General features: G+C 71.0%; 39 protein-coding genes, 1 tRNA gene and 1 pseudogene (1 of these 41 only partly in view). 24 read left to right on the plus strand and 17 right to left on the minus strand.

The features are described from left to right. The 3 genes from AC07DU_RS07370 to AC07DU_RS07380 all read right to left on the minus strand — a co-directional run. Positions 1-2,232, minus strand: partial view of a HelD family protein gene (locus AC07DU_RS07370; RefSeq protein WP_479110112.1) — the 5' portion only. Its footprint begins 1,197 nt before the window's first position; 2,232 of the gene's 3,429 nt are visible here — the first part of the coding sequence; its start codon is at positions 2,230-2,232; the stop codon falls past the left edge of the window. 92 nt (positions 2,233-2,324) lie between these two features. Continuing rightward, complete coding sequence (locus AC07DU_RS07375) at positions 2,325-2,699, minus strand: hypothetical protein (protein ID WP_479110114.1); 375 nt, start codon at positions 2,697-2,699, stop codon at positions 2,325-2,327. Beyond that, positions 2,696-5,155, minus strand: coding sequence for an AAA family ATPase (locus AC07DU_RS07380; protein WP_479110116.1), 2,460 nt, complete (start codon positions 5,153-5,155; stop codon positions 2,696-2,698). The genes AC07DU_RS07375 and AC07DU_RS07380 overlap by 4 nt, the downstream gene beginning before the upstream one ends. A 298-nt stretch (positions 5,156-5,453) precedes the next feature. Here AC07DU_RS07380 and AC07DU_RS07385 point away from each other — a divergent pair, with 298 nt between their 5' ends. From AC07DU_RS07385 to AC07DU_RS07410, 6 genes are all read left to right on the plus strand, one after another. After that, complete coding sequence (locus tag AC07DU_RS07385; RefSeq protein WP_479110118.1) at positions 5,454-7,658, plus strand: N-6 DNA methylase; 2,205 nt, start codon at positions 5,454-5,456, stop codon at positions 7,656-7,658. 90 nt (positions 7,659-7,748) lie between these two features. Beyond that, complete coding sequence (locus AC07DU_RS07390; RefSeq protein ID WP_479110120.1) at positions 7,749-9,758, plus strand: type I restriction-modification system subunit M; 2,010 nt, start codon at positions 7,749-7,751, stop codon at positions 9,756-9,758. A 200-nt stretch (positions 9,759-9,958) separates the two neighbouring features. Continuing rightward, the gene (locus AC07DU_RS07395) at positions 9,959-10,999 is read left to right on the plus strand and encodes a restriction endonuclease subunit S (RefSeq protein WP_479110431.1); all 1,041 of its coding nucleotides are present in this window, start codon (positions 9,959-9,961) and stop codon (positions 10,997-10,999) included. A 2-nt stretch (positions 11,000-11,001) separates the two neighbouring features. Next, positions 11,002-14,205 carry a type I restriction endonuclease subunit R gene (locus AC07DU_RS07400; protein ID WP_479110122.1) on the plus strand — a complete coding sequence of 1,068 codons (3,204 nt, stop codon included), beginning with the start codon at positions 11,002-11,004 and terminating at the stop codon, positions 14,203-14,205. A 130-nt stretch (positions 14,206-14,335) separates the two neighbouring features. Further along, positions 14,336-15,592: a hypothetical protein gene (locus AC07DU_RS07405; protein WP_479110124.1), complete on the plus strand. Its 1,257-nt coding sequence runs from the start codon at positions 14,336-14,338 to the stop codon at positions 15,590-15,592. 192 nt (positions 15,593-15,784) lie between these two features. After that, positions 15,785-17,374 (plus strand): serine/threonine-protein kinase, encoded by a 1,590-nt coding sequence (locus tag AC07DU_RS07410; protein ID WP_479110126.1) that lies wholly within the window; start codon positions 15,785-15,787, stop codon positions 17,372-17,374. Between the two features lie 134 nt (positions 17,375-17,508). Here the strand turns inward: AC07DU_RS07410 and AC07DU_RS07415 are convergent, their stop codons facing one another. Further along, on the minus strand, positions 17,509-17,700 hold the full coding sequence (locus tag AC07DU_RS07415) for a hypothetical protein (protein ID WP_479110450.1): 192 nt from the start codon (positions 17,698-17,700) through the stop codon (positions 17,509-17,511). Positions 17,701-18,307: 607 nt separating this feature from the next. Between AC07DU_RS07415 and AC07DU_RS07420 the strand changes: the two genes are divergently transcribed. Further along, positions 18,308-18,380 (plus strand) — tRNA-Arg (locus AC07DU_RS07420). 231 nt (positions 18,381-18,611) lie between these two features. Continuing rightward, a complete protein-coding gene (locus tag AC07DU_RS07425; RefSeq protein WP_360891208.1) occupies positions 18,612-19,433 on the plus strand; it encodes a nitroreductase/quinone reductase family protein in 822 nt (273 codons plus the stop codon). On the opposite strand, the gene AC07DU_RS07430 is transcribed toward AC07DU_RS07425, so the two are convergent. From AC07DU_RS07430 to AC07DU_RS07445, 4 genes are all read right to left on the minus strand, one after another. After that, positions 19,336-20,649: an ATP-binding protein gene (locus tag AC07DU_RS07430; protein ID WP_479110128.1), complete on the minus strand. Its 1,314-nt coding sequence runs from the start codon at positions 20,647-20,649 to the stop codon at positions 19,336-19,338. The genes AC07DU_RS07425 and AC07DU_RS07430 overlap by 98 nt on opposite strands. 276 nt (positions 20,650-20,925) lie before the next feature. Then, entirely contained in the window at positions 20,926-21,129 is a 204-nt protein-coding gene (locus AC07DU_RS07435; RefSeq protein ID WP_360891202.1) for a hypothetical protein, read from the minus strand. 99 nt (positions 21,130-21,228) lie between these two features. Continuing rightward, entirely contained in the window at positions 21,229-23,190 is a 1,962-nt protein-coding gene (locus AC07DU_RS07440) for an MFS transporter (protein ID WP_479110130.1), read from the minus strand. A gap of 110 nt (positions 23,191-23,300) precedes the next feature. Next, entirely contained in the window at positions 23,301-26,066 is a 2,766-nt protein-coding gene (locus AC07DU_RS07445; RefSeq protein WP_479110132.1) for a D-alanyl-D-alanine carboxypeptidase family protein, read from the minus strand. A gap of 186 nt (positions 26,067-26,252) precedes the next feature. Between AC07DU_RS07445 and AC07DU_RS07450 the strand changes: the two genes are divergently transcribed. From AC07DU_RS07450 to AC07DU_RS07460, 3 genes are all read left to right on the plus strand, one after another. Then, on the plus strand, positions 26,253-26,987 hold the full coding sequence (locus tag AC07DU_RS07450; protein WP_030390041.1) for a GOLPH3/VPS74 family protein: 735 nt from the start codon (positions 26,253-26,255) through the stop codon (positions 26,985-26,987). A 296-nt stretch (positions 26,988-27,283) separates the two neighbouring features. Then, positions 27,284-28,168, plus strand: coding sequence for a helix-turn-helix domain-containing protein (locus AC07DU_RS07455; protein ID WP_479110134.1), 885 nt, complete (start codon positions 27,284-27,286; stop codon positions 28,166-28,168). 210 nt (positions 28,169-28,378) lie between these two features. Continuing rightward, complete coding sequence (locus tag AC07DU_RS07460) at positions 28,379-28,588, plus strand: DUF397 domain-containing protein (protein ID WP_360899975.1); 210 nt, start codon at positions 28,379-28,381, stop codon at positions 28,586-28,588. 195 nt (positions 28,589-28,783) lie between these two features. Here AC07DU_RS07460 and AC07DU_RS07465 read toward each other — a convergent pair whose 3' ends face one another. Further along, on the minus strand, positions 28,784-29,668 hold the full coding sequence (locus AC07DU_RS07465) for a hypothetical protein (RefSeq protein WP_479110136.1): 885 nt from the start codon (positions 29,666-29,668) through the stop codon (positions 28,784-28,786). A gap of 151 nt (positions 29,669-29,819) precedes the next feature. On the opposite strand from AC07DU_RS07465, the gene AC07DU_RS07470 reads away from it, so the two are divergent. From AC07DU_RS07470 to AC07DU_RS07490, 5 genes are all read left to right on the plus strand, one after another. Next, the gene (locus tag AC07DU_RS07470; protein ID WP_479110138.1) at positions 29,820-31,031 is read left to right on the plus strand and encodes an aminotransferase-like domain-containing protein; all 1,212 of its coding nucleotides are present in this window, start codon (positions 29,820-29,822) and stop codon (positions 31,029-31,031) included. Positions 31,032-31,143: 112 nt separating this feature from the next. Further along, positions 31,144-31,926 carry an SDR family oxidoreductase gene (locus tag AC07DU_RS07475; RefSeq protein ID WP_479028710.1) on the plus strand — a complete coding sequence of 261 codons (783 nt, stop codon included), beginning with the start codon at positions 31,144-31,146 and terminating at the stop codon, positions 31,924-31,926. Positions 31,927-31,966: 40 nt separating this feature from the next. Continuing rightward, positions 31,967-34,558, plus strand: coding sequence for a bifunctional FO biosynthesis protein CofGH (locus tag AC07DU_RS07480; protein ID WP_479110140.1), 2,592 nt, complete (start codon positions 31,967-31,969; stop codon positions 34,556-34,558). Between the two features lie 571 nt (positions 34,559-35,129). Then, positions 35,130-36,245, plus strand: coding sequence for an ADP-ribosylglycohydrolase family protein (locus AC07DU_RS07485; RefSeq protein WP_479029049.1), 1,116 nt, complete (start codon positions 35,130-35,132; stop codon positions 36,243-36,245). A 106-nt stretch (positions 36,246-36,351) separates the two neighbouring features. Then, the gene (locus tag AC07DU_RS07490) at positions 36,352-37,212 is read left to right on the plus strand and encodes an LLM class F420-dependent oxidoreductase (protein ID WP_479110142.1); all 861 of its coding nucleotides are present in this window, start codon (positions 36,352-36,354) and stop codon (positions 37,210-37,212) included. 85 nt (positions 37,213-37,297) lie between these two features. On the opposite strand, the gene AC07DU_RS07495 is transcribed toward AC07DU_RS07490, so the two are convergent. Continuing rightward, positions 37,298-41,260 carry a hypothetical protein gene (locus tag AC07DU_RS07495; RefSeq protein ID WP_479110144.1) on the minus strand — a complete coding sequence of 1,321 codons (3,963 nt, stop codon included), beginning with the start codon at positions 41,258-41,260 and terminating at the stop codon, positions 37,298-37,300. A 252-nt stretch (positions 41,261-41,512) separates the two neighbouring features. On the opposite strand from AC07DU_RS07495, the gene AC07DU_RS07500 reads away from it, so the two are divergent. The 3 genes and pseudogenes from AC07DU_RS07500 to AC07DU_RS07510 all read left to right on the plus strand — a co-directional run bounded on the left by AC07DU_RS07500 (position 41,513) and on the right by AC07DU_RS07510 (position 42,274). After that, positions 41,513-41,917, plus strand: a complete 405-nt coding sequence (locus tag AC07DU_RS07500) for a helix-turn-helix transcriptional regulator (protein ID WP_479110146.1) — start codon at positions 41,513-41,515, stop codon at positions 41,915-41,917. Next, a pseudogene (locus AC07DU_RS07505) lies at positions 41,907-42,059 on the plus strand (LLM class F420-dependent oxidoreductase); the annotation flags it as partial. The gene AC07DU_RS07500 and the pseudogene AC07DU_RS07505, both read left to right, overlap by 11 nt. Before the next feature lie 44 nt (positions 42,060-42,103). Then, the gene (locus tag AC07DU_RS07510) at positions 42,104-42,274 is read left to right on the plus strand and encodes a type II toxin-antitoxin system RelE family toxin (protein ID WP_479110433.1); all 171 of its coding nucleotides are present in this window, start codon (positions 42,104-42,106) and stop codon (positions 42,272-42,274) included. Here the strand turns inward: AC07DU_RS07510 and AC07DU_RS07515 are convergent. Then, positions 42,219-42,734, minus strand: a complete 516-nt coding sequence (locus tag AC07DU_RS07515) for an ATP-binding protein (protein WP_479110148.1) — start codon at positions 42,732-42,734, stop codon at positions 42,219-42,221. The genes AC07DU_RS07510 and AC07DU_RS07515 overlap by 56 nt on opposite strands. A 127-nt stretch (positions 42,735-42,861) precedes the next feature. On the opposite strand from AC07DU_RS07515, the gene AC07DU_RS07520 reads away from it, so the two are divergent. Next, complete coding sequence (locus AC07DU_RS07520) at positions 42,862-43,698, plus strand: helix-turn-helix domain-containing protein (protein WP_479028730.1); 837 nt, start codon at positions 42,862-42,864, stop codon at positions 43,696-43,698. Continuing rightward, on the plus strand, positions 43,695-43,943 hold the full coding sequence (locus tag AC07DU_RS07525) for a DUF397 domain-containing protein (RefSeq protein ID WP_479110150.1): 249 nt from the start codon (positions 43,695-43,697) through the stop codon (positions 43,941-43,943). Before AC07DU_RS07520 ends, AC07DU_RS07525 begins: the two co-directional genes overlap by 4 nt. Before the next feature lies 1 nt (position 43,944). Here AC07DU_RS07525 and AC07DU_RS07530 read toward each other — a convergent pair whose 3' ends face one another. After that, positions 43,945-44,550 carry a flavodoxin family protein gene (locus AC07DU_RS07530; protein WP_479110152.1) on the minus strand — a complete coding sequence of 202 codons (606 nt, stop codon included), beginning with the start codon at positions 44,548-44,550 and terminating at the stop codon, positions 43,945-43,947. 85 nt (positions 44,551-44,635) lie between these two features. Next, complete coding sequence (locus AC07DU_RS07535; protein ID WP_360900016.1) at positions 44,636-45,019, minus strand: winged helix-turn-helix transcriptional regulator; 384 nt, start codon at positions 45,017-45,019, stop codon at positions 44,636-44,638. Positions 45,020-45,077: 58 nt separating this feature from the next. Here AC07DU_RS07535 and AC07DU_RS07540 point away from each other — a divergent pair, with 58 nt between their 5' ends. Next, entirely contained in the window at positions 45,078-45,680 is a 603-nt protein-coding gene (locus tag AC07DU_RS07540) for an NAD(P)H-binding protein (protein WP_453374157.1), read from the plus strand. Further along, the gene (locus AC07DU_RS07545; RefSeq protein ID WP_479110155.1) at positions 45,677-46,150 is read left to right on the plus strand and encodes a nitroreductase family deazaflavin-dependent oxidoreductase; all 474 of its coding nucleotides are present in this window, start codon (positions 45,677-45,679) and stop codon (positions 46,148-46,150) included. Before AC07DU_RS07540 ends, AC07DU_RS07545 begins: the two co-directional genes overlap by 4 nt. Before the next feature lie 2 nt (positions 46,151-46,152). Here AC07DU_RS07545 and AC07DU_RS07550 read toward each other — a convergent pair whose 3' ends face one another. Together AC07DU_RS07550 and AC07DU_RS07555 are read right to left on the minus strand one after the other, a co-directional pair. After that, positions 46,153-46,422 carry a hypothetical protein gene (locus tag AC07DU_RS07550; protein ID WP_479028746.1) on the minus strand — a complete coding sequence of 90 codons (270 nt, stop codon included), beginning with the start codon at positions 46,420-46,422 and terminating at the stop codon, positions 46,153-46,155. Between the two features lie 132 nt (positions 46,423-46,554). After that, positions 46,555-48,114: an APC family permease gene (locus tag AC07DU_RS07555; protein ID WP_479110157.1), complete on the minus strand. Its 1,560-nt coding sequence runs from the start codon at positions 48,112-48,114 to the stop codon at positions 46,555-46,557. A 334-nt stretch (positions 48,115-48,448) separates the two neighbouring features. Here AC07DU_RS07555 and AC07DU_RS07560 point away from each other — a divergent pair, with 334 nt between their 5' ends. Next, positions 48,449-49,162 carry a hypothetical protein gene (locus AC07DU_RS07560; RefSeq protein WP_479028752.1) on the plus strand — a complete coding sequence of 238 codons (714 nt, stop codon included), beginning with the start codon at positions 48,449-48,451 and terminating at the stop codon, positions 49,160-49,162. Between the two features lie 14 nt (positions 49,163-49,176). On the opposite strand, the gene AC07DU_RS07565 is transcribed toward AC07DU_RS07560, so the two are convergent. Both AC07DU_RS07565 and AC07DU_RS07570 read right to left on the minus strand, forming a co-directional pair. After that, entirely contained in the window at positions 49,177-50,670 is a 1,494-nt protein-coding gene (locus AC07DU_RS07565) for an aldehyde dehydrogenase family protein (protein WP_479110159.1), read from the minus strand. Further along, entirely contained in the window at positions 50,667-52,406 is a 1,740-nt protein-coding gene (locus tag AC07DU_RS07570; RefSeq protein WP_479110161.1) for an N-acyl-D-amino-acid deacylase family protein, read from the minus strand. The genes AC07DU_RS07565 and AC07DU_RS07570 overlap by 4 nt, the downstream gene beginning before the upstream one ends. Positions 52,407-53,149: the final 743 nt, after the last annotated feature.

The raw sequence follows: 53,149 nt of genomic DNA on the forward strand, positions 1-53,149 counted from the left end.
CAACGCGGCGGTGTGCAGGACCGTCAGGCTCTGGGTGCTGCGGGTGAGGGCCACGTACAGCTGACGCAGCCCGGCCGGACCACGGTCGGCGATCGTCGCGGGCTCGACGACCAGCACGTGGTCGTACTCCATTCCCTTGGCCTGCGCGGCGGCCAGTACGGACACGGCATCGCGATCGCGCTCGGCGATGTCGCCACCCTCGTGGATTCGGTGGCTGATGGCGTCCAGCCAGTCGGAGTCGTCGGGGACGATGACGGCAACGGAGCGGGGGTTGTTGCCGTCGCTGGTGCGCACCAGTCGTGCCACGTGGGCGAAGGTGTCGTCGAGCAGCTTCCACGGTTCGGTCGCCACGGTCCGCACGGCATCCACGTCCGCCTCACGGACAGCCTGTGGATAAGGCAGGGACGGCGCGACCACGCGGGCGAGAGGGGCGACGAACTCCATGATCTCGGCGGGGACGCGGTAGCTGGTGGTGAGCTGAGCCACGCTCCAGTCGCCGTGGTCGGAAAGGAGTGCGCCCAGCAGGTCCCAGCTCGTCGGGATGTGGGCGCCCGTCGCCTGCGCGAGGTCGCCCAGGACGGTCATGGAACCGCCCACGGCACACCGCCGCCGCAGGGAGCGGGCCTGCATGGGCGTGAGGTCCTGGGCCTCGTCGACAACGATATGGCCGTATCGCGGTGGGTTGTCGCCGCTGATCAGCACGCGAAGCTCTTCGAGGCAGACGTGGTCGTCGAGCGTCCACGGGTCGCCGTCGGCGCTGGCAGCGCGGGCCCGCAACAGGGCTGCCTGATCGTCCTCGTCGAGGATGCCGTCGGCGCAGTCCCGCAGGAGGTCGGCCGAGTCGTAGAGGCTACGCAGGGCCTCCCGGGGTCCGGGGGACGGCCAGACACGTTCGACGAGGCGCTCGACCCGGCGGTTGCGTTCCAGGTCGCGGCGGATCGTGCCGGCCTGTCCGCGGCGCGGTGCGACATCGGCGAGCTCTTGGAGAAGCCGGTCGACGAACAGGCCGCGGAAGCGGTCCCGCCGCTCCCGGAAGGGCCCGCCGCCGGCGTGAGCCTGGTCGAGGAGGGCGAGGACCTCGGACTTCGGCACGCGGAGGGTCGTACTGCCGGCGGTGACGACGACCCCGGGCTCGTCGCCCTCGTAGGAGGGGGCGACGGTGAGGGCGTCGAGGGCCTCGGGGCGGTAGTCGCTCTCGACCCGGCGCCGCAGTACGGCCGCCATGCCTTCCCCCGACTTCGCCAGACGCGCCTTCGGGGAGTCCACACCGAGGATCTCGCCCTCCCACAGCCGGTCCAGCTGGACGGCGTTGACATCCCGGGTGCCGAGGGTGGGGAGGACCTGGCCGACGTAGTCGAGGAACCGCTGGTGGGGGCCGATGACGAGGATGTCCTGGGCCTTGAAGTGCTCATTGTTGACGAGCCAGGTCACCCGGTGGAGACCGACCGCCGACTTGCCGGTACCGGGGCCGCCCTGCACGACGAGGATGTCCGAGGGCGAGCCGGTGACCAGCGCCATCTGGTCACGGCGGATGGTCTCGACGATGTCCCTCATCCGGCCGCCGCGCGACCGCTGGAGCTCCTGCAGCAGGAAGTCGTCCGGCTGGGGTGCCTTACGCCGCTGCCGTCGTACGACATCGCCGGGCGTGGGGGCCGTCGTACGTTCCGGGGCGGGGGACGCGTCCGCCTCCTCCGCCGCGCTGTCGTCGGCGGCCTGACGGGGCACCGGTACGTCGGCGGACTCGGGTACGCCGACGGGCTCAGGTACGGGTACGGGTACGGGAGCGGGTGCCGCCGGGGAGATCTCGTCGAAGTAGCCCTCGACGATGCGCTGTACGCAACGGAGCTGCCGGCGCAGGACCACCTCGCCCGGGCTCTCGGGCCGGGTTTCGATCCAGGTCTTCGCCTGGGGGCTGGTCCACGGCAGCACCACCAGCTCGTGCGAGGCGTCGTGCACGCTGCGGCGCCCGATGTACCACGGCCGCGGCTCTCCGCCCGGGTCCTCCGGGGCGTCGACGCGGGAGAAGACCAGCGCCTCGTCGCCCAGTCCTCCGTAGGCCTCGGCCCGCGCCTCCGCTTCGGCCCGGTTGGCGATCCCGTCCTTGCCGCTCGCCGAGGCGGTGGCCGCCGAGGTGCCGCTCAGTTCGGCCAGTTTCGTCGTGTAGCAGTCGTACGCATGGTCCACCGCCCGCTGCTCGCCGGCGAGGGTCTCGTCCCGAGTGGTGGTGCTCATGTGCGTCCTCCCTGCGGTGCCGGGGGACACCGCCACGGGCATGTGCCCGTACCCCGTGAAACAACTATCAGAAAACGGACGGTGACGAACGATCAGTTGCCGAATTCCTGGACGAGACGGCCGGCCTCGGCCCGCCAGACGCGCACTTGGTCGTACGTGGGTCCGAGCTCGTACAGGTGGTAGTGGCATCCCAGACTCAGCTGGGACCAGAGGGCCTTCGCCCGCCGGGCCGTTTCGGCCGGCGCGACGGAATGCAGGAGGAGCAGCTTGGCGCGCCCCGTGGTGCGGGGCAGACCGGGCATCACGGCGTCCAGCACCCGGTCGACGCAGAGCTCCAGCGCGGTCCGCAGCGCGAGGCAGGCGCCGCGGTGTCGGCCGACCGTAGTGGCGTCGGCGAGTTCGCCGTCCAGGAGGCGGTCGGCCGTCAGCAGCAGGCCTTCGACGGACGCGGGAACAGGGGTGGTCATGCGGTCACCTCCGGCTTGCGGATCTTCTGCGCCAGGTTCTCGACGTCCGAGACGAAGCGGTGCGGGTCGGGGATCGAGGCGCCGCTGGAGTGGGACCCCTTCTGGCACTGCTGGATCAGCGACCATGCCGGGCTTCCGTAGCGGCGGAGCACCTCCCCCGTGACGTCGGCACCGCGCGTCACGTCGCCGAAGAGGGCGAAGGCCGCGACCTCCAGGAACCTCTCCGCGCTGTCGATCGCGGTCTGGAGGTCGTGCTCCGAGCCGCCGGTGCGGTGGTGGCGGATCCACGCGGCTTCCAGGAACGCGTTCTCTAGGGCGATCCGGCACAGGCCGGGCAGCACGTGGCTGTACGTCTCGGGGGGAAGCCCCGGAGTGGCGGCGATGGCCCGGGCGTCGCCGATGGCCTGCTTGACCGGGTCGTCGACGCAGTCGACCTTCACCCGGGATCCCTCGCCACGCGTCACCTGGAAGACCGTGACCGGCAGCTCCTGGTCGGTGAACGCCTTCTGCAGACGGGGATCGTGGGTGAAGACGACGATCTGCCGGTGCCCGCCCAACTCGTGCAGCACCTGGGCGAGTCCGTGCACCTTGGTCGGATCCATGGACTGCACGGGGTCGTCGATGACGAGGAAGCCGAACGGGCTGTCCGCGGTCGTGGCCCTCGGCAGAAAGAGGGAGAGCGCGAGGGAGTGCAGCTCCCCCTGGCTCATGACGTCGAGCGCGGGGGCGTCCTGGCCGTCGACGGAGGCCGCCATGACGAGCTTGCGGACGTTCGCCTTCTCGCTGCCCTTCAGGCTCACGGCAGTGAGATCGATGTTGCTCTCCTGCCGCAGGCGCTCCCAGATGCTCTGCGTGGCGTCGGTGAAGCGCTCCATGCGCTGCTCCCGCAGTTCGGTGGAGAGCTCCTTGAGCCACTTCACCGCCTTGCGGAGGTCGCCCAGCAGGGGCTTGTCCCGCTCGGTCTCGCGTGCCTTGTCCGCCCAGGCGGCGAGCCGGATTACGAGCGCGCGCCACCGCTCGCCGCGCTCCTCCAGCTCGTGGGCCGCATGCCTCCTGACGGTGTCGCAGGCGTCGACGAGGACCGTGGCGGCTTCTTCGGCGCTCCTGGCGAGCTCGGCGGGGTCGGTGATCTGCCGGCAGTCGGTCCACACCTTCCACGGGTCGGCCAGTGCAACGGGGATCCGCTTGGGGTTCTCGATGAGGTTGTGGAGGTTCCGCTTGCCGGTCCGGACGGCGGCGTGCGCGTCCCCGGCGGTCTTCGCCTCGTGGCGCAGCTCCGCCACCTGTCGGGAGGCGCGGTCGTACCACTCCGGTCCGAGGACCCGTTCCGTTCCGCACGTCGGGCAGACGTCGTCGTCGGGGTGCCGGTCGGCGTGGGCGAGGGCCTTCTCCAGCAGGTCGGCGCGCAGCCGGGCGTTCTCGGCGTCGGTGCCGTGCAGGTCCTCCACGTCGGCGAGGGCGTTCCGCAGCCGCTGGAGGGCCTCCTCGACTCCCGCCAGGTCGGGCCCCTGCACCCCGGCCTCGATCTGGAGCTCGGCGAGCCGGCTGTCGTCGGCCGGGGGCAGACCGGCGACGAGGGCGTCGATGGTGTCGAGGTCCGGGGCGCCCGGGGTGTCCACGGCGAGCAGGGCCTGTACGGCGCGGTCGTCGTCCTCCAGCACGTAGAGGGCGTCCTTCAGGCCGGGGAGGGCGTCCTTCATCTCCTTCGCGACGGCAGCGAGGGCCTTCTCCCGGGCGCTCAGCCGGTTGGTCGCGGTGGAGAGCAGCTCCATACCGAGGATGGTGGCGATCGCGTCGTACCGCTCGGACGGCTTGCCGGTGAGCATGAGGTCGAGGTCGGTGTACGAGAGGAACGGCCGGTGGTCGGCGAGGGGCGTGTCCCAGCCGGCCTCGGCCACGGGGACGGTTCCGTGACCCGGGCGCTTGAAGGTGGCCTCGGAGCTGCCGAACTCCTGGCTCGTCCAGGTGCGGGTGAGGGTGCTGTTGCCGGTGTCGCCCTCGATCGCGAGCTTGAGCTCGATCTTGGGGCTGTCGGCGTTGTGGAGGTTGTACCAGTGGCCGCCGCGCGTGGCGTCCTGGCCCGGCCGGTGGGCCCGGGTGCCGGTGAAGCCGACCTCGATGGCGTCGGCGAGGCTGGACTTGCCGGAGCCGTTGCGGCCCACGACGAGGTTGACGCCCGGGCGGGGGCTGAGGCTCAGCCGGGCACGAGGCCCGATGCCGCGGAAGCCGTTGACGGCGAGGGAACCGAGGTAGATCCGGCCGCCCGGGGCGGTTCCACGGGTCTCATTCTCGCCCAGCGCCTCCTTCAGAAGCGCCTTCACGGGCTCGGTGAGTGCCGCCTCGCCCAGACGGGTCCGCACCAGATCGGCCAGAGGCGGGGGCTGGCCGGCGGGGTTCGGCCGAGTGGGGTCGGTGGGTTCGTCCGCGTTCCGCTGGGACTGTTCCGTCACGGTCATGTGCGTCTCCTGGGGGCCGGATGCTCGTTCGGAGGGTGGGGCGGACACCGGCACGCGGTTGGTGCGGATGGCGCCCCGGCGTTCGCGTCGGGGGGTCCACAGTGCGGTTGCGCAGTGAGCTCACGCTTCCATTCGGAACCACAACCAGATAAACATGACACTGAAAGCACTGTCAAACGACTTGACGAATTTGACGACTGTTGTAGTGTGTAACCGTCCCTGTCCGACTGGCCCGAAAGGTGCGGAACCCCACGCCATGCCCCAGCAGCCACCAGCCCGACCGGCGCCCTCAGCGCATGTGACGGCCGCCGAGATCTCCCGTATCGCAGGGGTCACGCGGGCCACCGTCAGCAACTGGCGCCGCCGCCACGACGACTTTCCGGCTCCCAGCGCAGGCACGGAAGCCAGCCCGCTCTACGACCTGCCGGCCGTCCAGGCATGGCTGCGGGGCCGCGGGCACACCTCCACCGCCTCGCCGACCGAGGAACTGCGTACGGCGCTCCGGCTGCTGGGACCCGGTTCGGGAGTGGCCGCGCGACTGTTCCCGCTGGTGGCTGCCGCGTCCCGCCGCACACCGGAGGAGCTGGCCGAACTCGCCGCCGTGCCCGACGACCAGTTGATCGCCCGAGCGGAGAAGACCGCTGGCGAGCTTCCGGCCGCCGTGCCCGAGGCCGAGCCGGTCCGCTACGGTCCGGACGACGCGGACGCGGTCCGCGCGCTGCTGGGTTGCGTCCGTGAGGCGGGGCCGCAGGCCGCCGTCGACGTCCTCGCCGAACGCGAACTCGACGAGGGCGCCGTCAGCGGCGTCTACCAGACCCCGGAGGGCCTGGCCTTGCTCATGGCACGGCTCCTGCCCGCCGACGTGTCCCGCGTCCTCGACCCCGCCTGCGGCAGCGGCACGCTCCTGGCTGCCGCCGCCCGGCAGGGCGCGCGGGAGCTGTTCGGGCAGGACTCGCTCCCCGTCCAGGGCCGGCGCACCGCGGTCCGGCTACTGCTGGCCGCACCCGAAGCCGAGACGGCGATCCGCGTCGGAGACAGCCTGCGCGACGACGCCTTCCCCGACGTCACCGTGGACGCCGTCCTGTGCAACCCGCCGTTCGGCGACCGGGACTGGGGTCACGACGAGCTGGCCTACGACCCGAGGTGGGCGTACGGACTTCCGCCGCGCTTCGAGTCCGAACTGGCCTGGGTGCAGCACGCCCTCGCGCACCTGGAGCCCGGCGGCCACGCGGTCATGCTGCTGCCGCCCGCGCTCGCCTTCCGCTCCTCCGGCCGCCGCGTCCGCGCGGAACTCATCCGCGGCGGGGCCCTGCGCGCCGTCGTCTCCCTTCCGGCGCGTGCCGCGTATCCGCTCCACATCGGCCTGCAGATCTGGGTGTTCCAACGCCCCGAGCCGGGCGGCACGGACCGTACGACGGTGCTGTTCGTCGACGGGGAGGGCGAGCAGCGGGACGGCGCCCCGGGCACTGCGTCCGCCACCGACACGGCCACGGCCGACGCCGGCACCCGTGGCGGCTCACGCCCCCGCCGCTCCGGCTCGCCCTCTTCCGCCGTCTCTTCCTCCGCCGCCTCCTTCGACTGGGCGGGGCTGACCGACCGGGTCCTCGGCCAGTGGGCCGCGTTCACCACCGCACCCGACGCCTACGCCGACGAGCCCGGCGTCGCCCGCGCGGTGCCGCTCGTCGACCTGCTCGACGACGTCGTCGACGTCACCCCGGCCCGCCATGTCCGGGCGACCGCGGCCGACATCGACCCGGCGGCCCTGGCCCGCCGCGTTGACGACCTGTACGGGCAGCTGACCGAGCAGGTCACCGCGCTGGCGGCCTCCTCCGCCTCCGGCGGGTGGCAGCCGTCCGGGGCCTCGGCCCGCGAGTGGCGTACGGCAACCGTCTCCGACCTGGCACGCGGCGGAGCCCTGACCGTGCTGCGGGCGGCGACGCCCGGCACACGAGGCTCCAAGGGCTCCGGCGCCCTCACCGTGGAGCGGCCGGTCCTCGCCGCCCGCGACATTGCGGCCGGAAACCCGCCGTCCGGCACGGCTGTCGACATCCACACGGACGCCGCGCAACCCGTAGCCGCCGGGGACGTCCTCGTACGCGCCGTCGCGGGCGGCGGCGACGCGTCCGCGATGACCCGGGTGGCGGACGACCGGGACGCCGGAGCCCTGCTGGGTCAGCACATCCACCTCCTGCGCCCCGACCCCGCCCGCCTCGACCCGTGGTTCCTGGCCGGGTTCCTCGGCGCCGAGGACAACATCGCCTCCGCGTCGACCGGCAGCAGCCTTGTGCACGTCACACCGGGCCGCCTGCGCGTACCGCTGCTGCCCCTGGAAGAACAGCGTCGCTACGGGGATGCCTTCCGCCGCGTGCACGAACTGCGCGCGGCCGTCCGCCGAACCGCCGACCTCGCCGCCGACACCGCGGCCACCCTCAACACCGGCCTGACCGCAGGCGTACTCCTGCCACCGGCCGGCCCGGATGCCTCCGGCAGCCGTTCTGTCTGAAACGCCCCACGAGTCCCACCGCACACGACCACACTGAACCCCAGCCGTCCCCCGCCCGGACGGCGCTCTTCGGAAGGAAGCCGGGACCTCTTGAACAGCAGTAAGCACACGGAGCTGGCGAACCACGCCTGGTCCGTCGCCGATCTCCTGCGCGGCGACTACAAGCAGTCCGACTACGGCAAGGTCATCCTGCCGTTCACCGTGCTGCGCCGGCTGGAGTGCGTCCTGGAGCCGACGCGCGAGAAGGTCGTCGAGACCGTCGACAGGTTCGCGGGCCAGGACATCGACACCGGCCACTTCCTGCGCAGGGCCTCGGGTCACTCCTTCTACAACCGGAGCGACCTCACGCTCAAGAAGATCGCGGCCGACCCGCAGAACGCGGCGAAGAACCTGCAGATCTACGTCGGCGCCTTCTCCGAGAACGCCCGCGAGGTCCTCGACAAGTACGAGTTCAACCAGCAGGTCAGGAAGCTCGACGGCGCGAACCTGCTCTACCAGGTCATCGGCAGGTTCACCGATCTCGACCTCCACCCCGATGTCGTGCCCAACCACAACATGGGCTACATCTTCGAGGAGCTGATCCGCCGCTTCGCCGAGCAGTCCAACGAGACCGCGGGTGAGCACTTCACCCCGCGCGAGGTCATCAAGCTGATGGTCAACCTGCTGGTGGCGCCCGACGCGGACGCCCTCAGCCTGCCGGGTGTCGTCCGCACGGTCATGGACCCGGCCTGCGGCACGGGCGGCATGCTCAGCGCCGCAGACGACCGCATCAAGGCACTGAACCCGGATGCGACGGTCGAGGTGTACGGGCAGGAGCTCAACCCCGAGTCCTGGGCGATCTGCCGCTCCGACCTCATGATCAAGGGCCAGGACCCGGACAACATCGCTTTCGGCAATTCCTTCTCCGACGACGGCCACGCCCGCCGGAAGTTCGACTACATCCTCGCCAACCCGCCGTTCGGCGTGGAATGGAAAAAGGTCAAGGAACAGGTCGAGTACGAGCACAGCTCACTGGGCGACGCCGGCCGTTTCGGTGCGGGCCTGCCGCGCATCAACGACGGCTCGCTGCTCTTTCTCCAGCACATGATCTCGAAGATGAAGCCGGTGGACGTGAACGGCGGGGGCGGCTCCCGCATCGCCATCGTCTTCAACGGCTCCCCGCTGTTCAGCGGCGCGGCGGGGTCTGGTGAGTCGGAGATCCGACGTTGGATCCTGGAGAACGACTGGCTGGAGGCGATCGTCGCCCTCCCGGACCAGCTCTTCTACAACACCGGCATCTCCACGTACTTCTGGATCCTCACCAACCGCAAGGACGCCGACCACAAGGGCAAGGTCGTCCTGCTCGACGCGCGCGACCAGTGGCAGAAGATGCGCAAGTCGCTCGGTGACAAGCGCAAGGAGCTCGGCGACGGGACGAACGGCCGCCCCGACCACATCGGCGACATCACCCGGCTGTACGCGGAGGCCGTCCAGGTCGCCAAGGACCCCGAGCACCCGTTGCACGGCAAGGTCAAGGTCTTCGCAAACGAGGACTTCGGCTACCAGCGCATCACCGTCGAGCGGCCGCTGAAGCTGCGCTTCGAGGTCACGGAGGAGACGTTGGCGGCGCTGGCGGAGGCCAAGCCTGTGGCGAGGCTGGAGCGGAACGAGGAGTTCGTGGCGGCGGTGCGTACGCTGCTCGGCTCGTCCTGGACGACGAAGTCCGCCGCGTTCATCGCGCTCAAGGACGCGGTGGTCGCGGCCGGCCTGACGTGGCCGTCTGGAGCGCCGTTCGCCAAGGCGGTACGGGAGACGATCGGCGTCCGGGACCCGGAGGGCGAGGTCCAGAAGGTCAAGAGCGCCCCGGAACCGGACACGGACCTGCGGGACTACGAGAACGTTCCGCTGGGCGAGGACGTCGAGGACTACCTCAAGCGCGAGGTGCATCCGCACGTCCCGGACGCGTGGATCGACCACACAAAGACGAAGATCGGCTACGAGATCCCGTTCACGCGGCACTTCTACGTGTACAAGCCGCCGAGGCCGCTGGCGGAGATCGACGCGGAACTGAAGTCACTGGAGGCGGAGATTCAGGCGCTGTTGGGTGAGGTGACGGACTAGTGGTCGAGTACTCTGTGACACCGCTCCGGTATCTACTTCGCCCTGTAGAGCGGACGGGTTTTCCATCAGCCAGCGTCTTGTCCGTATATCGCGATCATGGAGTAATTCCAAAAGAGTCACGCACCGACAACTACAACAAGACTCCTTTGGATCTCTCTCGCTACCAACTCGTACAGGCTGGCGACCTCGTAGTCAACAAGATGAAGGCGTGGCAAGGATCGCTCGGTGTCTCCGCTTACGGAGGAATCGTTAGCCCAGATTACTTGGTCTGCGAGGTGAGTCCCAGAGTTCACACCAGGTACCTTCATCACATGCTCAGGTCTCAACTTTTGATTGGTGAGTTTAAGTCGCGATCAAAGGGAATTCGCCCAGCACAATGGCGTCTTTACTGGGAAGATTTGGCGAAGGTAGAAGTGTCCCTTCCTCCCATGAAGGAGCAGCGCCGCATCGCCGACTTCCTCGACACCGAGATCGCCCGCATAGATGCGCTAAGCTCGCTGAAGGGGCGCCAGCAGTACGTTTTGGAAGAACGCTTCGAGACGGAACTCGTTCATACGCTACTCCCCTCCACCATTCCTCCAGGGTGGCAATCCACACGCCTTAAATACTTGTTCGACGATGTCCGAAACGGCGTTTGGGGAGAAGAGCCGACGGGAGACGGAAGCGACGTTCACTGTGTCAGGGTGGCCGACTTCGAAAGGTTTAGCCTGCGAAGCACGCCCGATGCGTCGACGCTGCGACAGGTACCAGCAAGTATGTTGCGGGGGCGAATCTTGAACCCTGGCGACGTCCTGTTGGAGAAATCGGGAGGCGGAGAGAAGAGCCCCGTCGGATTTGCCGTAACGTTCAATTCCTCGCAGCGATCGATCTGCTCGAACTTCGTGGCGGTAATGCGACCCGCAAGGACCACTTTCCCCAGATATGCCGGTCTCCTGATGGCAGCTATGTACAAGGCGGGAAGAAACACTCCCTTCATCAAGCAAACCACCGGTATTCAGAATCTTGACGGCGAGGGATACCTTGCCCAGCAGGTGTCCGTGCCAGGACATCTCCAGCAAGAGGAATTGTCTCGGCGGCTGGACCACTACCTCGACGAATCCAATCGGATCAGGGGCCCTCTCCGCAGCCAGACGAGGCTCTTGCAAGAGCGTCGCCAGGCGCTCATCACCGCTGCCGTAACTGGGCAGTTCGACGTATCCACCGCCAGCGGACGCAACGTAACGGACGGAGTCACCGCGTAGCCATGAGCCCCATCCACACGGAGTCCGCCTTCGGTGATGCCATCGTCGCCGCCATGGTCGAGCGCGGCTGGCGCGAGGCGCGCCCGCAGGACTACCGGGCCGATCTCGGCCTGGACACCAACGAGTTGTTCACCTTCATCGGGGCGACCCAGCCCGACGAGTGGAGCGAGCTGCTCACCGTCTACGGCGGCGACCCGAACGAGGCCCAGCGCGGGTTCGCCGGCCGCCTCGATCAGGCCATCGCCACCAACGGGCTCCTCGATGTCCTCCGCAACGGCGTCAAGGATCGCGGCGTCCTGCTTCGCGTCGCGTACTTCAAGCCCAACCTCGTCGCCCACGACTCCGTTCTTGACGGCTACCGGGCCAACCGCCTGACCGTCGTCCGTGAGCTGGAGTACGCGACGAAGCAGGCCGACTGGGGCAATCGGCTCGACCTCACCCTCTTCCTCAACGGGATCCCCGTCGCCACGGCCGAGCTGAAGAACCCGCTGACCAAGCAGGGGGTGGAGCAAGCCAAGGAGCAGTACCGCACCGACCGGGACCCCACCGAGCTGATCTTCACGCGCCGCGTCGTCGCGAACTTCGCCGTAGACCCGGACCTGGTCTTCGTCGCCACCCAGCTCAAGGGCAAGAACACCCGCTTCCTCCCCTTCAACACCGGATCCAATGGCCCCGGTCAGCCGGGCGGCGCCGGCAACCCCGCCCCCACCGCCTTCGGCACATACGCGACCTCCTACCTCTGGGAGCAGGTGTGGCAGCCGGACAATTGGCTGGACCTGCTCCAGCGGTTCGTGCACCTGCACAAGAGCAAGACGCCCGGCGGCGGCGCGACGAAGACGATGGTCTTCCCGCGGTTCCAGCAGTGGGACGCGGTCAAGAAGCTCACCGCGCACGCCGCCACCCACGGCGCGGGCCACGACTACCTGGTCATGGCCTCGGCCGGCTCGGGTAAGTCGAACACCATCGGCTGGCTCGCGCACCGCCTCAGCGACCTGCACACCCCGACCGACCCGCGCGAACTCGACCCCGAGGCCATCGCCACGGGCCTCAAGCCGGGCGTACCCGTCTTCGACAAGGTCATCGTCATCACCGACCGCCGCAACCTGGACGCACAGCTCCGGGAAACAGTCGGCAATTTCGAGCAGACTGCAGGCCTCGTCGTGAAGATTGACGAGAAGTACGGGGCAAAGGGCGAGCAGCTCGCCAAGGCTCTCTCCCGTGACACGGGGAAGATCGTCACCGTCACGCTGCACTCCTTCCCGGCGCTGCTCGACTACCTCCAGCGCAACCCCACGGAGATCCAGGGCAGCAGCTTCGCGATCATCGTGGACGAGGCGCACTCGTCGCAGTCCGGTGACGCCGCCACCGCCGTACGGTCGGCGCTGCGCGACCTCGGCCTGGACTCCGACTCGGACGACGCCGGCGCGACCACCGTCAAGGTCGAGGCCGACGCCGCCACCCTGGACGAGCAGCTCAAGAAGAGGGCCGAGCAGCGTTCCCGCGCCGCGAACCTCTCCTACTTCGCGTTCACCGCCACGCCGAAGGCCAAGACCCTCGAACTCTTCGGCACGCTCCAGGACATCGACGGCAAGGCGGCCTACCGGCCCTTCCACACGTACTCGATGCGGCAGGCGATCGAGGAGGGCTTCATCCTCGACCCGCTGCGCAACTACGTCACGTACAACACGTACTGGAAGCTGGTGAACCAGAACCCCGACGAGCGGGAGGTCGACCCGTCGAAGGCGAACAGCCTGCTCGCCCGGTACGCGCTCACCCATGACTCGACGGTCGCCCAGCACGCCCAGGTGATCGTGGAGCACTTCGTGGCGCACAGCCGGGGCCGGCTCGGCGGGCGGGCCAAGTCCATGGTGGTGACCGCCTCCCGGCAGTCCGCCGTGGAGATGGCTCGCGCGATCAAGAGCTACCTCAAGGACCGGGACTACGACACCAAGTACCCCGACCTGGGCGTCCTCGTAGCCTTCTCCGGCTCGCTCACCCTCGACGGCGAGGAGACCACCGAGCCGAAGGAGAACGGCGGGCTGTCGGAGAGCGCGCTGCCGAAGGCGTTCGCGTACACGCGTGCCGACGACAAGGCCGCCCGGGCCGGCGGCGCGGGCCAGCGCGAGTACCGAATCCTGGTCGTGGCGGAGAAGTACCAGACCGGCTTCGACCAGCCGCTGCTGACGACGATGTACGTCAACAAGTCGCTGACCGGCATCTCCGCCGTCCAGACCCTGTCCCGGCTGAACCGGACCGCCGAGCGCAAGACCCAGGCGGACCTGGCGGTCCTGGACTTCGTCAACGACGCCAACGACATACAAGACTCCTTCCGCCCGTACTTCGAGGAGGCGAACACCCTCCCCTCCGACCCCAACCTGCTCTACACCGCGCAGAGCCGGGTCATGCAGGCGGCGATCCTGTCGGGGCAGGAGATGGACGAGTTCGCCGCCGCGTATTTCGCCGCCAAGAAGAAGGCCGCGGGCTCACAGTCCAAGTGGGAGAAGCTGCACGCCGAGCTGTACCGGTTGCTCTCCCCCGCCGTCGCCCGCTTCACGCCCCTGCTCGAAAGCGAGGACACGGACGAGCAGGAGACCGCGGAGGAATTCCGCGCGGCCCTCAACGACTACGTCAGGAAGTACGGCTTCCTCGCGCAGATCGTCCCCTATCAGGACGCCGAGTTGGAGCGGCTGCACCTCTACGGCCGCTACCTTCTCAACCGGCTGCCGCGCCGGGCGGACGGCGGCGTGGACATAGGCGAGATCGACCTCAGCCACATGCGGGTGGAGAAGACCGGCGAGTACGACGTCTCCCTCACTTCCGAGGGGCCGACGACGATGCAGGGCTTCGGTGACGGCACGGGCGGTGCCAAGGAGGCGGAGAAGTCGCTGCTCTCGCAGTTGATCGACAAGTTCAATGAGCGCTTCGGCACCGAGTTCACCGAGCAGGATGTCATCCGCCCGTTCGAGGAGGCCAAGGCCGACCCTAAGGTGCGGGCGGCAGCCGTCGTCAACGACGAGGAGAACTTCGGCCTCGTCTTCGACAACGTCTTCGCGGACAAGATGGCCGACCACATCGACACCATCGCGGGCATGGGCCGCCAGTACTTCGGCCCCGACAAGGGCTTCAAGTCCAGCCTGGACCGCAGCGCCCGCAAGGCCGCCTGGCGGATGATCCGCCGCGAGGAGGGCCTGGACGACGACGTCTGATGTGTACGTACGCCCCGGCCGGAAGCGCCGGCCGGGGCGCCCTTTGGAGGAAGACCTCGGCCCCTGCACGGCGATCGCCGTGCTCACCCCACTACCCCTCAACTGCGAAAATCCACTTCAGGAGCGGGCAATGGACAACGCGATTCAGCTGATCAGTGACGGTGATGGACTGGCGGTCATCGGGAATCCGACGGATGTCGAACGCTTCCTCGCCTCGGAGGGACTGCCGTCGAAGGACCTCGGACCAGGACGGCTCAAGTCCGTCTTCGACACCGGGGCTGCAGTCGCGCAGGCAGGTTCGGAGATCGCCGCCAACTCCGGTCGCTGGGTGAAGCTGACCGCGGAGTCCGCGCAGCGTCTCAAGAAGTTCGGGCTGATGGAAACCAAAACGCCAGGCGTCAGCCATGCAATGTTGGGCAAACCCGGCTCGATCAAGTCATGGCTCCAGATCGAGAAGGGGGCCGGCTCGTTTCTGACCAACCCGGCGCGTCTGGCTGGTGCCGCGGGAATCATGGCGCAGCTCGCGATGCAGCAGACCATGGACGAGATCACCGACTACCTCGCCGCGATTGACGAGAAGGTCGACGACGTGCTCCGCGCCCAGAAGGACGCTGCGTTGGCCCGCATGATCGGCATGGACCTCGTGATCGAAGAGACCATGACCATCCGAGAGCAGGTGGGCCGGGTCTCCGACGTCACGTGGTCAAAGGTGCAGGCCGCGCCGGCGACGATCGCAGAGACGCAGGCGTACGCCTTGCGTCAACTCGACGCACTCGCGGAGAAGGTGGAGCGCAAGAGCAAGTCCAAGATCGGCGATCTCGCCACGGCGGCCAACGAAGCCGAGTCCAAGGCTCAGGAGTGGCTCACCGTTCTGGCTCGTTGTTTCCAACTTCAGGACGCGATCGCCGTGCTCGAACTCGACCGAGTGCTGGACGCGGCTCCGGAGGAGCTGGACCGGCATCGCCTCGGGCTTCGGGCTGCCCGACAGAACCGGCTGGATCTCATCTCGCGGAGCACCGAGCGTCTGGTGGCCCGGATGAATGCGGCTGCTGCCACCGCCAACGCGAAAGTGCTGCTGCACCCGACCAAGTCCCCGGCAATAGTCCAGTCGAGCAACCATGTCGCAACCGGCGTCTATGACTTTCACGGGCGACTCGGGATTGAGTCCGGCCGCCGGTCATCGGATGCGAGACGATGGGCGCACGCGGCCGCGGAGGCGAGGGACAAGGCGCTCGAGACAGGAGCAAAGGGCGTCGGTGCTGCCAGAAGCCTCGGCAACGAGACCCTCGACCGGGCCAGCTCGATGAAGGGGAAGGTCTCCAGCGGGATCGTCGAGCTGGCGCGCCGTCGGCGCCGGGACGAGGAGGAGCGCGACCAGGAAGGCTGAGCCTGATCCGTCGGTCGGCCCCCGGATCTCCGGAGTGGTGGCGTTCTTTGTCTCAGCTAACCGTGCAGGACGCGGGTGCCGGTCCCAGCGGTCGGCGGCCCCTTGCGCACCGCGACCGCTGGACGGCAGATCAACGCAGCGGCCACACTTGACCCCTGACCGTGACTGTTCATCACGCACACCGGGGGCAAGGTGCCGCAGGAGGCGATCTCCGACCGTTACGAACTCCTGGAGGAGCTCAACCACGGCGGCATGGGCGACGTATGGCGCGGTTACGACGCCGTGCTCGACCGGCCCGTCGCCGTGAAGCTCATCCGGCAAGCGTCGGTCACCTCCCCGCAACTGGCCGAGGAGTTCGCCAAGCGTTTCCGTCGCGAGGCCCGCATCACCGCACGCATCCAGCACCCCGGCGTGCCGCAGGTGTACGACGCGGTGCTCGACGCGTCGTACGAGCGGCTGTTCCTGGTGATGGAGCTCGTCGACGGTGTGCCCCTGTCGGCCTACCTGGGCCCCGGACGGCCGCTGCCGGTCAGCTGGGCGGCCGCCGTCGCCGCGCAGGTCGCGACCGTACTGTCGTACGCCCACGACGTCCCGGTGATCCACCGCGACCTCAAGCCGGGCAACATCCTCGTCGCACGCGACGGCACCGTGAAGGTCCTCGACTTCGGCATCGCTGCGATGCTGCGCACCGACGTCACCAAACTGACCGCCACTGGCAGCCCCATCGGCACCCACCAGTACATGTCGCCCGAGCAGGTGCGCGGCGGACGCATCACCCCGCAGACCGACCTGTACGCGCTGGGCTGTGTGCTGCACGAACTCCTCAGCGGACGACTCGCGTTCGAGGCGGAGAGCGAGTACCTGCTGATGTACCAGCACGTCAACGCCGCCCCCAGCCCGCTGCGACGGCTGCGGCCCGACGTCCCCGAGGCGCTGGAGGAGCTGGTCCTGCACCTGCTGCGCAAGGCTCCCGAGGCACGGCCCGCCGACACGCAGGAGGTGTACGCGCGACTGCTGCCGTTCCTCCCGCCTCCGGGCCAGGAACCCGGCACGACGGACGCCGGGCCGGCCGGCGCGCCCGACCCGACGGGCGTGTTCCGTCGCCCTTTCGCGCCCCGCGCCCGCGCCCAGGCGCCCGCACCCGATGGTTTGCCGCCCACGGCCGTCCTCCCGGGGGCCCTGCCAGTGCCCGTTCCCGCCCAACTGCGCGGGGACATCAAGGAGGCGTACGCCCATTCCGACGCCCTGCTGGAGGAGGAGCGGTTCGCTCAGGCCGCCGAGGTGCTCGGCGAGATCATCGAACCCGCGGCCCTCGCCCTCGGCTCCGAGAGCAAGGCCGTTCTGGCGCTGCGCCGCCAGCGAGCGGCAATCCGCCTCCTCGGCGGCGACTACCGGGCCGCCCTACCCGAGTTCGAGGCCCTCTCCGACGCCTACGCCCGCATCGCCGGGCCCACGGACGAGCAGTCCCGCGCCTGCCGCGCCCAGGCGGCCCGGTGCCGCGCCGAACTGGGCCAGGTTACCGACGCGCTCGCCGTGCTCCAGGGCGTGCTGAACGTGGTGGGGGCCGTCGACAGTGACGTGAGCGAGGAAGCGGTGGAGCTGCGGCACAACATCGGGATGCTGCTGCTCGCCCAGGGCCGAGGCGCCGAAGCCCGGCAGGTCCTGGAACCGCTCCATCAGGACATGTGCATGGTGTTCGGCCCCGACGACGAGATGACCGTCGAGATTGCCGCGGCGCTGGCCCTGATCCGCCTGGACCTCGACGGCGAGGCTGCCAGCTAACCCGCTCGTACACATCGCAGGCTCGGCTGGAGTCACTTAAGCAGGCCAAGGACCCGCACGTCCGCACCATCCGCATCGTCCACGGTATCCGCGGCGTCGCCCTCGCTCCGGAAAGTGGCGACATCTTCGTACTGCTACGCGTGATGCCGCACGACAAGGCCATCACCTGGGTGATCAAACAGCGCGCCAGCCTCGCTGCAACGCTTGTGAGGTACGAACACGCACACCTGCATCGAGGCCTTCGGCTCGCCTGTGCCGGTCGCCAGCTCCGCGACGACCGCCTTCTCCACGAACAGCTCAAGTTCCGGAATACCGAGGCGCGACATCGTCCTGCCGGCCCGCAGCCACGAGGGGGGCGACCTTTTCGCCGAAGCGGAGAGCCGGCCTGAAGAGGAGACCGCACTTGTCGCAGGTCTGCTCGGACATCTCGTCGCGGGCGGGGTCCGGCCCCTGACCGAGGGCGAGGCCGTACTGCTGCGCCACCACGCCGCGTACGCGACCCGGCCGACCCGGCACGCTGCCGCGGCCGCGCTCGCGCTCGCCGGCGGACACAGTGGCGAGATCGGGCACAGCGTCGTCGCCGACCTCGACCTGCCCCGCAGCCGCGGCTGGGTGCACGGGGCACGGAAGTACGGCCCCCGCTGGTGCCGGCTGGACGTTTGGAGCCGCCACGCAGGGTGCGGCCGTCGACGCATTTGCACCCCGGCGGGGGCAAGCGGACAGAACGGATGCCTGGGCCGTCCCTCCTCGCCCCCGCAGCGCGCGCTGCCTCCGCGCCCACCACCTCAGCCCCTCAGAACTCCCAGGTCGCGGGCATGCTTCGGCTCAGACCCGCGCCTGCGGCAATACGTGCGGCCACTCCCAGCACGATCCGCTAGGCTGTCAGCGGTCGGTCGACTACCGGGCGCGTGCCGGGGTTTTCGACCAGCCCCCGCCTTCGTAGCTCAGGGGATAGAGCACGGCTCTCCTAAAGCCGGTGTCGCAGGTTCGAATCCTGCCGAGGGCACACTTCGAGGCCCCCCAGCCGATTCAGGCTGGGGGGCCTCGTCTTGTTGTGATTTTATGATCCAGGTGTCGTGTGGCGCCGCCCACAGGGATGGGGGCCGGGCGGTGGCCGCGCAGGCGCCTGTTGTTCCAGGACCGTGCCCAAGGGCTTGTACGCCGCCGGTCACGGGTGATCTCCCCCAGTTGTTCCGCTGCCCACGCACGCGCACACACCGTGAGGAATCCACACTCCGTGTCATCATCTCATCAGAGCGTCATCGAAGAGTTCCGGGCCAACGCCGGCAAGGTCGGCGGTCCCTACGAAGGTTCCGAGCTGATCCTGCTCAGCACCACCGGAGCCGACTCGCCCGAGCCGCACACCGTGCCGCTCGGCGTCTTAGCGGAGAAGGGCGAGGACGGGCAGCTGTTCGTCGTCGCCTCCGCGCCGGGGGCCGACGGGCATCCCGCCTGGTACCGGAATCTGCTCGCGCGGCCCCTCGTGCAGGTCGAGACCGGGACCGACAGCTACGAGGCCGTCGCCGTGCCCGTCGAAGGGGCCCGGCGCGACGAGCTGCTGGACGGGGAGCCCGGGGCCGGGGCCGGTCAGGCGATACCCGTCGTGGCGCTCCATCGGAGCCACGAACCGGTCACCGACGAGCCGGGGTTGGCCGGCAGGCTCCTCAACATCCACGGCTGGTTGCGGGCCGAGCTGGCCCTCGTACGGCAGCTCGCGGCCGAGGAGGAGGCGCGCGGGGGGCCCATCGCCTCGCTCGGGCTGCAACTGCGCCAGCACTGCCTGGCGTTCTGCCACTCGCTGGAGTCGCACCACCACGGCGAGAACGGCGGCCTCTTCCCCCTCCTGGAGGAAAAGGCCCCGCAGATGCGGGAGTTCATCGAGCGCATGCTCGTCGAGCACGAGGTCATCGCCCGGCTCGAAGCGGAGCTGGCGGCCGCCCTGGACGAGCCGGGCGAGGGGTTCAGTGAGCGGGTGGACCGGATGAGCCGGGAGCTGGAGGCTCATCTCGACGGCGAGGAGGAGGAGTTGCTCCCGGTGCTGCGGGCCCTGGGAGTGTGAGCCGGGCCTCGGCGCCGCCGTCCGCCTCCCGGTTGCGGAAGGCGAGGGTGGCGCCGAGGGCCCGTGCCTGGCCCGCGGCGATGGTCAGGCCCAGCCCGTGGCCCTTGTTCATGCCCTCCGTACGGAACCGCTGCGGGCCGGTGGTCAGGAGGTACGCGGGGTAGCCGGGGCCCGAATCGGCCACGGTCAGGGTCCGGCCGTCGACGGTGACCGTGACCGGGGCCGCGCCGTGGCTGTGCGCGTTGGCCACGAGGTTGCCCAGGATCCGCTCCACGCGGCGCCGGTCCGTCTCGACCCGCTGCCGGGAGACCACCGTCAGGGCCGTGTCGGTGCCCGAGGCGCGGATCGTGCGCGCCGCCAGCTCGGCCAGGTCGCACGGGTCCCGCTCCACGCGCTCGCTGCCCGTGTCCAGCCGGGAGATCTCCAACAGGTCCTCGGTCAGCGCGCGCATCGCCCGCACGCGGTCCCGTACGAGCTCGGCCGGGCGGCCCGGCGGCAGGAGCTCGGCGGCCGCGTTCAGGCCGGTCAGCGGGGTGCGCAGCTCGTGGGCGACGTCCGCCGTGAACCGCTGTTCCGCTTCGAGCTTGCGCTGCAGGGTCGAGGCCATGGTGTCCAGGGCCCGGGAGACCGCCGCCACCTCGTCCTTGTGCCGCGCGCTGTCGCCGACCCGGGCGTCCAGGTCCCCGGCGCTGATCCGGCGGGCCACCTGCGCCGTCAGGTGCAGCCGCCGGGTGATCCGGGTGACGCCGAACGCACCCATGAGCAGGGTGCCGCCGATCGCCAGGACCGAGGAGCCGAGGATGGCCCGGTCCAGTTCGGCGATGGTGCGCTCGCTGGCGCGGAAGTCCACGGAGACGGCTATCGCGGTGTCGTCGGCGCCGGGCCCCGCGGCCCACATGGCGGAGCGGCCGCGGTGCTCGCCGACGGCCGTGCCGCGCTTGCCGGCGAGGGCCAGGGCGCGCAGCTCGGGGGGCAGGTCCACGGGGTCGACGCCCTCGCCGCGCGGCAGGCGCGCGCCGGTCTCGTACGCCTGCATCGTGCGCTCCAGCTTCACCAGCGCCTTCTCGCGGGCGGCGCCGGTGGTCTGGTGGGTCATGGCGCTGTGCACGAGGCCGCCGAGGAGCGCGGCGAGGCCGCAGCACATGAGGGTGATGAAGACCGCGGCCTTCCAGGTCAGGGTCGAGGTCCACGCGGGCAGGCGCAGCCGCACTCTCATCAGTGGAGCTCCCCGTTCGTGATCCTCAAGGCCTGTCCGTCCTCGGTCAGGCCACCGGAATGCGCCAGCCCCGGCTCCCGGCAGGCGGGATCACGACCACCGACCGGAGGGATCAGGCCACCGGAACGCGTAAAGAGCACATAAAGATCACATAAAGAGCAGGCGGAGATCACGCTGCCCGTGCGGACCGCCCCGCCCGCCCCCGCGACGCACGAAGCCCTCCCGGGAGGACCCGGAAGGGCCGTGCCACCTCGAATGCGCTTCCCCGCGCCGGGGTCAGCTCAGGCCGCTGCTGCGTTCACCGATACGGTCGCCCTGCGGAGTCCCGGCCCGCTTGAGCGCGGCCTTCGTGTGCAGTCCGCCCTTGACCTTGCTCCGTACCGGTCCACTGAAGCCGTGACCCGGCGCGCGCGGCGGCTGTGCCTGCTCCTGCGCCTTCGCGATGGCCGCCCGGACGTCCCGCTTCTGCTCTTTGGTCATCCCGTAGTCAACTCCCTCGAGAAGCACCCAATCGGACTACTGGGATCGTATGCAGATATACCGGGTGACGCACCCGGACCGGGAGTAAAGGATTCCGGATCAGGGCCGCAGCGGCGTCGGCCGCTCCGTCGGCCCCAGCGTCGCGGAGATCAGCTCGTCCGGGCAGGGCGTCCCCCGCGGCAGCTGGTACTTCGCCGCCACCCGGTACTCCCCCGGCGCCGGGGCCAGCAGCTCCGTCCACACGTCGCCGACGTCGTCCGGGGCGGCCTTGAACAGGCACCCCGCCGTGTTCCCGTACTGCTTGGGAAGGGCGCTGCCGCTCCCGCCCCGCGCCTTCGAGGCGAAGGTCTCCTGCGGCGGCAGGACCGGCTTGCCCGCCGCGTCCACCAGGCCCAGCCACGGGGAGTGCGGGATCCGCACCAGCACCCGTCCGGCCCGCGCCACGTCGATGACCAGCTGGTCGGCACTGGCCCGCACCACGGTCGCGGGCCCGGCCACCAGGTCCGTCGGCTCCTGGACCTTGAACAGCTGCCAGTTCGCGTCGCCCCACACCTGCTGGAGGTACGGGAGCCCCGCGCGCACCAGCTTCGCCTCGTCCTCCCCGCCCGAGTCGGGCTTGTCGGCGGGCAGCACCACGTAGTGCACGGCCCAGCGCTCCAGCCAGGCCCGGTAGCTGTCGGCGTCCAGGGTGTCGTCGTAGAAGAGCGGATTGCGCTCCAGGTCGGCCTGCCGGTTCCAGCCGCGCGCCAGGTTCACGTACGAGGGGAAGGCGGAGGACTCGCGGTGACTGCTGGCCGGGACCACCTCGACCCGGCCGCGGTCGGCGCCCGCCTTCTGCAGCTGGTCGACGAGCGGGGCCAGCTCGCGGTTCCAGGCCGCCACCGGGGTGGTGCGGACGATGTCCGTGATGCTGTTGCCGGTGATCCAGGCGTTCATGCCGACGAAGGCGATCAGCACCGCGTACCACCGCCGCGAGCGCGGGACCTCGTACGGGAGGGCCGCGAGCAGCACGGCCCCGCCGAACAGCATCACCAGCCGGGTGACGTTCGAACCGACCTGGGAGTCGATCACCCAGGTCAGGAAGACCCCGAGGCCGTAGACGGCCGCGGCGATCCGGACCGTCTTCCACCGCCTCGGTACGAGGAACAGGATCAGCAGCGCGAACACGAACGGCAGGCCGGCCGAGCCCAGCTTCATCGGCTGCGTCCCGGAGAACGGGAACAGCCACGCGGACAGCCCCACCACGGCCACCGGGGCCAGTCCCAGCGCGTACGCACCCGGGCGCCGCCGGCTCAGGAACAGCGCGGCCGCGATCACCCCGAGGAACAGCCCGGCGACGGGGCTGGCGGCGGTCGCGATCCCGGCCAGCGGGGCCGCCACCGCGGCCTTGGCCCAGCGCCGCTGCGACCACTTGCGGGGCCAGCAGAACACGGCGGCCACCGCGCCGAGCGCGAACATCGCGCCGAGGCCGAAGGTGACGCGGCCCGACAGCGCGTTGCAGAGCAGCCCGTACACCCCGGCCAGGGCGGGCCACAGCGGCTCGCGCACCGCCCCGCGGCAGCGGGTCAAGATCAGCGCGAGCAGCCCGGCCGAGACGGTGCCCGCGATCATCATCGTGGTCCGGACGCCGAGCACGTGCATGACGTACGGCGAGACCACGCTGTACGAGACGGGGTGCATGCCGCCGTACCAGGCGAGGTTGTACGCCGAGTCGGGGTGGCGGCCGACGAACTCGGCCCAGGCGTCCTGCGCGGCGAGGTCGCCGCCGCTGTTGGCGAAGCTGAAGAACCAGGCGACGTGCAGCAGCCCGGCGAGGACGGTGGCGACGGCCACCGGGTGCCGCAGGGCCCAGTCGAGACCGGCGCGCAGCCGGCCGCGGGGCCGTGTCGCGGCGCGGGCGCCGGAGCCTGCGCCGGCGGCATCGGCGCCGGCATCGGCAGGAAGCCCGGCGTACCGCCCCCGCCCGTCGGCCGGGCCGCCGGCGGATGCGTCGGCTTCGCCGTCGACGGCCGACGGTACGCCCGCCCCACGGCCCCGGCCCTGCTGCTCAGCGGTGGTCACTACCGCACTCCCCAACACATGAGTCCACACCCGCACACGCCCCGGGTCCCAAGACGCGGTCCGGCGCCCCGGGGTTGCCCGGGGCGCCGGATCCAGGCTCTCACCCGCACTCAGCCGACGCGCGTCAGCTTGCTTCCGATACCCGGCGCGGCGAGGTCGCTCTTCAGCGCCACCGGCACCTTCACCTGACTGGCACCCTCGCCGACGGTCAGCACACCGATCTCGGTACCGGCCTTCGCGCTCTGCGGGACCGCGCCGCCGCCGTCCGCGAGCTTCAGCTTCACGGTGAGCGAGGCCCAGCCGACCGCCTGCACGTCGGCCGTCGCCACGACGGGCGTCCGGCCGCCGAGCCCGTCGTCCACGTAGCCGACCACGGACCCCTTCTGGACGACGGTCGCGCCCTCCAGGGACTTCTGGGTGGCGATCATGAGCTGCTTGCTCGCGGCGAGCACGGTGTCGATGATCGGCGACTTGTGCTGGCCGAGGACGGCTCCGACGATCAGCTGGTTGGTGTTGCCGATCTTCTTCTGCGCGGCGAAGAGGAGGTTTCCGCCCGCCTTCGTCGTCGTACCGGTCTTGATGCCGAGCGAGTCGTTGTACGGGACCAGGCCGTTCCAGTTCCGCCAGCTCTTGCCCGACGGGTCGGTCCAGCTGGGCTTCTTGGTGATGTCCAGCAGCGTCTCGATCTCGACGAGCTTCAGGCCCAGCTTCACCTGGTCCTCGGCGGTGCTCACCGTGGTCGCGTCCAGACCCGAGGGGTCCGTGTAGGTGGTGTTGGTCATGCCGAGTTCCTTGGCGGTGTCGTTCATCTTCTTGACGAACGCCTCCTGGGAACCGGAGTCCCAGCGCGCGAGCAGCCGCGCGATGTTGTTGGCCGACGGGATCATGAGGGCGGCGATCGCGTCGTACTCCGAGATCTTTTCGCCCTCCTTGACGGTGTCGAGGGTGGACTCGTTGTTGACCGAGTCGTTCTTCTTGCCCTCGGCCTCGGCCGTCTTGTCGATCTCGATCATCTGGCCCTGCTCACCCTTCTTGACGGGGTGGTCGCGCAGGATGATGTACGCCGTCATCGACTTGGTGACGCTCGCGATCGGCACCGGCTTCTGCTCGCCGGACTGGCCGATCGTGCCGAGGCCCGCGGCGGCCATGTAGGCCTGGCCCTCGCTGGGCCAGGGCAGCTCGGGCTTGGAGCCGTCGAAGGTGTACGAGGACTTCTGGGTCATCACCAGCTTCGGCTCGGGCAGCGGGCGCACCAGCTGGACGATGCCGAGGATGATCGCCAGGAGTACGACGAGCGGGGCGTAGATCTTGAACCGCCGCACGGCCGTGCGCAGCGGGCTCGGCGGCGGGGGCGGGTTGTTCGTGAGGTCCGCGAGCATGTCGAGCGGCGGCCGGGGCGGCAGCGGCTGCTGCGTGGTCCGCTCGGTCCGGTCGGCGGCGGCGGCGGCGGCGGCGGCGGCGGCGGACGGTGCGGGAGGCCGCGGCGCCGTCTGCTGCTGCCCGGCGGCGGGCTTCGGCGCGGCGCCTGCGCCCTTGCCCCCGCCCTCCCCCTCGGTACGCAACGGCACGAAGGTGCTGTCCTTGGGCGTGGCGGGCGCGGGCTTCGCCGGTGCGGGCTTGGCCAGGGCGGGCTTGGCCAGGGCGGGCTTCACGGCGTCCGGCTTGACGTTGTCCGGCCTCGGAACGCGGAACACCGCGGTGCGCTCGCTGTCAGCCGCCGGCTGCGCGGAAGCGGAATCCGGCTTCGGGACCCGGAAGACCGCCGTGCGCTCACTGTCGGCGGGCTGTTCCGCCTCCGGGTCGGCCGGGGCGACCGGAGCCGCCCCGGAGGGAGCCGGACCGGAACCGGAGCCGGAATCCGGCTTCTTCGAAGCAGGGGTGGACGTCGGCTTCACGGCGCGGAAAACCGCCGTGCGCTCACTGTCGGCGGGCTGTTCCGCCTCCGGGTCGGCCGGGGCGACCGGAGCCGCCCCGGAGGGAGCCGGACCGGAACCGGAGCCGGAATCCGGCTTCTTCGAAGCAGGGGTGGACGTCGGCTTCACGGCGCGGAAAACCGCCGTGCGCTCGCTGTCTGCCGGCTCTTCGGCCTTCGCCTCGCCGGCCGGGACGGAAGCAGAACCGGAATCAGAGCCGGAGCCGGAACCGGAGCCGGAAGGCAGCTTCACGGCACGGAACACAGCCGTGCGCTCGCTGTCGGCAGGCTCGTCGGACTTCTCCTCAGCGGCCGGCACGGGAGCCGAAGCGGAAGCGGAATCCTTACCGGCCGACGTGCCCGCCTTCGGCTCATCGGCACGGCGCTCGTCCGCATCGCCCTCCGCGTCGCCGCTCTCCGCGTCGTCGGCCGTGGCGACCCACGCCGCCACCGCCTCGCGCAGCGCGTCCGGCTTGCCGGGCTCGGCCTTGGCCTCGGCCTCGGGCTCGGGCTCGGGCCCACCCTCCGGCTCGGCTTCAGGCTCGGCGTCCTCGCCACCAGCTTCGGCCTCGACTTCGGCTACGGGCTCGGGCTCAACCGCGGCCGCGGCCTCAACCTCGGCCTTGGCCTCGGGCTCAACCTTGGCCTCGGGCTTAACCTCGGGCTCGGGCTCAACCTCGGCTTCGGGCTCAACCTCGGCCTCGGGCTTGGGCTTGGGCTTGGGCTCGGGCTTGGGCTCGGCCTCCGGCTCATCCTCGGCCTCGGGCTGAACCTTGGCCTCGGGCTCGACCTTGCCCTCAGCCTCAACCTCGGCACCGCCACGCGCTTCACCCGCACCGGCGACCGCACGGTCCTCGGGGTCCCTCGGCCGGAACACCGACAGCCTCGGATCACGCTCCGCGGACGACGCCGCCGCCCCCGGCGCACCTTCATCTACCGACTTGTCGGGGGACTCGCCCGCCACCGTTCCTCCTCCATCGCCGCCACGTCCGGCTGTCCGAATGTCTAACAGTGTCCCGTCTCGGGGGCATCGCCCCCGTGCTAGACGAGAACGACATAGCTGCGGGTTCCCCCACAAAGCGGCCACGCGCTCTCGACAGATGAATGTGAGAGGCGTCACCCTGTCACTCATCCACGCGGGGAGGCATGGATGGGCAGGAGCCGCAGAACAATTCCGGAGGAGCTTCTGCTGCTCGCCTTGGACCCGGCCACGGGTACCACGGCGCAGCCGCAGTCGCTCGACCTCGGCCTGGCCGGGGCACAGCTAGTGGAGCTGGCTCTGGCAGGACGGATAGCCCCTGATGGGGATCGTATCGCCGTGGTGATGCCACGGCCGACAGGAGATCCGACTCTGGACTCCGCACTGGAACTGCTGCGCAGGCGCGGCAGCCCGGTACGGGCCGTCCACTGGATCGGCGGACCCCGACTGGGGCTCCGTCAGATTTACCTCGCGCACCTGGAGCGCTGCGGCATGGTCCATGCCGTCGCGGGACAGATGTGCGGAGTGTTGCCGACGACTCGCTACCAGGCGACGGACACGGAGATCAGCCGGGAGATACGAGCCCGGCTGGACAGTGCGATCCGCACCGGCGTACCGCCGGACCCGCGGACCGCGGCGCTCGCCGCACTGGCCCACGCGGTCGGACTCGGCAAGCACCTGTACCCCGGCAACGAGGGGCGGTCGTCCAGGTCCCGGCTGCGGGACCTGATCCGGCACGACCCGATGGGCGGACTCGTGGCGCACGCCGTGATGGACGTCCAGAACGGTGTGGCCGCCCAGCCACGCCGTGACCGCGCTCCGGCACCGCCGGCCCGGGCCACGGCGAGCAGCGTGCCGCTGCAGCCGCGCCGGACCGGTGCGATGGCCCGCGCGGCCGCGCACTGATCCACCCAGAGCTCCATCAGCACCACCCGCTCCACCGCACCACCCGCACCACCAGCTCCATCGCTACGCCAGCTCCATCGCAACGCCATCGCCGTGACCGACGTCTGTGAAGACCCGGTTCGGGAACCGCCAGCGCGCGGGGTGGCGGGGCCGGTTCGCCGACCCCGCCACCCCGCGCGTCTGTGTTTCCCGGCCGTTCCCCAGCGGCGCCGCCCGCTTCGGTGGCAGTCTGCTCGACATCAGACACGCAGAGAGACAGCTGCTGCACGACAGAAGAAGGCGGAGGTGCCGTTCACGTGGCGTCCAATGTCAATCCCACCGTCCGACGCCGCCGACTGGGCATGGAGTTGCGCAAGCTCCGCGAGGACAAGGGCATGACGGCCGAGCAGGTCGCCGAGCGCCTGCTGGTCTCCCAGTCGAAGATCAGCCGACTGGAGAACGGCCGCCGTTCCATCAGCCAGCGCGACGTCCGCGACCTGTGCGACGTGTACGAGGTCGAGGACCGCCGGCTCATCGACTCCCTCATGCAGATGGCGAAGGACTCCCGCCAGCAGGGCTGGTGGCACGCCTTCGGGGACATCCCGTACAGCGTCTACATCGGCCTGGAGACCGATGCGGCGAGTCTGCGCACGTACGAGCCCCTGGTGATCCCGGGGCTGCTCCAGACCACGGAGTACGCCCAGTCCCTGGTGCGCGGCGCGTGGCCGGAGACCGCCCCGGCCGACGTGGAGAAACGGGTCCAGGTGCGGATGCACCGGCAGAAACGGCTCTCCGAGACGGAGAACAACAATCCGGAGCTCGGTCCGCTGCGCCTGTGGGCCGTCATCGACGAGGCGGCGCTGCGCCGCCAGGTGGGTGACGCGCAGTTGATGGTCCGGCAGCTCGAATTCCTGATAGACCAATCGGAGCAACCGCACGTCACCGTGCAGGTGATGCCCTTCTCGCTGGGCGCGCACCCCGGCGTCAACGGGCAGTACGCCATCCTCGAATTCCCGGACGCGTCCGACTCGACCGTCGTCTACATCGAGGGCGTGACGAGCGACTTGTACCTGGAGAAGGCCAACGACGTGCAGAGGTACAGCGTGATGTACGAACACCTGCGCGCCCAGGCCCTCAACGTCGATCAGACCCGTCAGTTCATTTCGGGGATCATCACGGAATACGCGGACAAGGGCGAATGATGCCGTGATGCACCAGGTGGAGGGCGAGTGGGTGAGGAGCGGGCCGGCACGGTACACCGTCACTCCCCGGCCACATAAGGCCTGAATGGAATATGCCACTCGGTCGGGTGAATGCCTCCTTCATCTGTCAGGAGCTGCCGGTAGCGTCGATCACGTCGGCCGGAGGAATGGCCGCCACGTCACCGGAACTACTGCTCACCGGAGAGAAACATGGCTATTCGCCAGGGCGCCACGGACAACTGGGTCAAGTCCTCCTACTCCGCCAACGGCGCCTGCGTCGAGGTCAAGTCGCCCGTCGTGGAGGCCATCGCGGTCCGTGACTCGAAGGTGCAGGACGGTCCGTCCCTCACCTTCGCGCCCGGCTCGTGGACCTCGTTCGTCGCCGACGTCACCGAGGGCCGACTGGGACGTCTCGCCTGAACGTGACGGCCGATCCCGACCGCCCCGTCTCCACATCCACTCGCAGCACCTCACCACCTGCACCACCTGCACCACCTGCACCACCTGCACCACCTGCACCAGTGACTGAAGCCCTCTCGACCGGTCCGCCGTCTTGGCCGAGGGGGCTCGGCCATGTCCGCGTACACAACGCAGCGGCCGTCCGGCGCCCGGCCCTCAGCGCAGCTGGTCGACGTAGCGGTCGGTCCCCGGCACCGTCGGGATGAACGGCGCCACCAGCTCCACCCGCCCCAGCCCGGTCTCCGCGACCTCCGCGTCCAGCCCCAGGAAGCGGTCCCAGCAGGTCCGCGGATCCTGCTCCAGGAACCACAGGAGCGTGAGGCGGGTGTCGACCCCCTCGACCTGCTTGACGTACGTCATCCGGTCGCCGGGCAGCGGCGTGGGCCGGAAGACGGTCACCATCGCGGCCGGGGAGCCGCGCAGGCGCCCCGGCAGGGCGCGGGAGCGCAGCCATTCCAGGAGTCCGGCCCGCCGCTCGGGGCCGTCGGCGTCGACGACCTGGACGACGAGCCCGGCGTACGGGTGGTCGAGGGCGTGGACGTCACGGGGCCCGGCGGCGCCGTCGCGGTAGACCGTGGCCTGGTGGTCCTGGAAGGACGTGAACACGTGCGTCCGGTCCTGGTAGACCCGGCCGTCGCGGTTGAGGCGCTTGTTGATGACGACGGTCCACCTCATGTGCTCGTCGTAGCGGCCCTCGGTGACCCAGTAGGTCGAGAGGTAGCAGCCCGCCGTGACCGGCTGGGCGACGGCCGACTTCTCGGGGTAGCGCAGCTCCTGGAGCTCGCGGGTCGCCACCCAGCGGCGGCCCGCGTACATCCAGGGCATGGCCATGGCGCCGGCGTAGTAGTGGTCGTCCTCGTACCAGCGGTTGTACGCGTACTCGTGGCCCGGGTGCGGTTCCACCATGGTGATCAGCGCGTGGCCGGGGCGGACGCCGTAGGGGCCGACGGCCGCGAGCGCGGCGTAGTCGTCCACCCCGGTGTCCGGCCGTGTGTCCGGCTGGTGCTGCGGGTGCTGCGGGTGCTGTTCTCCTGTCGTCATGGGAACGGTCTAGCTGATGCGGCGTCAGATGGGGAGCTGTCGGGCCGTTCCACGGGCCGCCGTTCCACCCCCTGATACATAGATGCCATCTACAACTTTCCATGGATACGATGCGCGCACCGCACCCGCCTCCCGAGGAGCAGGAGTCCCCGTGCCCGTGCCAGCGCCCGTCCCCGCCCCCGCCCCCGCCCCCGCGTTCGCCGCCCGTACCGCCTCGGTCCAGGGCTCTCCGGTACGCGAGATCCTCGCGCTCACCGAACGCCCCGGGGTCATCTCCTTCGCCGGCGGCCTCCCCGCGCCCGAGCTCTTCGACGCCGAGGGCCTGCGGGCCGCGTACGACGCCGCCTTCGCGGTGTCCGCGCGGCGCGCCCTCCAGTACTCGACCACCGAGGGCGTGCCGGAACTGCGCGCGGCCGTCGCCGCCCGCATCACCACGCGCGGTCTGGCGACCGGCCCGGACGACGTACTCGTCACCTCGGGCTCGCAGCAGGCCCTCACGCTCCTCACCACCGCCCTCGTCGAACCGGGCGACGCTGTCCTGGTCGAGAACCCCACCTATCTGGCGGCGCTCCAGTGCTTCGGGCTGGCGGGGGCCCGGGTGGTGCCCGTGCCCTGCGACGCGCAGGGCATCGTCCCCGAGGCGCTGGCCGAGATCGTCGTGCGGGAACGCCCGAAGCTGCTGTATACGGTCCCGACCTTCCAGAACCCGACGGGCCGCACCCTGCCGGCCGCGCGCCGGGCGGCGGTGGCGGAGATCGCGGGGCGCCTCGGGCTGTGGCTGGTGGAGGACGACCCGTACGGGGACCTCCGCTACGAGGGCTCCGACGTCCCGTGGCTCGCGTCCCATCCGGGAGCGGGGGACCGCACGGCCCTGCTCGGCAGCTTCTCGAAGGTCATGGCGCCCGGCCTGCGGCTGGGCTGGCTGCGGGCGCCCGCGGGGCTGCGCCGGGCCGCGGTGGTCGCCAAGCAGGCGGCGGACCTCCACACGTCCACGGTGGACCAGCTGGCCGCGGCGCACTACCTCGCGGCGGTGGACCTGGACGCCCACCTGGCCACCGTGCGCTCGGCCTACCGCGAGCGCCGCGACGCCCTGCTGAGCGGCCTGGGCGAGGCCCTCCCGGCGGGCTCCGAGTGGAACCGTCCGGAGGGCGGCATGTTCGTCTGGGCCCGCCTCCCGCAGGAGCACGACGCGGCGCGGCTGCTGAAGTCGGCCCTCGCCCACGACGTGGCCTTCGTCCCGGGAGCCCCCTTCTACACGGGACCGGCCGACCCGCGCGCGCTGCGGCTCTCCTTCACCACCCATACCCCGCAGGAGATCGCGGAGGGACTGCTGCGACTGCGCCGGGCGACGCGACGCGGATGAGGACGCCCTCCCCCACCCATGACGCGGATGAGGGCGCCCCTTCCCAACCCGCCCCGCCTCCCTTAGCCTGACGGCCCGTCAGATCGGATGTCGCGCCCACCGGAGGACCGTCATGCTGCTCCAAGGGAAGACCGTCATCGTCTCCGGCGTCGGAGCCGGGCTCGGGCATCAGGTGGCCGCCGCCGTGGTGCGGGACGGGGGGAACGCCGTGCTCGGGGCGCGGACCGAGGCCCATCTCGCCAAGTCCGCCGCGGAGATCGACCCCGACGGGATCCACACCGCCTACCGGACCACCGACATCCGCGACGAGGGACAGTGCGAGGCGCTGGCGGCCCTCGCCGCCGAACGCTTCGGCGGGGTCGACGCCGTCGTGCACGTCGCCGCCTGGGACGCGTACTTCGGGGGGCTGGAAGGCGCCGACTTCGGGACCTGGGCCCAGATCATCGACGTCAATCTGCTGGGCACCCTGCGGATGACCCGGGCTTGCCTGCCCGCGCTCAAGGAACGCGGCGGGTCCGTGGTCATCATCGGGACGCAGTCCGCGATCGCCGCGCCCAACGAGGTGCAGCAGGCCGCCTACGCCGCCTCCAAGGGCGCGCTCACCTCCGCCATGTACTCCATGGCCCGCGAGCTCGGCCCCCACCGGATCCGGGTCAACACCGTGCTGCCCGGCTGGATGTGGGGCCCGCCCGTCCAGGCCTTCGTCACCTTCACCGCACACACGGAGGGCGTCCCCGAGGCCGAGGTCCACGCCCGGCTGACCGACCGCATGGCGCTGCCCGACCTCGCCACCGACGGGGACGTCGCCGACGCCGCCGTGTTCCTCGCGTCCGACCGGGCGCGGGCGATAACCGGCCAGTCCCTGCTGGTCAACGCCGGTGAGCTGATGCGATGACCCGCACCACCGGCGGAACGTCGGATCGTATGCTCCCCGTATGACCACTCCGAGTGACGCTCCGACCGAAAACGCGATGCGCCGTGCGCTCCGGCGGGCCCGAGACGGCGTCGCGCTCGACGCGACCGAGGCGGCCGTGCTCCTGCGGGCGCGCGGCGAGTCCCTGCGGGACCTCGCCGCCTCTGCGGCCCGCGTACGGGACGCCGGGCTCGCCGCCGCCGGCCGGCCCGGCGTCATCACGTACTCGCGCAAGGTCTTCATCCCGCTGACCCGGCTGTGCCGCGACAAGTGTCACTACTGCACCTTCGTGACCGTGCCCGGCAAGCTCCGGCGGAGCGGTCACGGCATGTACCTCTCCCCCGACGAGGTCCTCGACATCGCCCGCCAGGGCGCGGCGATGGGCTGCAAGGAAGCGCTCTTCACCCTCGGTGACCGCCCCGAGGACCGCTGGCCCGAGGCACGGGAGTGGCTCGACGCGCACGGCTACGACGACACCCTCGCCTACGTACGGGCCATGGCCATCCGGGTGCTGGAGGAGACCGGCCTGCTGCCGCACCTCAACCCCGGCGTGCTGTCGTGGTCCGATCTGCAGCGGCTCAAGCCCGTCGCGCCGAGCATGGGCATGATGCTGGAGACCACCGCCACCCGCCTGTGGTCGGAGCCCGGCGGCCCCCACCACGGTTCCCCCGACAAGGACCCGGCGGTCCGGCTGCGGGTGCTGGAGGACGCGGGCCGCTCCAACGTCCCCTTCACAACCGGGGTGCTGATCGGGATCGGCGAGTCCTACGAGGAGCGGGCCGAGGCCTTCTTCGAGCTCCGGCGGATCCAGCGCGCCTACCACGGCATCCAGGAGGTCATCGTCCAGAACTTCCGCGCCAAGCCGGACACCGCCATGCGCGGCATGCCGGACGCGGAGCTGGAGGAGCTGGCCGCCGCCATCGCCGTCGCCCGGCACATCCTCGGTCCGGGCGCCCGGATCCAGGCCCCGCCGAACCTGGTGGACGCCGAGTACGCCCTGCTCATCGGCGCGGGCATCGACGACTGGGGCGGGGTCTCGCCGCTGACCCCCGACCACGTCAATCCCGAGCGTCCCTGGCCGCACATCGAGGAGCTGGCCGAGCGCACCGCCGCCGCCGGCTTCGAGCTGCGCGAACGCCTCACCATCTACCCGGAGTTCCTCCAGCGCGGCGAGCCCTGGCTGGACCCCCGGCTGCTGCCGCACGTGCGCGCCCTGGCCGATGCGGGGACGGGGCTGGCGAACGAGGCCGCGACGGTCGAGGGCCGGCCGTGGCAGGAGCCGGACGAGGGCTTCACCGCGTACGGGCGCACCGACCTGCACGCCACCATCGACACCGAGGGCCGCACGGGCGACCGGCGCGACGACTTCGACGAGGTGTACGGCGACTGGGAGGCGCTGCGGGAGGCCGCGGCGCCCGGGATGGTGCCCGAGCGCATCGACACGGACGTGCGCGCCGCCCTGGCGCAGGCCGCCGACGACCCCACCCGGCTCACCGACGAGCAGGCGCTCGCGCTGCTGCACGCGGACGGGCCGGCGCTCGACGCGCTGTGCCGGATCGCCGACGACCTGCGCAAGTCGGTCGTCGGCGACGAGGTCACGTACATCGTCACGCGGAACATCAACTTCACGAACGTCTGCTACACCGGCTGCCGCTTCTGCGCCTTCGCGCAGCGCCGTACGGACGCCGACGCGTACACGCTCTCCCTCGACCAGGTCGCCGACCGGGCCGCCCAGGCGTGGGACGTCGGCGCGGTCGAGGTGTGCATGCAGGGCGGCATCCACCCGGACCTGCCGGGGACGGCGTACTTCGACATCGCACGGGCGGTGAAGGAGCGGGTGCCCGGCATGCACGTGCACGCCTTCTCCCCGATGGAGGTCGTCAACGGCGCCACGCGGACGGGGATGTCCGTACGGGACTGGCTGACGGCGGCCAAGGAGGCCGGGCTGGACTCCATCCCGGGAACGGCGGCGGAGATCCTGGACGACGAGGTCCGCTGGGTGCTCACCAAGGGCAAGCTCCCGACGGCGGACTGGATCGACGTCGTCACCACGGCGCACGAGCTCGGGATCCGCTCCTCGTCCACGATGATGTACGGGCACGTGGACCAGCCGAGGCACTGGCTCGGCCACTTCCGCACGCTGGCGCGGATCCAGCGGACCGCGCTCTCCAAGGGCGTGGCCGGCTTCACGGAGTTCGTCACGCTCCCCTTCATCCACACCAACGCGCCGGTCTACCTCGCGGGCATCGCCCGGCCCGGTCCGACGGTCCGCGACAACCGCGCGGTGACGGCGATGGCCCGGCTCCTGCTCCACCCGCACATCACCAACATCCAGACGAGCTGGGTGAAGCTGGGGGCGGAGGGCGCGGCCGAGATGCTGCGGTCGGGGGCGAACGACCTGGGCGGGACCCTGATGGAGGAGACCATTTCCCGGATGGCGGGGTCGAGCTACGGCTCGTACAAGTCGGTCCAGGACCTGATCGCGGTCGCCGGGGCGGCCGGCCGGCCCGCGAAGGCCCGTACGACGCTGTACGGGGAGGTCCCGCCGGAACGGCAGCGGGCGGCCCTCGCCTCGGACGGACACCTGCCGGAGCTGCTGCCCGTACTGGACTGAGCCCGGGACGTCCGAGACGGGGTGCGTCAGGTCGAGGCCGGAAGTGTTCGCATTCTGGCGGATCCGCACCCGGTTCACGACCACTTGGCGAACCGCTTCCGGATTCGATCGAAGCTGTCCACTACAGTGCGGGTTCGCGTGCGCGGCCGGTACGGGTACCGGATGCGGTGGTCAGCGCGGCACGTTGCCGGGGGTGGACGAAGTGATCGGTACGAACGGCGCGGTGGACGGCACCGACGGCCCCGGCGCGGGCGCGGGCGCGCTGCCGCACGGGGCCCCACCCCAGCCGGCCGGCACCCCCGCCGCGGGCACGCCGCTCGGCCCCGCCGCGGGCACGCCGCTCGGCGCAGCCGCAGCGGGTCACCTCGGCCCCGGCGAAGCCGGACCGGCCCCCGCCCCCGCCGCAGGCACCCCGCACAGCCCCGCGCCAGCGGGCCCGCACCCGGCGGCCGCCCGCGCCCCGGGCGCGAGCCGCGCCGCGGCCGGACCGACCGCCACGCCCGCCGGAGGCACCGGCACCCGGACCGCTCGGCACGGCGCAGCCGGCGGCGCGGGCGCCAGCGCGGGCGTCCTGCTCTGGGGCCGCGTCGAGCAGCAGGACTTCCGCAGCCGCGTCCGCGGCACGCTCCTCGGCGCGGCCCTCGGCGACGCCCTGGGCGCGGCCCACGGCCCGGCGGGCCCGCCCGGCCCCGCGGCCACCCCCGTCCCGGCACCCGCCCGCCGCGGCACGGTGACCGCCGCCACCCAGCTCACCCTGTTCACCGTGGACGGGCTGATACGGGCCCACGTACGCCGCGACACCGGCGCCTGGCACCCGCCCACCGACCTGCACCGCGCCTACCGGCGCTGGGCCGCCACCCAGCACGACTGGGGCCCCGACGAGCGCCGCGAGGACAACGGCTGGCTCGCGCAGGAGGAATGGCTCTACGCCCGCCGCGGCCCGGACCGCGCCTGCCTGACCGGCTTCGCCGACGACGTCCTCGGCACGCTCGACCAGCCCAAGAACCCCACCGCCCGCGACGCGGCCGCCGCCACCCGCTCGGCCCCCTTCGGGCTGCTCGTCGGCTGGGAACCCGCCCTGGTCCTCCAGCTCGCCGTCGAATGCGCCGCCCAGAGCCACGGCCACCCCACCGCCTGCCTCTCCGCGGGCGGCCTCGCCGTCATCGTCCACGGCCTGACCCGCGGTGACTCCCTCGACTCCGCCGTCCAGCGCGCGCTCGGCCTGTTGGGCGGCCGCCCCGGCCACCAGCCGGTCACGGACGCCCTCCAGCGCGCCCTGGCGGCCGTCACCCAGGGCGCGCCCGGCCCCGCCGCCGTCGAAGCCCTCGCCCTCTCCCCCGGAGACGACGGCGACGGCGACGGCCCGGACCGCCACGACGCCGCCGGCGCCCTCGCCGTCGCCGTTTACTGCGCCCTCGTCGCCGAAGACGTCCCGCACGGCCTGCGTCTCGCCGTCGACCACGGCGGCGACTCCGCCGCCGCGGGCGCCCTGTGCGGCGCCCTGCTCGGCGCCCTCCACGGCGAGACCGCCCTCCCGGCCGCCTGGCTCGCCGAACTCGAAGGCCGCGCCCGCGCCACGCTCCTGGAACTCGCCGACGACTTCGCCCTGGAGCTGACCCAGGGCCCCGCCCTCCACAGCCCCACGCTCTCCACCCCGGGCTGGCTGACCCGCTACCCCCGCGGCTGAGCGCAGGCCCGAAGGCGCGACGGCACGACGGCTTGACGCCCCCTCACCTTTCCCCCCGCTCACCCCGTACCGTGGCCAGTCCCACGTCTCGGAGGTGCCAGCACCCATGCGGATCGCCACGACCATCTTCCTCACCGACCGCACCGTCTCCCCCGTACGCCTCGCCCGCAGCCTCGAAGAGCGCGGATTCTCCGGCCTCTACCTCCCGGAGCACACCCACATCCCGGTCGCCCGCGAAACCGGCGCCCCCATGGGCGGCGACCTCCCCGAGATGTACGGGCGCACCCTCGACCCCTTCGTGGCCCTCGGCCAGGCCGCCGCCGTGACGGAACGGCTCCACCTCGGCACGGGCATCACCCTCGTCGCCCAGCACGACCCGATCGTCCTCGCGAAGCAGATCGCCACCCTCGACCACCTCAGCGGCGGCCGCTTCACCCTCGGCATCGGCTACGGCTGGAACGTGGAGGAGGCCGCGGACCACGGTGTCGAATGGCGCACCCGCCGCGAGCTGGTCCGCGACCGCATGGCGCTCATGCGCACCCTGTGGGCCCCCGAACCGGCGGCCTACGTCGGCGAGTTCTCCTCCGTCCAGGCGAGCTCCGCCTACCCCAAGCCCGCCCAGGCCCCGCGCGAACTCGCCCCCGGAGTCCCCCTGTACGGCCCCCGCACCATGATCGGCGGCGCGGCGGGCCCGAAGCTCTTCACCGCCATCGCGGACCACGCCGACGGCTGGCTCCCGATCGGCGGCCGCGGCCTCACCGAGTCCATTCCGGTGCTCCGCCAGGTCTGGGAAACCGCCGGGCGCGACCCGAAATCCCTCCAGGTGGTCCCGTACGCCGTCCAGCCCAATCCCGGCAAGCTCGGCCACTACGCCGACCTCGGCATCGAGGAGGTCGTCCTTCAACTCCCCTCGGCCCCGGAGCCGGAGATCCTGCGCACGCTGGACGACTTCGCGCAGTACCTCTGACCCCGCGACCCGGTTCACGTACAGCGGCGGGGCCCGCCCGATCATTGCGATCGGACGGGCCCCGGTGTTCACTCTGCCGCGGTCATCAGGACGTGAAGTACCCGTTCAGGTCGGCGATCACGTCGGTCGAACCGGAGTTGTTGTAGAAGGTCACCTGCCCGTCCACCACGGGGACGACCACCAGGTTGGCGACGGTTTGCCCGGCGGTGTAGTTGAGGTTCGAAACGCCCGGCCGTGCGATCCCGTGCGGGTGGACGATCAGGTGGCTGGCCTCCGTCGGGTTGGTGACCGTGACGTTCAGGACGACGGCGGTCACCCCCTGCGCGGGCACACCCGCTGCCCCGGTCACCTGGAGGCTCACCGAACCGCCCGGACCCACCGCCCCGGCGCGGGCGCCGGTGCCCTCGCGCGTGTCGAGGAGGCGGACCGGACCGGCGGCGGAGAAGGCCGAGCCGGTGGCCGCGTAGTAGCCGGTGACGTCGGCGATGAGGTCCACCGACCCGGAGTTGTTGCGCAGGTCGACCTTGCCGTTGACCACGGGCACCGTCACCAGGTTGGCGACGATCTGTCCGGGCGTGAAGTTGAGGTTCGACACGCCCGGCGCCGCCTGGCCGTTCGGGTAGACGGTGACGTGCCCGGCCTCGGTCGGCTGGACGGCGGTCACGTTCATGACCACGGCCGTGACCCCGCTCGCCGGGACACCCTTGACGCCCGCAACCTGGAGGGTGACAACCCCGCCCGGACCGACCCGCTGTCGCTTCGCACCCGTGCCGTCACGCGTGTCGAGGAACCGCGCGGGCGTGATCGGGTCCAAGGCGGAGCCCGCCCCGGCCTTGTCGGTGTAGTAGCCGGTGACGTCAGCGATCAGGTCCACCGAACCGGCGTTGTTGCGCAGGTCGACCTTGCCGTTCACCACCGGCACCGTCACCAGATTGGGGACGATCTGCCCGGGTGCGAAGTTGAGGTTCGACACCTTGGGCGTGGGCTGGCCGTTCGGGTAGACCGTCACGTGCCCGGCCTCGGTCGGCTGGACGGCGGTCACGTTCATGACCACGGCCGTGACCCCGGTGGCTGGAATGCCCTTCACGCCGGCGACCTGGAGGGTGACGACGCCGCCCGGTCCGACCCGCTGCTTCGTCGCGCCGGTACCGTCACGCGTGTCGAGGAACCGTGCCGGGCCGTGCGGCACGAACCGGCTGCCCTTCGGGGCAGGGGTGGGGGCCGGCGCGGTCACTGTGTAGGCCTTCGGCAGGTACCCCCGCGAGGGCACCCCGGTGGTGTAGCCGACCCCGTCGAGGAGCAGATCGTACGCACCCGGCTCCAGGCCCTTGGTGTCCACCTGGACGGTCAGCTCGGTCCCGTCCGCGTTGACGGAAAGCGGGGACAGGAGCGCCTGCTGGTCGCTCCCCTCACGCGCCACCTTCATGCGGGTCTTCAGGGTGAGCGACGTACCTCGGACGACGGCCTGCGTCTGCGTGTTCGCCTCGCTGGTGTGAGGGCTGATCGAGGCCGGGGCCTCGATCTCCGGCACATAGCACTGGCCGCATGCCCCGCGCATGCCGTAGACGGCTGGCGTCGGGGTCCTGCCTGCGCTCAGCATCAGGAGGGCCTGCGCGGGCTCGGCCTCCCGGTCCGCCTCACAGTAGACGCTGAACTGGTCCCACTGCTGCCTACAGCTGTACTGGGGGTCTGCACTGTTCCACTCGCTGAGGTTGTGCAGGCTCAGGGCAGGTGCCGGCGTGTTCTTGTCGGCGTTGGTCGTGAAGCCGGAGACGTAGAAGGACCCACCGGGCTTCATGTCGACCACGGCGCAGTGGGCGGAAGACGTCTCGGAGAGCACTCCGCCACGCAGGGCGAAGCCGTCGACAGAGACCGGGTTGGCCGTGCATTCGGGTGCCCAGCCGGCAGCCGTACCCACCTTCCAGATGTCCATGGCACTGCTGACGGGCTGGTCGGCGTAGCGGTGGGGCGAGAGCACGACCGTGTAGGAGGTCGAGCCGGTCACCTTGCACGCGAGGCTGTTCGCCTGCTGGCAGAGCAGCTTGCCGTCCGCGTCGAGAACCGTGAGCCAGGTCGAGGTGACATCCTTCAGGTACCGCCCCGCCATGCGGTCGCCCAGCCAGAACTTGTCGGTCGCGGCACCGCTGATCCGCAGGCAACGGGCGTCCAGGGGGGCGCCCAGCTCAACGGGAGTGGACGGACCACCCACCTTGGTGGACGCCGTGGCCGAGCACGTCGCCGTTGAGGAGACGTCCCGCCGCGCCAGCTTGACGGAGTACATCCCGTCGCTCAGCAACAGCGCCGTGTAGGCCACACCGGGAATGAACCGGCAGCTGACGGGCACGCCTGCGGTGCACGCAGGAGTACCGGACGGGTCGAACGCCTGGACCAGACCCTGTCGGCCGTCCGTATCAACGCGGTCGATCAGCTCAGCGGTGGAGTGCTGGTCGGCCGGAATGCTCAGACAGGCGTGCCTCGTCGACGGTACCTGAACCCCTGCGGAGCCGTCGAAGCCGGTACGGGGCCATGCGGCGCAGCCGCTGTGCTCGCCGGTCCGGTGGACGGTCAGCCCGTACGTGCCCGGCGTACCGGTGAGCACCGCTCGGAAGGGGGCGGTGCCGGTCAGCTTGCAGGTGACGGACGTGGCGCCATAGCTGCCGTCCAGTTCACACTGCTGCTTGCCCTCCGCGTCGTTCACCGCGACGTGGAGTCCGTTCAGGGGTGGAGGGTTGAGCAGGTAGACGCCGTTGCCGGTGGCGGTCGGCAGGGTGAGGCACAGCCGCTGCCCGGGGGTGGCGAAGACCGCCTTGACGGGACCGGCGGCCAGTCCGTTGTCGTGGGTCGCGGTGCAGCCGCGGGTCTCCTTGGCCGAGTGGAACGCCATGCCGTACGGCGGGCTGTCCAGCACCTGCGTGTAGTTCACCCACGTGTAGTCGCCGGCAGTCAGGTCACAGGTTCCGCGCCAGCAGGCGTCGTTCCTTGACGTCCCGTCCGACGAGAACAGATGTCCTTGAGGCGCGTAGTACTGCGCGGTGACGACGGGGCCGAAGGTGTACCGGGCGGACTCCGTGGCCCGCATGAGCCTGCACGGCACGGTGGAGTTCAGGTCGGGCGAGGTGCCGAACACTTGCGGCTCTACCACGGGACACCCCTCGGGCTTGGAAAGCCGGGCGAAGGTCAGCGTGTAGGGGTACTCAGAGCCGCTGGTCACGACCCGGAAGGGCGCGGCACCCGTGAGCCTGCAGTCGAAGTAGGAGTAGTTCGGGGGAACACAGAGCTTGTTGCCGTCGCCGTCGTAGACGTCGGTGCTGACGAGGCCTTCGTGCACGGTGGCGCGCAGCATGTCGTTCGCGGCCATGGACAGGGCGTAGCAGCCCGTCGAGCCGAGCGGCACCTGTCCCCGAATGACCCTGGGGGCGCCGAGCATGCTGTCGGCGGCGCTCACGCTCTCGCACGTGGCGGAGAGCAGCGCGAGGTACGAGACGGACAGGTCGCTGTCGTTGGCCAATGGGTACGTGTTCACGACCTGCAGCGAGTACGTCCCAGCCCGGTTCGTGGGGCAGTGGTATTCGTTCTCGATCAGCTGGCAGCTCACCCTGGCGCCGTCCGGCGCGAGCAGCCTGGTCTCGGCGAACGACTGGGGCGTGGCTGCCCAGTAGCGGACCATGTCCTTCTGCTGCGGCAGTGCGAGCGAGAAGGAGGTGATCTGGCCCCCCTTGATCCTGCAGTTGACGACGGCTCGTGGAGCCAGGTCCGCGGGGCACACCTCTGCCACCCCGGCCTGTTGAAGAGCACGGACGTCAGCCTCGCGCTGCGCCTTGGGATCCCTCTTCGGATCCGCCGCGGGCGGCGCCTGCGGCCCTGTCGGCGCGGCCGACGGCGTACCCGCTCCGGTCTCCTGCCGCGGCGAAGCGGTGGCGGACTTCTCGGGCGGCGCCGCGAGCGCGGTACCCGCCTGGCCGGTGAGCGAGGCCAGAAGCGCCAGAAGCAGGGCCCCCGAGGCGAGGGCCCGTGCTCTGCCGCGTCTGGTCTGCGCTCTTCTGCCCATGGGCAGCAATCTCATGAACCCCCCAGTCCAGGTGCACCCGGGCCTTGTGACGATCACGGCCTCGCGGGCAGGCGGATCCTACCTGCCGGTTCGAACGCGACGCACCGGGGTATCGGTGCAGGCCGTCGGGGCCGACCCCCGACGGGTCAGCTCGGCCCCGACCGTCTTGCCGACGAGGCAGTCCGAGAGGCCCCAGTCGGTGGCGACGGCGTCCACGATGCGCAGGCCGTAGCCGGATTCCGCCTGGTAGGCGTGCGGCTGGACGGCCGGGCGGCGGTCGCCGCGGGCGTCGGCGAGGTCGAGCCGGACGACAACCTGCGCAGCTTCGGCGAGACGGTCAAGGTCTCCCGCAAACGCGCCGGCCTGACCCAGGAGCAGGTGACCCCGCTAATCGGGTACTCGGTGCAGTACGTCGGCTCGGTGGAGCAGGGCCGCCGCCACCCGTCGCAGAAGTTCGTGAACAAGACGGAAGCGGTCCTGGACACCTACGGCGTCATCGACATCGCCGCGAAGCAGCCAACCCGGCGGCGGGGGTTGGCGAGCTGGTTCCGCCGGGGGGCGGAGCTGAAAGAGGTGGCCATCACCCTCAACACGTACGAGTGCCGGTCGGTCCCGGGGCTCCTCCAACCGGAGCCCTACGACCGCATGGGCCCCTGAACCCGGCGGCGAGTTCTCCTCCGTCCAGGCGAGCTCCGCCTACCCCAAGCCCGTCCAGGCCCCGCGCGAACTCGCCCCCGGAGTCCCCCTGTACGGCCCCCGCACCATGATCGGCGGCGCGGCCGGCCCGAAGCTCTTCGCGACGCCCTGCGGATCCTGCACCGACTCGCCGAACTGCAGACGGCGCTGACTGCGGGGGACACGGCAGCCTCTGACATCAAGGCCCTCCAGGGGCACGCGTCGCGCTGGCGCCTGCGCATCGGTGACTACCGCGTGGTCTACACCGTCGAGGACCGCCGACTCATCGTTTGGGTACTGGCAGCGGGCCACCGACGCGAGGTGTACCGGGACCGCTGAGCCGTGCCGCCGTCCCGGCGGGCGGTTCCGCATCCGCCCGGCGGGCCAGCTCTGCCCAGACCGTCTTTCCGACCACGCGGTCCGTGACGCCCCAGCCCGCGGCGAGGGCGTCGACGATGCGCAGGCCGTAGCCGGATTCCGCCTGGTAGGCGTGCGGCCGCACCGCCGGCCGCCGGTCGCCGCGCCCGTCGGACACCTCCACCCGCAGCACCTCCTCCAGCAGCACCATCCGCACCTCGAAGTCGCGCCCCGCGACCCGCCCGTGGGCGACGGCGTTCGCGGCGAGCTCGGCCACGAGGAGCCCCGCGTCGGCGCAGAGCGCGGTGGCCTCGGGGATGCCCCACTCGTGGAGCTGGAGGAGCGCGAGCCGCCGGGCGAGGCGGGCCCCCCGGCGGGTGGAGCTGAAACGCTGAGTGAACGTGCGTACGAGGGCCGGAGCGGGGCCGGAGGGTGCGGTCATGGAAAAAAGGTCCCGTGCGGCCAGGCATGTTCCCAGCACGACGACTACTACTTTTCAACTGTAGTAGTCCACTCTCTGGACAGTCGCAGTCACCGTGCGTGAGCCTGTCTCCGGGGAGGTGACCGCTGTGACGAGTGTCGACGAGAGCGGCGACGCCGAGGTCGAACCGGACGACGACCTGCGGAACTTCGGCGAGACCATCAAGGCGTTCCGCAAACGGGCCGGCCTGACCCAGGAGCAGTTCCGACCGCTGGTCGGGTATTCGGTCCAGTACGTGGCCGCGGTCGAGCAGGGCCGCCGCCATCCGTCCACGCGGTTCGTGGAGAAGTCGGAGGAGGTACTGGACGGCTTCGGCGTCATCCGCATCGCGGCGAAGCGGCTGGCGCGGCGGCGGGGGCTGGCGAAGTGGTTCCGGCGGTGGGCGGAGCTGGAAGAGGACGCGATCGCCCTCAACACGTACGAGTGCAGGTCGATACCGGGACTGTTGCAGACGGAGGCCTACGCCCATGCCCAGATCCGGGACGTGCCGCCACTGGCGACGCGGGAGGAAGCGGAGGCGCGTGTCGCGTTCCGGCTGGCCCGGCAAGCGCTGCTTCTCAAGACCCCGTACGTCGCTTTCAGCTTCATCATCGAACAGGCGGTGATCGAGCGGCAGACCGGCGGACCGGAGGTGACCCATGAGCTGATCACCCACCTGCTGGAGGTGGGGAAGCTACCCAATGTCGATCTCCAGATGATGCCGTTGATCAGTCCGGAACACGCGGGTACCGACGGCCCCTTCCGACTCCTCGAAACCCATGAGCACGAGTGGTTGGGTTACAGCGAGGGCCAGAAGACGGGCCAGGTCATTTCTGACCCGAAAGCCGTCAGCGTGCTCCACCAGCGGTATGCCAAACTTCGCATCCAGGCCCTCAATCCTGCGGACAGCGCGGGCCTGTTGATGCGAATGCGAGGATCCCTGTGAACAGCTCCCGGCTCCGGTGGTTCAAGAGCAGCTACAGCGGAAGCGAGGGCGACGACTGCGTCGAGGTCGCCCTCTCCTGGCACAAGTCCACGTACAGCGGCAGCGACGGCGACGACTGCGTCGAGGTGGCAGCCTGCGCGGAAGCCGTCCACATCCGGGACTCCAAGGTGACGGCCGGTCCCGAGCTGGCCGTCACCCCCGGCGCCTGGGGCGCCTTCCTCGGCGGAGTGGTCACCGCCCGCTGAGCTAGTCCTGCTCGTAGGGGAACCGGGCGAGCGGGGTCTCGCGCTCGAAGAAGGTCTTGGCGCGGACCATCGCCCGCTCGTCGGCGCGTACTTGGCCGGGGCGCGAGCCGTTGCCGAACAGGACGCCGCCGAAGCGCATGCGCAGGTAGGCCGCCGTGTTGGTGAGGGTGGTCACCAGCCCGTCGGCGACGACCTCCTCCTCGTGGGCCATGACCGTGACCCCCCACAGGGTCCGGCCCGCCATCCGCTCCTTGAAGTCCATGCCGGGCACGCCGAGCCAGCCCGACCAGTAGTCGAGGTAGCGCTTGGTGTGCGCGGAGAGGGTGTACCAGTACAGCGGCGAGACGATGACGATGTCGGTGGCCTCCAGCGTCGCCCGGCGCAGCTCCTCCTCGGCCTCTCCGACCGGCCAGGAGCCGCTCTCGTGACGGCCGTCCTGGAAGTCGGGCAGCGGAAGTTGGGTCAAGTCCACCCATCGCTGCGGAATGCCGGGCGGCAGCTGCTCGGCGGCCGCGCGGGCGAGGATCTCGGTGTTGCCGTCGGGGCGGGCGCTACCCACGACGAAGAGGAACGAGCGGTCCGTGTCGCTGGCTGGTTCGGTCGTCATGTCGTCTCCGGATCTCGGTCGTCGGCGCGTGCCTCGCGTGCAACTGCCTTGCTGCGCGACCTATTCCGGCGTCCTCGGGCGGCGCCTAGCGCTGCGACAGGCCCGCCTCCTGGGCGTCGATCAGCTCGTCCCAGTGTTCGCGGGTCCACTCGCACGCCGCGTCCAGCGGGCCCAGGAGGCCCCGGCCCAGCGGGGTGAGGGCGTAGGTGACGCGGCGCTCGGGGGTGCCGTGCTCCTCCCGTACGACGAAGCCGTCGCGTTCCAGCCCGCGCAGGGACTGGGTCAGGGACTTGGCGGTGATGCCGCGCAGCGGGACCTTGAGCTCGGAGAAGCGGCGGGGGCCGCCCTCCAGGCAGCGCAGGACCAGCGTGGCCCACTTGTCGCCGATCCGGAACGGGACCAGCGGCGAGGGGCAGACGGGGTCGAACATCTCCGGGTCCAGGGGCTGCGGCGGCGTCGGTTCGCTCATGATCCACACGGTAGGCCGGTATCCGTTCGGTAACCACACCCTTTCCTAGGCTCGCCGCATGACGAACTTGAAGCTCATCGTGTTCGGGGCCCGGGGCCGCGTCGGCCGGGCCGTCGTCGCCGAAGCGCGGGCGCGCGGGTACGAGGTGACGGAGGCGGGCCGCGCCGACGGGGACGTGACCTCGGCGGCGGACGTGGAGCGGCTGGCCGCCGGACACGACGCGGCGGTGGCCGCGGTGTACGACCCGCAGGCGGCCCCCGGGGTCTTCTTCCCGGCCGCCGCCGGGGCGCTGGCGGCCGGGCTCCCGCGGGCCGGGGTGCGACGGCTGGTCGTGGTCGCGCTGGCCTCCGTACTGCCCACCGCGTCGGGCGCGCTGCTGATGGACACGCCGGGGTACCCGCAGGAGTGGCGGGAGTTCTACGTCGGCCACGCGGCCGGGACCGCCGCGCTGCGGGCGCAGGCTCCGGCGGAGCTGGACTGGGCGGCGCTGAGCCCAGCCGGGGACTTCGCCGAGGGCGGGGCGGCAGCGGGGGGCTACACCCCCGGCGTGGCGGCGGATGCGGCGAGCCGGATCACCCACGCGGACTTCGCGCGGGCCGTGGTGGACGAGGTGGCGGCCCCGACCCTGCACGCGGCGCACGCGGGGGTGGGCCCCGCATGACCGACGCAGAGACGGCGGTGAGCGCCGCTGCGGGCACGGTGGCCGACAGCCCGAACCCCTGGGTCGCCGAGCACATCCGGCGCTTCGAGGAGACGGCCGGGCAGCCGCGGCCCGGGATCTCGGACCTGCTGCTGACCATGCGGGGCCGCAGGTCGGGCCAGCTGCGGCGGACGGCGCTGGCCTACGTGCGCGACGGGAGTGCGTACGTCCTGACGGCGTCCAACGCGGGAGCCGACCGCCACCCGGCCTGGTACCTGAACCTGACCGCCGACCCGGCCGTCACCCTCCAGGTCGGCGCCGAGAGCTTCCCGGCGACCGCCCGCCGCGCCACCCGGGCCGAGGCGGACCGCCTGTGGCCGGTGGTGGTGGCCGCGATGCCCTCGTACGCGGCCTACCGCGAGGCGACGGCCCGCGAGATCCCGCTGGTCCTGGTCACCGCCGCGCAGGCCGCCCCCGCCGCCGCCCGCTGAGGTCAGTCGACCTTCGGGGTCTTCGGGAGTCCGGCCAGAGCCGTGCCGGTGCCCTTGAGGGAGGAGTCGGTGGCCGCGGCGGTCACGCCCACCGCCGTCTTGGTGTCCTGCACGGTCTGAGCGGGGTGGTCGACGATGTCGAGGACGCGGCCGGCGACCGCGGGGGCCCCGTTGCCGGCCGGCCCGTCGGCGTGCGCGGCGACGGGAGTGAGGACGAGGGCGGCGCCACCGGAGACGACCAGGGCGGCGAGGGTGCGCTTCATGGCGTTCATGCCCGTCCCAACGACCCCGCCGCACCCGGGTCACCCCCCGCCCGTATAAACGCCCGCTGCCCCGGACCGTGGATCGATCCGGGGCAGCGGGGATGACAGAGCGCGAACGGCAGCCCACAGGGGGCGGGAGGGTCAGTCCTCGACCACCAGGGCCGGGGTGGACTTCGTCAGGACCTCGCCGCGGAAGAAGGCCGGGCTGCGGCGTTCGGTGACGTACATGATCACCAGGCCGAGGGCCAGCAGGCCGACGCCGATGACGAAGACGCTGCCGACGCCGAGGACGGTGGAGCCGGAGCCGTAGGCCGGGTCCCACATGTCGAAGAGGGTCTTGAAGAACACCGCGGCCAGCAGCACTCCGCCCAGCGCCGGGAAGACGCCCTTGAAGAGCAGGTCGCGCCCGGAGCGGCGCAGTTCGCCGCGGAAGTACCAGACGCAGGCGAAGGCCGTCAGCGAGTAGTAGAAGCAGATCATCAGGCCGAGCGCGAAGATCGTGTCGGTCAGGACGTTCTCGCTGACGAGGGTCATCACCGTGTAGAAGACGCCGGTGGCGACGCCCGCCATGACGGTGGCGCGGCCCGGGGTCTTGAACTTCGGGTGGACCTTGGCGTACGCGGGCGGCAGCGCCTCGTACGTCGACATGGCGAGGACCGTACGGGCCACCGGGATGAAGGTGGTCTGCAGGGACGCGGCGGCGGAGGCCAGGACGGCGACGAAGAGCAGGACGCCGAGCACGGGGCCCATGACCGGGCCGGCGAGGGCCGCGAAGACGTTGTCGGAGGTCTCCTCGTTGGCCAGGCCGAGGCCTTCGCCGCCGGAGCCGACGGCCATCTGGGCGGCGATGCCGGTGGCGAGGTACGAGCCGACCAGGACGACCATCGCGATGAGCGAGGCGCGGCCGGGGGTCTTTGCCGAGCCGACGGTCTCCTCGTTCGTGGTCATGCAGGTGTCCCAGCCCCAGTACATGAAGATCGAGAGCGAGAGTCCGGCGGTGAAGGCCGCCATGGACTCGACCGCGAAGGGGTTCATCCAGGACCAGGAGAAGTCCAGGCCGGTGTCGAAGGTGCCGGCGGAGGCCTTCTGGAAGGCCATCGCGACGAAGATGGCGAGCACGGCGAGCTGGAGGCCGACGAGCGCGTACTGGACGCCCTTGGTGGCGGTCATGCCGCGGTAGCTGATGGCGGTCGCGACGGCGATCAGGGTCAGGCAGGTGGTGATGTGGACGAGCTTGTTGTCGTCCAGGGCCGCGATCGACGGATTGTCGGTGATCTCGCCGGCCAGCAGCCAGAAGTAGGAGGTGGCGACGCCCGCGAGGTTGGAGAGCACGATGATCGTGGCGATCACCAGGCCCCAGCCGCACATCCAACCGATCCGCGGGCCGAAGGCCTTGACGGTCCAGGTGAAGGAAGTGCCGCAGTCCGGCATGGCCTTGTTGAGCTCGCGGTAGGCGAAGGCGACGAGGAGCATCGGGAGGAAGCCGGCGAGGAAGATCGCCGGCATCTGCATGCCGACCTCTCCGGCCGTGGAGCCGAGGGTCGAGGTCAGGCAGTAGACGGGGGCGACGGTGGAGATGCCGATGACGGCGCTTCCGACCAGTCCGACCGAACCCTTGCCGAGGCCCTTGCCGCGCACGTCGCCCTCGGCGACGCCGTTTACCGTGTCTCCGGCCTGAGGCCGAACGTCCAGCTGAGTCATGGGTCAGGACGTTAGATGGTGCGCATTCCACATCTGGAGGATTCGACTCCGGAATTGGACGGCCCCGAATGCCTTCGAATTCCGAGATTCAGACCCTCGGCAGGCGAGCAATACAAGGTCGGCGCCGGAAAACGTCCATGGTTCAACAGGCCACGTCCACAGGCTTTCACCATACGGAAACCGCAGCCATGTCCGTTTTGACCGTTTCTAAACTTTCCCTCATGACTTTGTGGTGACCACTGGTAACGGCGGCGCAGGGCCGGTTTTGCCGTGCACATGATCACGCTCTAGAGTCGCCGCCGTTCTAGATCATTCACGGGGAGAGACTGCGCGCATGCGTACTACATCACTACTGGCCTCGGTCACGGCGGTCACCGCCCTGCTCACCCTCACCGCCTGCGGAGGCGGCGGCGACACGGCGGCCGGCGGGGCCGGCGTCGGCGTCGTGGGCGGCGCCGGTGGGGATTCCGTGGCCGGAGGCGGCGGCAACGCCAACGGCACCGGCGACGGCGGCCCGAACGAGGGCACCCTGGACAACCCCACGAAGAACGGCGGGGTCAACGGGAACGCCCCGAAGAACGGCACCGCCTTCCAGCAGCTGCCGAGGGCGGCGACCATGGCCGCGGCCGCCCGCTTCGTCAACGGATTCACGAAGTGCGACCCGATCAGCGCCGACCGCGGCAGCGGCGGACCGAGCGAGGGCCCGGAGGCCGAGTACGGCCCGTCCTACTCCGTCACCGAGGTCGGCTACTGCGGCAGGCGCAACGTCACCACCATCTACATGATCAAGGACCCCAAGGTCTTCCAGACGGCCTTCAAGGCCGAGGTCGACGCGAAGAAGGGCAGCGGGAACCCCAACAGCGGCATCGTCATCGGTCAGGACTTCGCCATGGGATCCGAGAGCTCGGAGGCCATGAGCGCGCTGCTGAAGCCGCAGGCCGGGCTGCTGATGCTGAACTGCCACCCCGACTTCAACCCGCCGAGCGGCTTCCGGAAGGAACCCGCCCTGGTGAAGGGCTGCGTCCTGACCGACTACTACAAGGACTGAGGACCGGGGCCGGTTCAGCCGGCCCAGACGATCGACTGGACCTCGCTGTAGGCGTGCAGCGCGTACGAGCCGACGTCCCGGCCGACTCCCGACCGCTTGAAGCCGCCGAACGGCGCCTCCATGTTCCGCCCGACGGTGTTCACGCCGACCCCGCCCGAGCGGAGCCGGCGGGCCACCCGGAACGCGCGCGAGGAGTCACCCGACCACACGTAGCTGATCAGCCCGAAGTCGGAGTCGTTGGCCAGGGCGACGGCCTCCTCCTCCGTGTCGAAGGGGACGACCACCACGACCGGTCCGAAGATCTCCTCACGGACCACGCGCATGTCGTTCGTGCAGTCCACCAGGAGGGTGGGGGCGACGTAGAAGCCACGGCCGTCCCCCACCACCGGGCGCTCGCCGCCGTACGCGATCCGCGCGCCCTCCTTCCTGCCCAGCTCGATGTACGACTCCACGCGGTCGCGGTGCGCCGCCGAGATCACCGGCCCCACCACCGTGCCCCGCGCGGCCGGGTCCCCGACCTTCATGAAGGCCAGGTAGCCGGTGAGCTTCTCGATCAGCCGGTCGTGGACCGCCCGGTGCGCGATCACCCGGGTCGGGGCCGTACAGATCTGCCCGGAGTAGAAGGAGAAGGTGGTGCCGATCCCCAGCACCGCCGCGTCCAGGTCGGCGTCCTCGAAGACGATCGCCGCACCCTTGCCGCCCAGCTCCATCAGCTGCCGCTTCATCGTGCGGCCGCAGACCTCCGCGATGCGCTGGCCGACGCCCGTGGAACCGGTGAAGGACACCATGTCCACGTACGGGGAGTCCACCGCGGCCTCGCCGACCTCCACGGACTGCCCGTTCACCACGTTGACCACGCCCGCCGGAACCCCGGCCTCCGCGAGCGCCTCCGCCATCTTGAACACCGACAGCGGGTCCTGCGGGGCCGGTTTGACCACCACCGTGTTGCCCATGGCCAGGGCCGGGGCCACCTTGCCCGCCGGGTTCGCCCACGGGTTGTTGTACGAGGTGATGCAGGTGACCACGCCGACCGGCTGGCGCACCTCCAGCGCGCCCAGGATGCTCGCCCTGCCCATCGGGCCGGCCTCCGTGACCTGCGGCGGGAGGCCCTTCTCGACGGGTTCCAGCGCCCCGCGCGCATACCTGCGGAAACGGGCCACCCCGACGCCCACCTGCATGCCGCGGGCGATCCCGCTCGGGGCGCCCGTCTCCGCCCGGGCCAGCGCCGTCCACGGCTCGAACTCCCGCTGCATGATGTCCGCGGCCCGGTCGAGGATCGCCGCCCGCGCCTCCGGCGTCGTACGGGACCAGGCCCCGAAGGCCTCGGCCGCGGCGCGCGCCGCCTGCGCCACCTGCGCGCGGGAGGCCTCGGGGGCGAGCCCGACCACCGACTCGTCCGCCGGGTTGACCACCTCGTAGTGGCCGCCGTCGGGCTCGACCCACTCGCCGCCGATGTAGAGCCTCTGCGCGTGGGCGTCCGCATGAGCTCGCACTCCGACCTCGCTCACCGGGTGCTCACCGTCCTCGTGTCCCGGCCCGACCTGAGGACGATGCCCGGTACGGCCCCCGTCACCTCGTCGTCGCGGATGGTCTCCACGCCGTTGACGCGGACCGAGACGATGCCGACGGCGCGCGCGTCCAGCCGCGGGCTGTCCCCCGGCAGGTCGTGGACCAGCGTCGCCGGACCGGCCTCGATGCGTTCCGGGTCGAAGAGGACGAGGTCCGCGTGGTAGCCCTCGGCGAGGCGGCCGCGCTCGCGCAGCCCGAACAGCTGGGCCGGATCGTCCGTGAGCATCCGTACGGCCTGCTCCAGCGGCACGAGCTTGCGCCCGCGCAGGCAGTCGCCGAGGAACCGGGTCGTGTACGGGGCACCGCACATCCGGTCCAGGTGCGCGCCGGCGTCGGAGCCGCCGAGCATGACGTCCTCGTGCTGCCAGGTCTCGGCGCGCAGGGCCCAGCTCGCCGGGTCGTTGTCGGTGGGCATCGGCCACAGGATCGTCCGCAGGTCGTCGTTGGCGCAGATCTCGACGAGGCACTGGAAGGCGTCCTGGCCGCGCTCGGCGGCGATGTCGTTGACGACGCGGCCGGAGAGGCCCTCGTTCTCCTTGCTGTAGGTGTCACCGATGACGTACCGCCCGAAGTTGGCCAGGCGCCGGAAGACCCCGGCCTCCTTGCTGTCGGCGCGGCGCAGCATCTCGGCCCGTACGTCGGCGTCGCGGAGCTTCTCGATCCGCTCGGGGACGGGCAAGGCGAGGATCTCGCCCCAGCCGGGGATGAGGTTGAGCGCGCAGAAGGTACCGAGGGACATGTTCATGGGGGTGAGGATCGGCATGGTCAGCGCGACGATCCGGCCGCCGGCCTTGCGGGCGCGCTCGCTGGGGACCAGCTGGCGCGGGACCCGCTCGGGGACGGAGGCGTCGACGGTGAGCACGTTCCAGTTGAGGGGCCGCCCGGCGGCCGCGCTCATCTCGACGAAGAGGTCGATCTCCTCGTCCGCGAACTGGTCGAGACAGCCGGCGACGATCGCTTCGAGCTGCGTGCCTTCGTGCTCGGCGACGGCGCGGGAGAGTGCGATCAGCTCTTCCGGCGTGGCGTGCCGGGAGGCGACGGGGGTGCCGGAGCCGTCGGAGTGGGTGGAGGACTGGGTGGTGGACAGGCCCCAGGCGCCGGCGTTCATGGCGTCGTGGAGGAGGTCGAGCATCTGCTGCATCTGCTCGGGGGTGGGCTGTCCGCCGACGGCGTCCTCGCCCATGACGTGGCGGCGCAGGGCGCAGTGGCCGACCATGAAGCCGGCGTTGACGGCGATCCGGCCGTCGAGCGCGTCGAGGTACTCGCCGAAGGTGGACCAGGTCCAGTCGACGCCTTCCTCCAGGGCCTTGAGGGCCATGCCCTCGACCTTGCTCATCATCCGGCGCGTGTAGTCGGCGTCCTCGGGGCGGGCGGGGTTGAGCGGCGCGAGGGTGAAGCCGCAGTTCCCGCCGGCGACGGTGGTCACGCCGTGGTTCATGGAGGGCGTGGCGTAGGGGTCCCAGAAGAGCTGGGCGTCGTAGTGCGTGTGCGGGTCGATGAAGCCGGGGGTGAGGACCAGCCCGGTGGCGTCCTCGCTGGTACGGGCCTCTTCGGTGACGGTCCCGGGTGCGGCGATGACGGCGATCCGCCCGTCGCGGATACCGAGGTCTGCGACGCGGGCGGGGGCGCCGGTGCCGTCCACGACGGTCGCTCCGCGAATGAGGTGGTCGAGCATGCGGTTCCCCTCCTGATGCGGTGCCCGTGCCCTGACCGGGCGGGCGGGCGGTTCCTGGCCGTACGACTGGCGTCGAGCTGTACCGATCCCCCGCGGGGGCACCGGCTGGCCCTGGCGGGCCGGGCGTTGCGACTGGCGTCGAGCTGAGCGCCGCCTGGCCGGCCGGGGTCTGGCCCTCGCGGGCCGGGCAGTGCGACTGCATCGAGCTGTACCGATCCCCCGGCGGGCCCGGCATCGGGGATGCGACTGCGCCGAGCGTGCCGCTCCCCTGCGGGGACGCGGGGCGGGCCGGAGCGCGTCCGGCAGGCCGCTGCCGGCCGCGTTCCGGCCTTTCCCCTGCGGGGGCGGCGGTCCGGGAAGACACCACCCCCGCGTACGGGGCCCTACCGGGCCCCAGCCGACCCGGCCCACGGACCGGGACCACGTCCAGGTCCGGCCCGAGGCCGAGGCGGAGTTGCGGCACCGGCAGGTCCGCGCCCTGGCCAAGGCCCGGAGCCGAAGGCTCCGAACAGCCGAGGCCCAACACCGGCCCCCAGGGCCCGGGGCCAGCCCGGGATCCGGGGTCCGGGGCTGGCCCCGGTCCGGGTTCCGGCTCCCGGGCTCCGCCGGGGTCCGGGCCTGCCGAGGCGGAGTTGCGGCACCGGCAGTTCCGCGCCCTGGCCAAGGCCCGGAGCCGAAGGCTCCGAACAGCCGAGGCCCAACACCGGCCCCCAGGGCCCGGGGCCAGCCCGGGATCCGGGGTC

Source organism: Streptomyces sp. NPDC045695, assembly GCF_056432025.1.

What these genes read in the sequence shown, in the direction of transcription:
- AC07DU_RS07435 (WP_360891202.1), bottom strand. Translation starts at nt 21,129, where the DNA reads ATGACCAAAGAGCAGAAGCGGGACGTCCGGGCGGCCATCGCGAAGGCG.
- AC07DU_RS07540 (WP_453374157.1), top strand. Translation starts at nt 45,078, where the DNA reads ATGACGAACTTGAAGCTCATCGTGTTCGGGGCCCGGGGCCGCGTCGGC.
- AC07DU_RS07550 (WP_479028746.1), bottom strand. Translation starts at nt 46,422, where the DNA reads ATGAACGCCATGAAGCGCACCCTCGCCGCCCTGGTCGTCTCCGGTGGC.
- AC07DU_RS07545 (WP_479110155.1), top strand. Translation starts at nt 45,677, where the DNA reads ATGACCGACGCAGAGACGGCGGTGAGCGCCGCTGCGGGCACGGTGGCC.
- AC07DU_RS07415 (WP_479110450.1), bottom strand. Translation starts at nt 17,700, where the DNA reads ATGTCGCGCCTCGGTATTCCGGAACTTGAGCTGTTCGTGGAGAAGGCG.
- AC07DU_RS07395 (WP_479110431.1), top strand. Translation starts at nt 9,959, where the DNA reads ATGAAGGCGTGGCAAGGATCGCTCGGTGTCTCCGCTTACGGAGGAATC.
- AC07DU_RS07570 (WP_479110161.1), bottom strand. Translation starts at nt 52,406, where the DNA reads ATGCTCGACCACCTCATTCGCGGAGCGACCGTCGTGGACGGCACCGGC.
- AC07DU_RS07535 (WP_360900016.1), bottom strand. Translation starts at nt 45,019, where the DNA reads ATGAGCGAACCGACGCCGCCGCAGCCCCTGGACCCGGAGATGTTCGAC.
- AC07DU_RS07380 (WP_479110116.1), bottom strand. Translation starts at nt 5,155, where the DNA reads ATGACCGTGACGGAACAGTCCCAGCGGAACGCGGACGAACCCACCGAC.
- AC07DU_RS07515 (WP_479110148.1), bottom strand. Translation starts at nt 42,734, where the DNA reads ATGACCGCACCCTCCGGCCCCGCTCCGGCCCTCGTACGCACGTTCACT.
- AC07DU_RS07465 (WP_479110136.1), bottom strand. Translation starts at nt 29,668, where the DNA reads ATGACGACAGGAGAACAGCACCCGCAGCACCCGCAGCACCAGCCGGAC.
- AC07DU_RS07375 (WP_479110114.1), bottom strand. Translation starts at nt 2,699, where the DNA reads ATGACCACCCCTGTTCCCGCGTCCGTCGAAGGCCTGCTGCTGACGGCC.
- AC07DU_RS07405 (WP_479110124.1), top strand. Translation starts at nt 14,336, where the DNA reads ATGGACAACGCGATTCAGCTGATCAGTGACGGTGATGGACTGGCGGTC.
- AC07DU_RS07430 (WP_479110128.1), bottom strand. Translation starts at nt 20,649, where the DNA reads ATGAGAGTGCGGCTGCGCCTGCCCGCGTGGACCTCGACCCTGACCTGG.
- AC07DU_RS07450 (WP_030390041.1), top strand. Translation starts at nt 26,253, where the DNA reads ATGGGCAGGAGCCGCAGAACAATTCCGGAGGAGCTTCTGCTGCTCGCC.
- AC07DU_RS07460 (WP_360899975.1), top strand. Translation starts at nt 28,379, where the DNA reads ATGGCTATTCGCCAGGGCGCCACGGACAACTGGGTCAAGTCCTCCTAC.
- AC07DU_RS07490 (WP_479110142.1), top strand. Translation starts at nt 36,352, where the DNA reads ATGCGGATCGCCACGACCATCTTCCTCACCGACCGCACCGTCTCCCCC.
- AC07DU_RS07495 (WP_479110144.1), bottom strand. Translation starts at nt 41,260, where the DNA reads ATGGGCAGAAGAGCGCAGACCAGACGCGGCAGAGCACGGGCCCTCGCC.
- AC07DU_RS07480 (WP_479110140.1), top strand. Translation starts at nt 31,967, where the DNA reads ATGACCACTCCGAGTGACGCTCCGACCGAAAACGCGATGCGCCGTGCG.
- AC07DU_RS07530 (WP_479110152.1), bottom strand. Translation starts at nt 44,550, where the DNA reads ATGACGACCGAACCAGCCAGCGACACGGACCGCTCGTTCCTCTTCGTC.
- AC07DU_RS07475 (WP_479028710.1), top strand. Translation starts at nt 31,144, where the DNA reads ATGCTGCTCCAAGGGAAGACCGTCATCGTCTCCGGCGTCGGAGCCGGG.
- AC07DU_RS07555 (WP_479110157.1), bottom strand. Translation starts at nt 48,114, where the DNA reads ATGACTCAGCTGGACGTTCGGCCTCAGGCCGGAGACACGGTAAACGGC.
- AC07DU_RS07560 (WP_479028752.1), top strand. Translation starts at nt 48,449, where the DNA reads ATGCGTACTACATCACTACTGGCCTCGGTCACGGCGGTCACCGCCCTG.
- AC07DU_RS07400 (WP_479110122.1), top strand. Translation starts at nt 11,002, where the DNA reads ATGAGCCCCATCCACACGGAGTCCGCCTTCGGTGATGCCATCGTCGCC.